This is a genomic window from Actinoplanes sp. NPDC051470, assembly GCF_040682035.1.
GTDB lineage: Bacteria > Actinomycetota > Actinomycetes > Mycobacteriales > Micromonosporaceae > Actinoplanes.
The window spans coordinates 283,126-339,425 of record NZ_JBFBAA010000006.1 but is presented as its reverse complement, the minus strand read 5'-3'; the positions used below and the strand labels follow the sequence as shown (position 1 = coordinate 339,425).

At 69.7% G+C, this 56,300-nt stretch carries 57 protein-coding genes and 1 pseudogene (2 of these 58 only partly in view); 23 read left to right on the top strand and 35 right to left on the bottom strand.

From position 1 onward, the window contains the following. Positions 1-369: the start of an L-erythro-3,5-diaminohexanoate dehydrogenase gene (locus tag AB0M54_RS14500; protein WP_364471334.1), read on the bottom strand. It extends 657 nt beyond the left edge of the window; the window shows 369 of its 1,026 coding nt (coding positions 1-369); its start codon is at positions 367-369; its stop codon lies off the left edge, out of view. Between the two features lie 130 nt (positions 370-499). On the opposite strand from AB0M54_RS14500, the gene AB0M54_RS14495 reads away from it, so the two are divergent. Next, the gene (locus AB0M54_RS14495; protein WP_364471331.1) at positions 500-1,840 is read left to right on the top strand and encodes a lysine 2,3-aminomutase; all 1,341 of its coding nucleotides are present in this window, start codon (positions 500-502) and stop codon (positions 1,838-1,840) included. A gap of 104 nt (positions 1,841-1,944) precedes the next feature. Here AB0M54_RS14495 and AB0M54_RS14490 read toward each other — a convergent pair whose 3' ends face one another. Further along, the gene (locus AB0M54_RS14490; RefSeq protein ID WP_364317196.1) at positions 1,945-2,136 is read right to left on the bottom strand and encodes a CsbD family protein; all 192 of its coding nucleotides are present in this window, start codon (positions 2,134-2,136) and stop codon (positions 1,945-1,947) included. Between the two features lie 117 nt (positions 2,137-2,253). On the opposite strand from AB0M54_RS14490, the gene AB0M54_RS14485 reads away from it, so the two are divergent. From AB0M54_RS14485 to AB0M54_RS14475, 3 genes are read left to right on the top strand one after another with little or no spacing between them, the layout of a single operon-like run. Next, positions 2,254-2,979: a class I SAM-dependent methyltransferase gene (locus AB0M54_RS14485; protein WP_364471328.1), complete on the top strand. Its 726-nt coding sequence runs from the start codon at positions 2,254-2,256 to the stop codon at positions 2,977-2,979. Positions 2,980-3,010: 31 nt separating this feature from the next. Next, positions 3,011-3,607 (top strand): hypothetical protein, encoded by a 597-nt coding sequence (locus AB0M54_RS14480; RefSeq protein ID WP_364471325.1) that lies wholly within the window; start codon positions 3,011-3,013, stop codon positions 3,605-3,607. A gap of 3 nt (positions 3,608-3,610) precedes the next feature. Next, the gene (locus tag AB0M54_RS14475; RefSeq protein WP_364317202.1) at positions 3,611-3,754 is read left to right on the top strand and encodes a hypothetical protein; all 144 of its coding nucleotides are present in this window, start codon (positions 3,611-3,613) and stop codon (positions 3,752-3,754) included. Between the two features lie 175 nt (positions 3,755-3,929). On the opposite strand, the gene AB0M54_RS14470 is transcribed toward AB0M54_RS14475, so the two are convergent. The 7 genes from AB0M54_RS14470 to AB0M54_RS14440 all read right to left on the bottom strand — a co-directional run bounded on the left by AB0M54_RS14470 (position 3,930) and on the right by AB0M54_RS14440 (position 12,643). Further along, positions 3,930-5,345 carry an L-fucose/L-arabinose isomerase family protein gene (locus tag AB0M54_RS14470; RefSeq protein ID WP_364471322.1) on the bottom strand — a complete coding sequence of 472 codons (1,416 nt, stop codon included), beginning with the start codon at positions 5,343-5,345 and terminating at the stop codon, positions 3,930-3,932. After that, a complete protein-coding gene (locus AB0M54_RS14465) occupies positions 5,345-5,938 on the bottom strand; it encodes an LUD domain-containing protein (protein ID WP_364471319.1) in 594 nt (197 codons plus the stop codon). The genes AB0M54_RS14470 and AB0M54_RS14465 overlap by 1 nt, the downstream gene beginning before the upstream one ends. Continuing rightward, on the bottom strand, positions 5,931-7,349 hold the full coding sequence (locus AB0M54_RS14460) for a LutB/LldF family L-lactate oxidation iron-sulfur protein (protein WP_364471316.1): 1,419 nt from the start codon (positions 7,347-7,349) through the stop codon (positions 5,931-5,933). The genes AB0M54_RS14465 and AB0M54_RS14460 overlap by 8 nt, the downstream gene beginning before the upstream one ends. Next, on the bottom strand, positions 7,346-8,074 hold the full coding sequence (locus tag AB0M54_RS14455; protein WP_364471313.1) for a (Fe-S)-binding protein: 729 nt from the start codon (positions 8,072-8,074) through the stop codon (positions 7,346-7,348). The genes AB0M54_RS14460 and AB0M54_RS14455 overlap by 4 nt, the downstream gene beginning before the upstream one ends. Positions 8,075-8,081: 7 nt before the next feature. Then, positions 8,082-9,464 (bottom strand): rhamnulokinase family protein, encoded by a 1,383-nt coding sequence (locus tag AB0M54_RS14450; protein ID WP_364471310.1) that lies wholly within the window; start codon positions 9,462-9,464, stop codon positions 8,082-8,084. Then, a complete protein-coding gene (locus AB0M54_RS14445; protein ID WP_364471307.1) occupies positions 9,461-11,485 on the bottom strand; it encodes a bifunctional aldolase/short-chain dehydrogenase in 2,025 nt (674 codons plus the stop codon). Before AB0M54_RS14445 ends, AB0M54_RS14450 begins: the two co-directional genes overlap by 4 nt. A gap of 138 nt (positions 11,486-11,623) precedes the next feature. Next, complete coding sequence (locus AB0M54_RS14440; protein ID WP_364317213.1) at positions 11,624-12,643, bottom strand: LacI family DNA-binding transcriptional regulator; 1,020 nt, start codon at positions 12,641-12,643, stop codon at positions 11,624-11,626. 129 nt (positions 12,644-12,772) lie between these two features. On the opposite strand from AB0M54_RS14440, the gene AB0M54_RS14435 reads away from it, so the two are divergent. The 12 genes from AB0M54_RS14435 (at position 12,773) to AB0M54_RS14380 (ending at position 25,110) form a co-directional block, all read left to right on the top strand. Continuing rightward, positions 12,773-14,278, top strand: coding sequence for a sugar ABC transporter ATP-binding protein (locus AB0M54_RS14435; RefSeq protein ID WP_364317215.1), 1,506 nt, complete (start codon positions 12,773-12,775; stop codon positions 14,276-14,278). Continuing rightward, entirely contained in the window at positions 14,275-15,282 is a 1,008-nt protein-coding gene (locus AB0M54_RS14430) for an ABC transporter permease (RefSeq protein WP_364317216.1), read from the top strand. Before AB0M54_RS14435 ends, AB0M54_RS14430 begins: the two co-directional genes overlap by 4 nt. Beyond that, a complete protein-coding gene (locus AB0M54_RS14425) occupies positions 15,275-16,321 on the top strand; it encodes an ABC transporter permease (RefSeq protein WP_364317218.1) in 1,047 nt (348 codons plus the stop codon). The genes AB0M54_RS14430 and AB0M54_RS14425 overlap by 8 nt, the downstream gene beginning before the upstream one ends. 29 nt (positions 16,322-16,350) lie before the next feature. Continuing rightward, positions 16,351-17,430, top strand: coding sequence for a rhamnose ABC transporter substrate-binding protein (gene rhaS, locus AB0M54_RS14420; RefSeq protein ID WP_364317219.1), 1,080 nt, complete (start codon positions 16,351-16,353; stop codon positions 17,428-17,430). A 19-nt stretch (positions 17,431-17,449) separates the two neighbouring features. Further along, a complete protein-coding gene (locus AB0M54_RS14415) occupies positions 17,450-17,767 on the top strand; it encodes an L-rhamnose mutarotase (protein ID WP_364317220.1) in 318 nt (105 codons plus the stop codon). After that, complete coding sequence (rhaI, locus tag AB0M54_RS14410; RefSeq protein ID WP_364471305.1) at positions 17,764-18,921, top strand: L-rhamnose isomerase; 1,158 nt, start codon at positions 17,764-17,766, stop codon at positions 18,919-18,921. The genes AB0M54_RS14415 and rhaI overlap by 4 nt, the downstream gene beginning before the upstream one ends. A gap of 62 nt (positions 18,922-18,983) precedes the next feature. Further along, positions 18,984-19,949 (top strand): ABC transporter substrate-binding protein, encoded by a 966-nt coding sequence (locus AB0M54_RS14405; protein WP_364317223.1) that lies wholly within the window; start codon positions 18,984-18,986, stop codon positions 19,947-19,949. Then, positions 19,946-20,710, top strand: coding sequence for an ABC transporter permease subunit (locus tag AB0M54_RS14400; protein ID WP_364471302.1), 765 nt, complete (start codon positions 19,946-19,948; stop codon positions 20,708-20,710). The genes AB0M54_RS14405 and AB0M54_RS14400 overlap by 4 nt, the downstream gene beginning before the upstream one ends. Further along, positions 20,707-21,474 (top strand): ABC transporter permease, encoded by a 768-nt coding sequence (locus AB0M54_RS14395; protein WP_364471300.1) that lies wholly within the window; start codon positions 20,707-20,709, stop codon positions 21,472-21,474. Before AB0M54_RS14400 ends, AB0M54_RS14395 begins: the two co-directional genes overlap by 4 nt. Continuing rightward, on the top strand, positions 21,474-23,075 hold the full coding sequence (mdlC, locus tag AB0M54_RS14390; RefSeq protein WP_364471297.1) for a benzoylformate decarboxylase: 1,602 nt from the start codon (positions 21,474-21,476) through the stop codon (positions 23,073-23,075). The genes AB0M54_RS14395 and mdlC overlap by 1 nt, the downstream gene beginning before the upstream one ends. A 4-nt stretch (positions 23,076-23,079) precedes the next feature. After that, on the top strand, positions 23,080-23,811 hold the full coding sequence (locus AB0M54_RS14385; RefSeq protein WP_364317230.1) for an ABC transporter ATP-binding protein: 732 nt from the start codon (positions 23,080-23,082) through the stop codon (positions 23,809-23,811). Positions 23,812-24,282: 471 nt separating this feature from the next. Beyond that, complete coding sequence (locus AB0M54_RS14380; RefSeq protein WP_364471294.1) at positions 24,283-25,110, top strand: oxidoreductase; 828 nt, start codon at positions 24,283-24,285, stop codon at positions 25,108-25,110. A 98-nt stretch (positions 25,111-25,208) separates the two neighbouring features. Here the strand turns inward: AB0M54_RS14380 and AB0M54_RS14375 are convergent, their stop codons facing one another. From AB0M54_RS14375 to AB0M54_RS14340, 8 genes are all read right to left on the bottom strand, one after another. Then, the gene (locus AB0M54_RS14375) at positions 25,209-26,309 is read right to left on the bottom strand and encodes a cellulose binding domain-containing protein (protein WP_364471291.1); all 1,101 of its coding nucleotides are present in this window, start codon (positions 26,307-26,309) and stop codon (positions 25,209-25,211) included. A gap of 70 nt (positions 26,310-26,379) precedes the next feature. Beyond that, a complete protein-coding gene (locus tag AB0M54_RS14370) occupies positions 26,380-26,793 on the bottom strand; it encodes a DUF3224 domain-containing protein (RefSeq protein WP_364471288.1) in 414 nt (137 codons plus the stop codon). A 52-nt stretch (positions 26,794-26,845) separates the two neighbouring features. Further along, on the bottom strand, positions 26,846-27,004 hold the full coding sequence (locus AB0M54_RS14365; protein ID WP_364471285.1) for a hypothetical protein: 159 nt from the start codon (positions 27,002-27,004) through the stop codon (positions 26,846-26,848). Positions 27,005-27,129: 125 nt separating this feature from the next. After that, entirely contained in the window at positions 27,130-28,341 is a 1,212-nt protein-coding gene (locus AB0M54_RS14360; RefSeq protein WP_364317236.1) for a cysteine desulfurase-like protein, read from the bottom strand. A gap of 213 nt (positions 28,342-28,554) precedes the next feature. Then, on the bottom strand, positions 28,555-29,691 hold the full coding sequence (locus AB0M54_RS14355; protein ID WP_364471282.1) for an acyltransferase: 1,137 nt from the start codon (positions 29,689-29,691) through the stop codon (positions 28,555-28,557). 69 nt (positions 29,692-29,760) lie between these two features. Continuing rightward, entirely contained in the window at positions 29,761-30,570 is an 810-nt protein-coding gene (locus tag AB0M54_RS14350) for a serine protease (protein ID WP_364471279.1), read from the bottom strand. Positions 30,571-30,594: 24 nt separating this feature from the next. After that, on the bottom strand, positions 30,595-30,978 hold the full coding sequence (locus AB0M54_RS14345; RefSeq protein WP_364317242.1) for an HPF/RaiA family ribosome-associated protein: 384 nt from the start codon (positions 30,976-30,978) through the stop codon (positions 30,595-30,597). Positions 30,979-31,047: 69 nt separating this feature from the next. Beyond that, on the bottom strand, positions 31,048-31,554 hold the full coding sequence (locus AB0M54_RS14340) for an SAM-dependent methyltransferase (RefSeq protein WP_364471276.1): 507 nt from the start codon (positions 31,552-31,554) through the stop codon (positions 31,048-31,050). A 233-nt stretch (positions 31,555-31,787) separates the two neighbouring features. Here AB0M54_RS14340 and AB0M54_RS14335 point away from each other — a divergent pair, with 233 nt between their 5' ends. Together AB0M54_RS14335 and AB0M54_RS14330 are read left to right on the top strand one after the other, a co-directional pair. After that, entirely contained in the window at positions 31,788-31,979 is a 192-nt protein-coding gene (locus AB0M54_RS14335) for a hypothetical protein (RefSeq protein ID WP_364471273.1), read from the top strand. Continuing rightward, the gene (locus AB0M54_RS14330; protein ID WP_364471270.1) at positions 31,976-32,875 is read left to right on the top strand and encodes a DUF2637 domain-containing protein; all 900 of its coding nucleotides are present in this window, start codon (positions 31,976-31,978) and stop codon (positions 32,873-32,875) included. Before AB0M54_RS14335 ends, AB0M54_RS14330 begins: the two co-directional genes overlap by 4 nt. 125 nt (positions 32,876-33,000) lie before the next feature. Here the strand turns inward: AB0M54_RS14330 and AB0M54_RS14325 are convergent. The 14 genes and pseudogenes from AB0M54_RS14325 to AB0M54_RS14260 all read right to left on the bottom strand — a co-directional run. Further along, a pseudogene (locus tag AB0M54_RS14325) lies at positions 33,001-33,174 on the bottom strand (DUF397 domain-containing protein); the annotation flags it as partial. A 126-nt stretch (positions 33,175-33,300) separates the two neighbouring features. Next, positions 33,301-35,970 (bottom strand): alanine--tRNA ligase, encoded by a 2,670-nt coding sequence (gene alaS, locus AB0M54_RS14320; protein WP_364471267.1) that lies wholly within the window; start codon positions 35,968-35,970, stop codon positions 33,301-33,303. A 285-nt stretch (positions 35,971-36,255) separates the two neighbouring features. Beyond that, positions 36,256-36,954 (bottom strand): HAD hydrolase-like protein, encoded by a 699-nt coding sequence (locus tag AB0M54_RS14315; RefSeq protein WP_364471264.1) that lies wholly within the window; start codon positions 36,952-36,954, stop codon positions 36,256-36,258. Further along, entirely contained in the window at positions 36,951-37,496 is a 546-nt protein-coding gene (locus AB0M54_RS14310) for a phosphoribosyltransferase family protein (protein ID WP_364471261.1), read from the bottom strand. Before AB0M54_RS14310 ends, AB0M54_RS14315 begins: the two co-directional genes overlap by 4 nt. Further along, positions 37,493-38,050: an LOG family protein gene (locus AB0M54_RS14305; RefSeq protein WP_364471258.1), complete on the bottom strand. Its 558-nt coding sequence runs from the start codon at positions 38,048-38,050 to the stop codon at positions 37,493-37,495. Before AB0M54_RS14305 ends, AB0M54_RS14310 begins: the two co-directional genes overlap by 4 nt. Then, positions 38,047-38,916, bottom strand: a complete 870-nt coding sequence (locus tag AB0M54_RS14300; RefSeq protein WP_364471255.1) for a hypothetical protein — start codon at positions 38,914-38,916, stop codon at positions 38,047-38,049. The genes AB0M54_RS14305 and AB0M54_RS14300 overlap by 4 nt, the downstream gene beginning before the upstream one ends. 41 nt (positions 38,917-38,957) lie before the next feature. After that, on the bottom strand, positions 38,958-39,800 hold the full coding sequence (locus AB0M54_RS14295; RefSeq protein WP_364471252.1) for an aspartyl/asparaginyl beta-hydroxylase domain-containing protein: 843 nt from the start codon (positions 39,798-39,800) through the stop codon (positions 38,958-38,960). Between the two features lie 214 nt (positions 39,801-40,014). Then, a complete protein-coding gene (locus tag AB0M54_RS14290) occupies positions 40,015-40,905 on the bottom strand; it encodes an SAM-dependent methyltransferase (protein ID WP_364471249.1) in 891 nt (296 codons plus the stop codon). A 16-nt stretch (positions 40,906-40,921) separates the two neighbouring features. Next, the gene (locus AB0M54_RS14285) at positions 40,922-41,854 is read right to left on the bottom strand and encodes a hypothetical protein (protein WP_364471247.1); all 933 of its coding nucleotides are present in this window, start codon (positions 41,852-41,854) and stop codon (positions 40,922-40,924) included. Then, positions 41,851-42,117, bottom strand: coding sequence for a hypothetical protein (locus tag AB0M54_RS14280; RefSeq protein WP_364471244.1), 267 nt, complete (start codon positions 42,115-42,117; stop codon positions 41,851-41,853). The genes AB0M54_RS14285 and AB0M54_RS14280 overlap by 4 nt, the downstream gene beginning before the upstream one ends. 196 nt (positions 42,118-42,313) lie before the next feature. Next, positions 42,314-43,111 carry a hypothetical protein gene (locus AB0M54_RS14275; protein ID WP_364471241.1) on the bottom strand — a complete coding sequence of 266 codons (798 nt, stop codon included), beginning with the start codon at positions 43,109-43,111 and terminating at the stop codon, positions 42,314-42,316. A gap of 212 nt (positions 43,112-43,323) precedes the next feature. Further along, a complete protein-coding gene (locus tag AB0M54_RS14270) occupies positions 43,324-43,977 on the bottom strand; it encodes a GNAT family N-acetyltransferase (protein WP_364471238.1) in 654 nt (217 codons plus the stop codon). Next, positions 43,974-45,401, bottom strand: a complete 1,428-nt coding sequence (locus AB0M54_RS14265) for an APC family permease (RefSeq protein WP_364471235.1) — start codon at positions 45,399-45,401, stop codon at positions 43,974-43,976. The genes AB0M54_RS14270 and AB0M54_RS14265 overlap by 4 nt, the downstream gene beginning before the upstream one ends. Positions 45,402-45,574: 173 nt before the next feature. Beyond that, complete coding sequence (locus AB0M54_RS14260; RefSeq protein ID WP_364471232.1) at positions 45,575-46,201, bottom strand: GPP34 family phosphoprotein; 627 nt, start codon at positions 46,199-46,201, stop codon at positions 45,575-45,577. A 437-nt stretch (positions 46,202-46,638) separates the two neighbouring features. On the opposite strand from AB0M54_RS14260, the gene AB0M54_RS14255 reads away from it, so the two are divergent. From AB0M54_RS14255 to AB0M54_RS14240, 4 genes are all read left to right on the top strand, one after another. Beyond that, complete coding sequence (locus AB0M54_RS14255; protein ID WP_364471229.1) at positions 46,639-47,877, top strand: helix-turn-helix transcriptional regulator; 1,239 nt, start codon at positions 46,639-46,641, stop codon at positions 47,875-47,877. A 25-nt stretch (positions 47,878-47,902) separates the two neighbouring features. Next, the gene (locus tag AB0M54_RS14250; protein WP_364471226.1) at positions 47,903-48,445 is read left to right on the top strand and encodes a GNAT family N-acetyltransferase; all 543 of its coding nucleotides are present in this window, start codon (positions 47,903-47,905) and stop codon (positions 48,443-48,445) included. Positions 48,446-48,843: 398 nt separating this feature from the next. Beyond that, positions 48,844-49,698, top strand: coding sequence for a replication-relaxation family protein (locus AB0M54_RS14245; RefSeq protein WP_364471223.1), 855 nt, complete (start codon positions 48,844-48,846; stop codon positions 49,696-49,698). 279 nt (positions 49,699-49,977) lie between these two features. Beyond that, a complete protein-coding gene (locus tag AB0M54_RS14240; RefSeq protein WP_364471220.1) occupies positions 49,978-50,862 on the top strand; it encodes a replication-relaxation family protein in 885 nt (294 codons plus the stop codon). Positions 50,863-51,121: 259 nt separating this feature from the next. Here AB0M54_RS14240 and AB0M54_RS14235 read toward each other — a convergent pair whose 3' ends face one another. From AB0M54_RS14235 to AB0M54_RS14220, 4 genes are all read right to left on the bottom strand, one after another. Further along, positions 51,122-51,526: a hypothetical protein gene (locus AB0M54_RS14235; RefSeq protein WP_364471217.1), complete on the bottom strand. Its 405-nt coding sequence runs from the start codon at positions 51,524-51,526 to the stop codon at positions 51,122-51,124. A gap of 371 nt (positions 51,527-51,897) precedes the next feature. After that, entirely contained in the window at positions 51,898-53,355 is a 1,458-nt protein-coding gene (locus AB0M54_RS14230) for a relaxase (RefSeq protein WP_364471214.1), read from the bottom strand. Between the two features lie 38 nt (positions 53,356-53,393). Then, entirely contained in the window at positions 53,394-53,882 is a 489-nt protein-coding gene (locus tag AB0M54_RS14225) for a hypothetical protein (RefSeq protein ID WP_364471211.1), read from the bottom strand. A 165-nt stretch (positions 53,883-54,047) separates the two neighbouring features. Continuing rightward, a complete protein-coding gene (locus AB0M54_RS14220; RefSeq protein ID WP_364471208.1) occupies positions 54,048-54,500 on the bottom strand; it encodes a hypothetical protein in 453 nt (150 codons plus the stop codon). Between the two features lie 1,750 nt (positions 54,501-56,250). Here AB0M54_RS14220 and AB0M54_RS14215 point away from each other — a divergent pair. Beyond that, positions 56,251-56,300, top strand: partial view of a replication-relaxation family protein gene (locus tag AB0M54_RS14215; RefSeq protein ID WP_364471205.1) — the 5' portion only. Its footprint extends 937 nt past the window's final position; 50 of the gene's 987 nt are visible here — the first part of the coding sequence; its start codon is at positions 56,251-56,253; its stop codon lies off the right edge, out of view.

Below are 56,300 nucleotides of genomic sequence, written 5' to 3'. Positions count from 1 at the left end.
ATCCGTCACGGCCAGCGGCGTGAGGGTCAACGACACCAGGGTCGCCACCCGGTCCCCCGGCTTCACCGGCAGCGGCGAATCCGGGCCGGCCTGCTCGACCACGCCGATCAGCATGCCGCCCGAACCGGTCACCGGGTTCTGCATCTTCCCGCGCGTACCGATGATGTCGAGCACCTCGGCCCGCACCGCCGCACCGTCACCGCCGTGCTTGACCGACAACTGCCGGAAGCTGGCCGCGTCCAGATTGAGCCGTTCCAGCCCGATCCGCACCTCATCGGCGGCGATCTCCGGGCGCGCGTCGAGCCGCCAGGCCGCCTGCGGCAGCACACCGGCCGGCTCGAGCACCCGATTCAGACCCACCTTCACCACGCGCCTCCTGTGAAACATGTTGTGTTCAAGCTTCTATACCGTAAATCCTTCGCCCGGCCAGTTTCTAGACCGCAGATTCTCCAGTACGGTCGGAGGACGATCTTTCTTCGTCGCCCGGGGAGGCAATGCAGTGCAGCCGTACGAGTACCGGCGCCACGAGCTCGTCGAGCCCGACTGGACCCGCTTCCCCGGCTGGCGCGACGTCACCAGAGCCCAGTGGGAGTCCGCGCAGTGGCAACGCGTCCACTGCGTCAAGAACGTCAAGCAGCTCCGCGCCGTCCTCGGCGACCTGGTCGACGAGAGCTTCTACGCCGACCTCGAGACCGACCAGCAGCGCCTGGCCACCATGTCGATGCTCATCCCACCCCAGATGATCAACACCATGGTGCCCGGCCGGGTGCCCGACACCGCCTCGTTCTACGAGGACCCGGTCCGGCGGTACATGATCCCCGTCGCCACCGACCGCCACCTCGACTGGCCGTCACACCCGCACGCCACCCGCGACTCCCTGCACGAACACGACATGTGGGTCGCCGAGGGCCTCACCCACCGCTACCCCACCAAGGTGCTCGCCGAGCTGCTGTCCACCTGCCCCCAGTACTGCGGCCACTGCACCCGCATGGACCTGGTCGGCAACAGCACCCCCACCGTCGACAAGCTCAAGCTGTCCCTCAAGCCGGTCGACCGGTACGACGCACACCTGGCCTACCTCCGGTCGCACCCGGGCGTACGAGACGTCGTGGTCAGCGGCGGCGACGTGGCCAACGTCCCCTGGAAACAGCTCGAGGCGTACCTCATGGGCCTGCTCTCGGTGCCGACCGTGCGCGACATCCGCCTCGCCACCAAGGCCCTGATGGGACTCCCCCAGCACTGGCTCCAGGGCGACGTCGTCGAGGGCCTGAACCGGGTCGCCATCACCGCCGAACGCCGCGGCGTCAACCTGGCCGTGCACACCCACATCAACCACGTGAACTCGCTGACCCCGCTGGTCGCGCGGGCGGCCCGGATGCTGCTCGAGGTCGGCGTCCGCGACGTGCGCAACCAGGGCGTGCTCATGCGCGGCGTCAACGCCACCACGCCCGACCTGCTCGACCTGTGTTTCGCCATGCAGGGCGAGGCCGGCATCCTGCCGTACTACTTCTACATGTGCGACATGATCCCCAACGCCGAGCACTGGCGGGTCCCGGTCTGGCACGCCCAGCAGCTCCAGCACGACATGATGGGCTACCTGCCCGGGTACGCGACCCCGCGGATCGTCTGCGACGTGCCGTTCGTCGGCAAGCGCTGGGTCCACATGATCGCCGACTACGACCGTGAACACGGCATCTCGTACTGGACGAAGAACTACCGCACGTCCATCGAGGAGGGCTCGGCCGAGGATGTCGCCGGCAAGCTCTACGCGTACTACGACCCGATCGACACCCTGCCCGAGTCCGGGCAGAAGTGGTGGCGCAAGCAGATCGCCGAATAGAAAAAGGGGGCCCCTCGGGCCCCCTTTTCAGTGCTGCGTTGTCTAGGACATGTCTCAAATTCAGCCCCAGTCGTTTCGCCCCGGATGCGAATTTGAGACATGTCCTAGCTGAGCGCGCGCTTCACGTCGGTCGCGGCGTCCTTGACGTGCTCACCGGCCTGCTTGGCGTGCGCGTCGGTCTGGTCGGCCTGGCCCTCGGCCTCGAGACGCGGGTTGTCGGTCGCGTCGCCGGCCTCTTCCTTGCCCTTGCCGGTCAGTTCCTCGGCCTTGTTCTTGATCTTGTCGGTGAAGCTCATCTGTAAGACCTCCTTGGCTCGTTCAAGGAGGTTCCCGGTCCGGTGATTGCTCAAACGCAAGCAACCCCACTCACATCATGTAGAGCATCCTAGGATACTGGTATATATGATCGCCTCGTGGATGATCGCTCCGTTCAGGCGCACTCGTTCGGCCCCGTCGCTCGCACCTACGAGCGGGGCCGGCCCGGCTACCCCACCGAAGCCCTCGACTGGCTCCTGCCCGGCGGGCAGCCCCGGGTCCTCGACCTGGGCGCCGGCACCGGCAAACTCACCCGCGGCCTGACCGAGCGCGGGCTCCCGGTGACCGCCGTCGACCCCTCCGAGGGCATGCTCGCCGAGCTGCGCCGCGTCCTGCCGGCCGTGGACACCCACCAGGGATCGGCCGAGCACATCCCCCTCCCCGACAACGCGGTCGACGTCGTGCTCATCGCCCAGGCCTGGCACTGGGTCGACCGCGAACGGGCCGTGCCCGAGATCGCCCGCGTGCTCGCCCCCGGCGGGCGCCTCGGCATCCTGTGGAACGTCCGCGACACCGCCGCCGCCGAATGGGTGGACCGCCTCGGCACCATCATCGGCGGCGGCGAAGAGGGCCGCGACCCCGCCGTCGGGCCGCCCTTCGGTCCGGTCGAGACGGCCGAGTTCCGCTGGACCGACCGCGTCACCCCCGAGGCGCTGCTCGACCTGGTCGCCTCCCGCAGCCGGGTGATCCTGCTGCCGGCCGACGTGCGGGCCGCCGTGCTGGCCCAGGTGCGCCAGCTCGCGGCGACCCATCCCGCGCTGGTCGGGCGCACCGGCTTCGACCTGCCGTACGTCACCGAGTGCGCCCGCGCCCAGCTCCCCTGACCTCGTCGCGACCTGTCCGTCAGAAAGGGACATGCCCACCCGGAAGCAGATCCAGCAGCACGAGGCCGAGCAGGCCGTCGCCGGCTGGCAGTCGATGACCCTGCTCCTCGAGCACCTCCGCGCCGGCCGGCGCCTCACCCCCGTCACCCCGACGATCATGTGCCGGGCCGGCGAGGAACAGTACGGCGCGCTCCCCGTCGACACCCAGATCTACTGCGGCGCCGACGTCGAATACTCCAGCAGCATGTACGCGAGCGGCGGCCTGCTCTTCACCGCCGCGTCACTGGCCGCCTCGGCCGCGATCAACTCCGGCAACCGGCGCCGGGCCGAGGCGGCCGCCGCCCCGCAGTGGCGCCACGGCGGACGGTTCCATGCCATCGTCACCAACCAGCGGTTGCTGCTGATGACCGACCAGTGGACGTCGTACCACTACAACGCCCTGCTCCTGATCCAGCCGAACCCGCTCGACTACTCGGTGGAACTGCACTTCGAGGGCGCGTACCCGATCAGGCTCCGCGGCCCCTGGGTCCCGTGGGCCACCGTCACGATCTGCAAGACCCTGTTCGACGCCCCCTGGCCGCCCGGCTTCCAGCCACCCGCACACGCCCTGCAACTCACCACGGGCTGAGCCGTGGGCCCGCTGCTCTTCCCCGTCTTCGCGTTCATCCTGTGGGAGTTCCCCAGCATGGTGCTGATGGCGCTGCACAAGGCGACCTGCGCCCTGACCGGGATCGCCCTGCTGATCTGGGCCCGCGTCTCCCACCGCGGCGCCTGAACACCCCGCCGCCTCATTCGTGCCAGACGGGCCGCAATCATGCCCGCCGCCGTGGTGATCCCGGGCCGCAACGACGACCTCGACGTCACCGTGACGCCGAGCGCCACCAGGACCAGGCCGGACCATGTGCTCCCGACCTGGCTCAGCACGTCACCGCCGCAGGGCGCAGAGGCGGTCAGACGCTGATGAAACCGATGCCGAGGAGGCTGGCCGCGGCCCGGTAGTCGGCGGCGCGGTGGCCGAGGGAGAGGGACCAGTGGTGGCCGACGCCGCTGGCGCTCCACTCGTCCACCCACTCGCCCGGGTCACGGCCGAAGGACACCCGGCTGGTGGTGTTGCCGATGGCCAGCAGGGGCCCGGGCACGACCGTCCCCTCGGAGGCGACGAACATCAGGCTCCCGTCCCGGTCCTGACCCAGGCCGAGCAGGGTGACCGGACCCTCCCGTACGTCGAACTCGACGCTGACGCCCCACCCGCGCTTGCCGTGGTAGACGCCGAGCCCGCGCAGCAGTGGGTCCCGTGCGCTGACCGCCAGGTGGGCGGGACCGTCGTGGCCCATCTCGACCACCTGGTCCTCGAAGTTGAGCGCCTGGATCTCGCAGAACGACCCGCCCGCGCCGACGACCTGGGTGGCCAGCTGGGCCACGGTGGTGCGGAGCTCGTACTCGCCGGTCGTCGGAATGCCCCGGGCGGTCAGCAGCGACGCACCGAGGATCATGCCGGCGCCGAGGCGTTCGTGCTGCTCACCGGCCAGGCCCCGGTGGTAGTAGGCGATCGAGTCTAGCGCGAAGTCCTCGACGAGCTGGTCGAGGCCGACCGACACCTGGGCGCCCCACGCGAAGTCGTCCTGCTGCACGGTGTCGTCCAGGGTGAAGATCTTGCGCGCGAGTTCCATCCGCTCGGTGACCTGGGACGGGGAGACCGCGAGCACCCGCTCGCGCAGGTCGTCGAACTCGAGGACCTCGACGTGCGAGCCGAACGTCACCGGCAGCAGGGTCAGGTCGGTCGAGACGTCCAGCATGCCCGGGTAGACGTGGCCCATCAGCCCGTGCCGGGCGTGGCGCAGGGCCGCCCGCACGTGCGCCGCGCGGATCCAGGTGCCGATGCGCTCCCACGCCGACTCCTGGCGCAGCCAGCCGGACACCGACCGGAACGGGATGCCGGCGCGGCGGAACGTGTTGCCGACCTCGGGCACCGGGCACTGGCCGCAGTAGGCCAGCCAGGCCCCGGTGTCGAAGGACGCGTGGTCCATCTTCTCGGTCGGTTGCAGGTCGATGACCAGGATCGGCGTGTTGGACCGCTGGGCGATCGGCAGGACCATCGAGGCGGTCAGGTAGGTGGCCAGGAACATGACGATGAGGTCGCAGTCGGCCTGCCGGAGCTTCTCGGCGGCGATCGCGCCCTCCTGGGCGTCGGAGACGAACCCGGCGTCGGTCACCTCGGCGTCCATCTCCTGGAAGCGCGCCGAGACGTAGCGCGCGGACTCCTGGAGTTGCGGCAGCAGCGCGGGGAACTGCGGCCAGTACGTGCCGAGCCCGCCGGCGACGAGGCCGATCCGGGTCTTACGGCGGGGTTGGGGTTCTAAGAGCATTACTCCTCCAGGAGGATCACGTGCAGGTTCCGGGGACCGTGCACCCCTTCGACGCGGTTCAGTTCGATGTCGCTGGTCGCCGACGGGCCGCTGATCCAGGTGAGCGGGCGTCCCGGCGTCAGCCGCGCGACGGCGTCCGGCACCCCGCCCACCACCTGGGCCGGCCGAAGCACGCAGATGTGCAGGTCGGGCAGCAGCGAGATGATGCGGCGGCCCTGGTCGGGCGAGGCGTCCAGCACGATGGTCCCGGTCTCGGCGATGGCGATGGCCGCGGCCGTGAGCACGCCGTCCGCGGCGGCGATGGCCGAGGCCGGCAGCCCGTCGTCGACCAGGGCCGACACCGAGGAGGGGACCCAAGAAAGATCAAGTCCGGGGGGTACGACCAGAGCGCCGCTGACGATCTCGGCGACGACCGGCGCGACCGCGGCGGCCCGATGCACGACCGCCTTGTAGTCGGCGAGCCGCTCCACCAGCAGGTCCAGCGACGCGGCCGCACCCAGCGCGGGCCGGTAGTCGCGCGGCACATCAACCGCCGGGGCGGAGCCCGCGAGGGAGGCGCGGATCCGGCCGAGGACGACGTCACGGCTACTCATCGCGGCTCTCCCACCAATCGCGGAAGGTCTCGGACGGCGGGGCGGGCAGGTCGCGCGAGGCGGTCCAGCCGGAGAGCGGCGGTGGCAGGCGCTTGCCCGCGTACTTGGACAGCTTGGCGGCGTGCTGCGCGGCTTCGTACAGGGCGGGGTGGTCCATGGTGTACGCCACGGCCGCCATCGCCGCGCGCTCAGTCCGCGGATGTGGCGCCTGGTTCCGCAGGTGGACCAGGATCTCCGGGATGTCGATCCGCACCGGGCAGGCGTCGAAGCACGCCCCGCACAGCGACGACGCGTACGGCAGCGACGCGTTGTCCTCGACCCCGGTCAGCTGCGGCGACAGCACCGCCCCGATCGGCCCCGGATACACCGAGCCGTACGCGTGCCCGCCCGTCCGTTCGTACACCGGGCAGACGTTGAGGCAGGCCGAGCACCGGATGCAGTGCAGCGCCTGCCGGCCCACCTCGTCGGCCAGCACCGCCGTGCGCCCGTTGTCGAGCAGCACGAGATGGAAGTCCTGGGGGCCGTCGCCGGGCGTGACCCCGGTCCACATCGACGTGTACGGGTTCATCCGCTCGCCGGTCGACGCCCGCGGCAGCAGCTGCAGGAACACCTCCAGGTCCTGCCAGGTCGGCAGCACCTTCTCGATGCCCATCACGGTGATCAGCGTGTCGGGCAGGGTCAGGCACATCCGGCCGTTGCCCTCCGACTCGACGACCGACAGCGTGCCGGTCTCGGCGATGCCGAAGTTGGCCCCGGACACGGCCACCTTGGTGCTGAGGAACGTCTCCCTCAGGTAGCGCCGGGCCGCCGCGGCCAGCACCGGCGGGTCGTCGGTCAGCGCGGGGTCCACGCCGGGCATCTCGCGCAGGAAGATGTCCCGGATCTCGGTGCGGTTGCGGTGGATCGCCGGTACCAGGATGTGGCTGGGCTGATCATGCCCGAGCTGCACGATCAGCTCGGCCAGGTCGGTCTCGACCGGCTGGATCCCGGCCGCCTCGAGGGCCTCGTTGAGCCCGATCTCCTGGGTGGCCATCGACTTGATCTTGATGACGCGTTCCGAGCCGGTCGCCCGCACCAGGTCGGTGACGATCGTGTTGGCCTCGTTGGCGTCCGCCGCCCAGTGCACGACCCCGCCGGCCGCGGTGACCCGTTCTTCCAGCTGTTCGAGAAGTTCAGGCAGGCGGGCCATGGTGTCGGCCTTGATCGCCGACCCGGCCACGCGCAGCTCCTCCCAGTCGGGCAGCTCGGCGATCACCCGGCCGGACTTCTCCCGGATCGTGGTCGTGGCGTGCCGCAGGTTGCGCCGGAGCTGGTCGTTGGCCAGCGCCTTGTGCGCGGCCCGGGGGAACGATTCGTCGCCACGGAGGTGGCCGACCCCGCGCGGGGCGGGCATGCCCAGGAAGGTGGTCATGGGGTCGCCGCCAGGATCTCGGCCAGGTGCAGCGTGCGTACCCCGGACTTCAACCGGGACAGCCCGCCGCCGACGTGCATGAGGCAGGACGAGTCACCGGCCGTGCAGACGGACGCGCCGGTGTCGAGGACGTGCCCCATCTTGTCGGCGAGCATCGCGGCCGAGGTGTCGGCGTTCTTCAGCGCGAACGTGCCCCCGAACCCGCAGCACTGCTCGGCCGCCGGCAGCTCGACCAGGTCGATGCCCCGCACGTTGCGCAGCAGCCGCATCGGCTTGTCGCCGACCCGCAGCACCCGCAGCGAGTGGCAGGTCGGGTGGTAGGTCACCCGGTGCGGGAAGTACGCCCCCACGTCCTCGACCTTCAGAACATCGATCAAGAGCTCCGACAATTCGTACGTACGCTCCGCCACCGCCGCGGCCCGGGACGCGAGCCGCTCGTCGCCGGCCGCCGAGGCCACCATGGCGTGCTGGTGGCGGACCGACCCGACACACGATCCGGACGGCGCGACCACCACGTCGTACGGCAGAAAGGTCTTGACGTGCCTTTTCACCAGGGGCAGCGCGTCCTTCTGGTAGCCGGTGTTGATGTGCATCTGGCCGCAGCAGGTCTGACCGGGCGGGAACACCACCTCGTGCCCGAGCCGCTCGAGCAACTGGACGGTGGCCTTCGCCGCCTGCGGAAACATGGTGTCCGCCAGGCAGGTCACGAAGAGCGCGATGCGCACCTCTGCCTCACCCCCACAACCGGTCCTCCAGCGCCTGCCAGCGGTCCGGATCGCCGCGGGGCTCGTACCGCCGGATCTGCTGAGTCTCCCGCAACACCGACCGCAACGCCGGTAGGCCGCCGTCCAGCACCCCCGCGGCGCGGGCCTGCACCAGGACGTTGCCCAGCGCGGTGGCCTCGACCGGCCCGGCCAGCACCGGCTTGCCGCACGCGTCGGCGGTGAGCTGGCACAGCAACTCGTTGCGGGCGCCGCCGCCGACAATGTGCACCACGTCGACGTTCTTGCCGGAGAGCTCGGCCGCCTGGCGGATCGCGCGCCGGTGCGCGAGCGCGAGGCTGTCCAGGATGCAGCGCACGATCGCGCCGCGCCCCGATCTCTTCGTCGGCAAGGCGGCGGCGATCCGGCCGGGCATGTCGCCGGGCGGCAGGAACACCGGCTGGTCGACGTCGATCACCCCGGCGAACGGCTCGGCCTCGGCGGCGTCGAGCAGCTCGCGCACATCCGGCACGTTCCATTCGCGCTGGCACTCCTGGAGCAGCCAGAGCCCCATCACGTTGCGCAGGTAGCGGATCGTGCCGTCGACGCCGCCCTCGTTGGTGAAGTTGGCCGTCCGGCTCTCATCGCTGAGCACCGGCTCGTCCAGCTCGACGCCGACCAGCGACCACGTCCCGCAGGAGATGTAGGCGAAGTTCGCATCGGCGGCGGGCACTCCGACCACGGCCGATGCGGTGTCGTGTGAACCGACCGCGAACACCGGCGTGCCCTGGTACGAGCCGATCACCGAGCCGGGCGCCCGCAGTGGCGGGAGCAGCCGGCCGGGGATCCCCGCCTGGTCGATCAGGCCGGCGGCCCACCTGCCCGTCCGCACGTCCAGGAGCTGGGTGGTGGAGGCGTTGGTGAGTTCGGCGCCGACCTCACCGGTCAGCCAGTACGCGATCAGGTCGGGAATGAGCAGCATCCGGTGGGCGAGCGGCGCCAGCGGCTCGGCCAGCAGCTGGTAGATCGTGTTGAACGGCAGCTTCTGGAGGCCGGTCAGCGCGTAGAGCTTGTCCTCCCCGAGCTTTCGCAAGGTCGGTTCGAAGACGCCGTCGGTGCGCGAGTCACGGTAGTGCACCGGGTTGCCGAGCAGCCGCCCGTCCGCGTCGATCAGGCCGTAGTCGACGGCCCAGCTGTCGATGCCGATGCCGTCGACCGGGCCGGCGGCGCGCAGGCCCTCCAGGACGCCGCGGTAGAGCGCGAGCACGTCCCAGTGCAGCGTGTCGCGTACCCGGACGGGCTCGTTGGGGAAGCGGTGCACCTCGGTCAGGTCGAGGCGCCCGTCCCCTCCGATGGCGCCGACCATCACCCGCCCGGAGGACGCGCCCAGGTCGACCGCGGCGAACCGTTTCACCGGAGGAACGCTGCCGCGACGCCGGCGTCGACCGGGACGTGCAGGCCGGTGGTGTGCGACAGCTCGCCGGCGGTCAGCACGAAGACCGCGTTGGCCACGTGCTCCGGCAGCACCTCGCGTTTGAGCAGGGTGCGCTGCGCGTAGTAGGCGCCCAGCTCCTCCTCGGGCACGCCGTAGACCGCCGCCCGCTTGGCGCCCCAGCCGCCGGCGAAGATGCCGGAGCCGCGGACCACGCCGTCGGGGTTGATGCCGTTCACCCGGATGCCGTGGCCGCCCAGTTCGGCCGCGAGCAGCCGGACCTGGTGGGCCTGGTCGGCCTTGGTGGCGCCGTAGGCGACGTTGTTGGGCCCGGCGAACAACGAGTTCTTGCTGGAGATGTAGACGATGTCGCCGCCCAGGCCCTGGGCGACGAGCACCCGGGCGGTCTCCCGGGAGACCAGGAACGAGCCCTTGGCCATCACGTCGTGCTGCAGGTCCCAGTCGGCCTCGGTGGTCTCCAGCAGCGGCTTGGAGATGGACAGCCCGGCGTTGTTGACGACCAGGTCGACGCCGCCGAAGGCGAGCACCGCCTCGCGCACCGCCGCCGCGACCGCCTCGCCCGAGGTGACGTCGGCGGTCACCGCGACCGCCTTGTCCGGGCCGCCGATCTCCTCGGCCACCGCGGCGGCCGTCTCGGCGTCCCGGTCGGCGACGACCACGCAGGCGCCCTCGGCGGCCAGCCGCAGCGCGATGGCCCGGCCGATGCCGGAGCCGCCGCCGGTGACGAACGCGATCCGGGCGGCCAGCGGGGCCGGCTTCGGCATCCGCCGGAGCTTGGCCTCCTCGAGGGCCCAGTACTCGATGCGGAACTTCTCCGACTCGTCGATCGGGGCGTACGTCGAGACGGCCGAGGCGCCGGCCATCACGTTGATCGCGTTGACGTAGAACTCGCCGGCCACCCGGGCGGTCTGCTTGTTGGCGCCGAACGAGAACATGCCGACGCCGGGGACCAGCACGATGGCCGGGTCGGCGCCGCGGATGGCGGGGCTGTCCGGGGTCGCGTACCGGTTGTAGTAGGCCTGGTAGTCCTCGCGGTAGGCGGCGTGCAGCTCGCGCAGCCGGGCCTCGACCTGCTCCAGCGGCGCGTCCGGCGCGGTGTCCAGGACCAAGGGCTTCACCTTGGTACGCAGGAAGTGGTCGGGGCACGAGGTGCCCTTTGCCGCGAGCGTGGACATCTCCTCGCGGCCGACGAAGTCGAGGACGACGTCGGTGTCGGTGTAGTGGCCGAGCTGCGGGCGGTCGGTGGAGGCGAGGCCGCGGATCAGCGGGAAGAGGGCGGCGGCCCGCTCCCGTCGTGTGTCGGCGGGCAGCGGCGGGTGCAGCAGCGCCCCGAAGGGATCGGGCCGGCCGTTGGCGGCGATCCAGGCGGCGGCGGTGTCGATGATGAAGCGGGAGTTGGCCTCGCACTCGTCGCTGGTGGCGCCCCAGGCGGTGATGCCGTGGCCGCCGAGGACAACGCCGATGGCCTGCGGGTTGGCGCGGTGCACGGCGGCGATGTCGAGGCCGAGCTGGAAGCCGGGCCGGCGCCACGGCACCCACAGCACCTTGTCGCCGAAGATCTCCTTGGTGAGCGGCGGGCCGTCGGCTGCGGTGGCCAGGGCGATGCCGGCGTCCGGATGCAGGTGGTCCACGTGCGGGGCGTCGACCAGGCCGTGCATGGCGGTGTCGATCGACGGGGCCGCGCCGCCCCGGCCGTGCAGGCAGTAGTCGAAGGCGGCGACCATCTCGTCCTCGCGGTCGACCCCCGGGTAGACCCCGGGCAGCGCGCGCAGGCGGTCGAGGCGGAGCGCGGCCAGGCCCTTCGCGGTCAGCGTGCCCAGGTCGCCGCCGGAGCCCTTGACCCAGAGCAGCTCGACCGGGCCGCCGGTGACCGGGTCGGTCTCGCTGCCCTTGGCCGACGTGTTGCCGCCGGCGTAGTTCGTGGTCCTCGGGTCGGCGCCCAGGCGGTTGCTGCGCGCGAGCAAGTCGTCGACGACCGTCATCGATGCCCCATCCGTGAAACGTTTCATGATGTTGCGCCCACGTTACGTCCCGCGCCGACGAGAGGTCAAGGCCCGAACCCAGTGGTAGGCCAGAGCGGTATCCGGACCACGGATGCCGCTCTGGCCTACCACTGGCCTCTAGTGAACGGCGGTCGAGGCTCGCGCTATCAACTCGGGCGTGAAGATGGCCTGCTCGTGGACGTGCGCCGGGTTGGTCGCCTCGTCCAGGACGAGCTGCGCGGCGGCCCGGCCCAGCTCCTGCCGCGGCTGCCGGACCGAGGTCAGCGGCACCGCGGCCGCGGCCGCGAACTCGATGTCGTCGAAACCGACGATGGCCAGGTCTTCCGGCACCCGCCGGCCGGAGCCGATCGCCTGCTGGAGCAGCCCGAGCGCGACCAGGTCGTTGGCGCAGAACGCGGCGGTCGGCCGGCGGCGGACGGGCAGGCCGGCCAGCCGCTCCCCCGCCTCACGGCCGTCGGCCACGGTCAGCGCGTCGGTCGGCAGGAAGACCAGATCTTCCGGCGGCAGGCCGTTGTCGGCCCAGACCTCACGGGCGCCCTGCAGACGCTCCCGCACCTGGCCCAGCGCCTCGGGGCCACCGGCGAAGGCGACCCGGGTGTGACCATTCTCGATCAGGTGCTCCACCGCGATCCGGCCGCCGTACACGTCGTCGACCGCCACCGAACAGAAGTTGCTGTCGCGTACCCGGTCGACCACGACCACCGGGATGCCGCGCCGGCTGACCTCGCCCAGGAAGGCCGAGTCGGGGTCGACCGGGGTGATCAGGATGCCCTGCACGCGCTGCTGAACCAGCCGGTCGAGGTGCACCTCCTCGCGGGCCGCGCGGCCGTTGCTGTTGCAGATGAACAGCGACAGGTCGGCGTCCTCGGCGGCCAGCTCGATGCCCTGCGCCACGTCGTGGAAGAACGGATTGCTGCCGTCCAGCATCACGTAGGCCAGGGTCCGGCTGGTTCCCGCGCGCAGCTGACGGGCCGACTCGTTGCGCACGAAGCCCAGGTCGGCCATCGCCCGCTCGACCCGCTCACGGGTCGCCGTGGCCACCATCTCGGGCCGGTTCATCACGTTGGACACCGTGCCCAGCGAGACGCCCGCGGCGGCCGCCACGTCCTTCACCGACGGTGCCTTGCCTACGACCACCAGTTGCTACCTCGAACTTCCTCTGCGTTTCAGACAAGTTACGGGTTCGTTCTTGACACGTGTGATGCGGGCCACCTACGTTCGACCCTACGCCGACTGAAACATTTCAACAACTACCCGGAGGTGGCTGTGGCGGCTACCGAAGCCGTGCTCGACGTCGTCGATGTGACCAAGTCCTTCGGGGCGGTCGCCGCGGTCCAGGGCGTCAGTTTCCCCCTCTACCCCGGCGAGGCGCACGCCCTGGTCGGTGAGAACGGCGCCGGCAAGTCCACCATCGTGAAGATGCTGGCGGGCGTGCACCGGCCGGACACCGGCCGGCTCGTGGTCAACGGCTCACCGGTCGACTTCGCCGGCCCGGCCGACGCCAAGGCGGCCGGCATCGCGGTCATCTACCAGGAGCCCACGCTCTTCCCCGACCTGTCGGTGGCCGAGAACATCGCGATGGGCAACCAGCCGCTGACCCGCCTGCGCCAGATCGATCGCAAGGCGATGCGCGCGGCGGCGACCCGGCTGTTCCAGCGGCTCGGCGTGCAGCTCGACCCGGACCGGCCGGCCCGCGGCCTGTCCATCGCCGACCAGCAGATCGTCGAGATCGCCAAGGCGCTGTCCAGCGAGGCGCGGATCCTGGTGATGGACGAGCCGACCGCGGCGCTCTCCGGCGTCGAGGTCGAGCGGCTGTTCGCCGTGGTGCGGTCGCTGCGCGAGGAAGGCGCGGCGATCCTGTTCATCTCGCACCGGTTCGAGGAGATCACCCGGCTCTGCCAGCGGATCACCATCATGCGCGACGGCAAGCACGTGTGCACCGAGCCGGTGGCCGACCTCAGCGTCGACGACATGATCCGCCGGATGGTCGGCCGTGACCTGAGCGCGCTCTTCCCCAAGCTGGACGTGCCGGCCGGCGACGTGGTGCTCGAGGTCGAGAACCTGTCCCGGGCGGGCGTGTTCAAGGACGTGTCCTTCACCGTACGGTCGGGCGAGATCGTCGCCCTGGCCGGTCTGGTCGGCGCCGGCCGCTCCGAGGTCATGCAGGCCGTCTTCGGGGTCGACCCGTACGACTCGGGCACCGTGCGCTTCCTCGGCAAGCGGCTCAAGCCCGGCTCGCCGCGCGCCGCGATGGCCGCCGGGCTGGCCCTGGTCCCCGAGGACCGCCGCCAGCAGGGCCTGGTCATGGAGCTGTCGATCGAGCGCAACGTGACGCTGCCCCGGGCCCGCAAGCTCGCCCGGCTCGGGCTGCTGCTGGGCACGACCGAGCGCGACGAGGCGTACGCCTGGACCCGGAAGCTGCAGACCAAGCTGGGCCGGCTCACCGACCCGGTGGGCACCCTGTCCGGCGGCAACCAGCAGAAGGTCGTGCTGGCCAAGTGGCTGTCCACCGCGCCCCGGCTGCTGATCGTCGACGAGCCCACCCGCGGCATCGACGTCGGCACCAAGGCCGAGGTGCACCGGCTGATGTCCCAGCTGGCCGCCGACGGGATGGCCGTCGTCATGGTCTCGTCCGAACTGCCCGAGGTGCTCGGCATGGCCGACCGTGTGGTGGTGCTCCGCGAGGGGCACGTGGCCGCCGAGCTGACCCGGGCCGAAGCCACCGAGGAGACGGTCATGTACGCGGCCATGGGGCAGAAGGTCGCATCATGACCACTCTCGCCGTGAAGACCCCGAGGATCGGTTCGCTGTTCAAGGCGCGCGAGCTTGGCATCGTCATCGCGCTCGTGCTGCTGGTCGCGTACACCGCGATCGGGAACCCGCGCTTCCTCTCCGGGCAGAGCATCCGGGACATCCTGCTCAACACCGCGATCCTGGCCGTGATGGCGGCCGGGCAGGCGGTCGTGGTCATCACCCGCAACATCGACCTGTCGGTCGGCTCGGTGCTCGGCGTCAGCGCCTTCACCGTGGCGACCATGATGAGCGCCCGCCCCGGCCTGCCGATGATCGTGGCGCTGCTCGTGGGCATCGCCGTGGGCGCGGTCTGCGGCCTGCTCAACGGCGTCCTGGTCCGGTACGGCCGGGTGCCCGCGCTGGTGGTCACGCTGGGCACGCTCTACATCTACCGGGGCGTCACCTACTCGTGGGCCGGTGGCTCGCAGGTCAACGCCGACGAGTTGCCGCCCCACTTCCTCAGCTTCGCCAACGACTCGCTGCTCGGCGTCCCCTGGCTGGTGCTGATCGCGATCGTGGTGGTCGGTGGTGTGTCGCTGATGATGCGCAACTACCGGGCCGGCCGCGAGCTCTACGCGATGGGCTCCAGCCCGCAGGCGGCCGAGCTGGCCGGCATCAAGGTCGCCCGCAACCTGCTGGGCGCGTTCCTGCTCAGCGGGGCGCTGGCCGGCCTGGCCGGGGTGCTGTTCGCGGCCCGGTTCGGCACCGTGGACGCCTCCGCCGGCACCGGCTACGAGCTGAACGTGGTGGCCGCGGTGGTGGTCGGCGGGGTGGCCGTGTTCGGCGGCTCCGGCTCGGTCTGGGGCGCCGGCCTCGGCGCGCTGCTGCTGACGGTGATCGGCAGCGCTCTGGCGGTGCTGGACATCAACCAGTTCTGGCAGCAGGCCATCGTCGGCGCGCTGATCGTCCTGGCCATCGGCGCCGACCGCCTGGTCGCGGTCCGGCTCGCCCGCTCGCTCCGGAAGAGGGACTCGCATGTCTGAGCAGACGACGGCGCCGGCCCCGGCGCCCGCGGCGGAGGCTCCGGCCGCCGCCCCGGACCGCCTCCGCCGGCGGATCGGCTGGGACGCGATCATCGTCACCCTGACCGTCGTGGTCCTGGTCGTGGCGTCCCTCAGCGTCGAGAACTTCGGGACCAGCCGGAACTTCACCTTCCTGGTCCTCGACCTGCTCCCGATCGCGCTGGTCGCGCTGCCGATGACGTTCATCATCGTGACCGGCGAGATCGACCTGTCGGTGGCCAGCACCCTGGGCTTCACCAGCGCGCTGATGGGCGCCTTCTGGACGCAGGGCCTGAGCATCGAGACGATCATCCCGCTCTGCGTGGTGATCGGGGCGATCCTCGGCGCGGTCAACGGCTTCCTGGTCACCGGCCTCGGCCTGCCGTCGCTGGCGGTCACCATCGGCACGCTGGCGCTCTACCGCGGTCTGGCGCTGGTGGTGCTGGGCGACAGCGCGGTGGCCGACTTCCCGGCCGCCTACACCGGCTGGGTCACCGGCACCATCGGCGGTGGCAGCGTCCCGAACGTCCTCATCCTGCTCGTGATCCTGGCCTTGATCTTCGGGGTCGTCCTGCACGCCACGCCGTTCGGCCGCTCGCTCTACGCGATCGGCGCCAACGCCCAGGCCGCGCACTTCTCCGGCATCCGGGTGGCCCGGACCAAATTCTGGTTGTACGTGGTCAGCGGCGCCGTGGCCGGCCTGGTCGGGGTGCTGTGGACGTTGCGTTACTCCAGCGCCCGCGCCGACAACGGCGCCGGGCTCGAACTGGCCGTCGTCGCGGCCGTCCTGCTCGGCGGCGTCTCCATCTTCGGCGGCAAGGGCACCCTGCCCGGCGTACTCGCCGGTGTGGTCCTGCTCGCCGCGCTGCAGAACGCGCTTCGTCTGGAGGACGTCTCCGGCCAGGCGCTCAACATCGTCACCGGCGTCCTGCTGGTGGCCTCGGTCCTGCTGCCCAACATCGTCACCTCGATCCGCACCACCTGGCAGCGGCGTCGTCTCCGATCCGCCGCCGCCCGATGAGATATCCCCCTCCAGTCAGGAGCCTGAAAATGAGCAACTCCACCCGCCGGCGCGTGCTCGCGGCGGCCGCGGCCTCGGTCGCGCTGTTCAGCGCCGCCGCCTGCAGCGGCACCACCCGGGACAACCAGAGTGACGCCGGCGCCTCGGCCCCGGCCGGCGGCGCCAGCGCCGACCCGAACGCGAAGCTGAAGGAGGGCGTCAAGATGGCCTTCCTGCCCAAGCAGCTGAACAACCCGTACACCGACGTCGAGGTCAGTGGCGGCAAGGTCGCCCTGGGCGAGCTGAAGGGCGAGTACAAGCTGGTCGGCCCGAACGACGCCGCCGCCTCCTCGCAGGTCAGCTACATCAACACGCTGATCCAGCAGCAGCAGGACGTGATCGCGATCGCGGCCAACGACCCGAACGCGGTCTGCCCGTCGCTCAAGCAGGCCCGGCAGGCGAAGATCAAGATCGTCGGCTTCGACTCGGACGCGTCCAAGGACTGCCGCGACGTCTTCATCAACCAGGCCACCACCCAGGGCATCGGTGAGAGCCTGGTCAAGATGGCCAGCGAGCTGGCCGGCGGCGAGGGCGAGATCGCCATCCTGTCCGCCACCCCGAACGCCACGAACCAGAACGCCTGGATCGACGTGATGAAGACCGAGCTCGCCAAGCCCGCGAACAGCAAGCTCAAGCTGGTCAAGACCGCGTACGGCAACGACGACGACCAGAAGTCGTTCCAGGAGGCCCAGGGCCTGCTCCAGTCGTACCCGAACCTCAAGGTGATCGTCGCGCCGACCACGGTCGGCATCGCCGCCGCGGGCCGCTACGTGTCGAGCTCCAGCTTCAAAGGCAAGGTTCAGGTCACCGGGCTCGGCCTGCCGAACCAGATGCGTCAGTACGTCAAGGACGGCACGGTGAAGAAGTTCGCCCTGTGGAACCCGGCCGACATCGGCTACCTGGCCGCGTACGCGGGCGTCGCGCTCTCCTCGGGCCAGATCACCGGGGCCGAGGGCGACAAGTTCAAGGCCGGCAAGCTCGGCGACTACACCGTCGGCAAGGATGGTGAGATCGTGCTCGGCCCGCCGACCGAGTTCACCCCCGAGAACATCGACCAGTTCAACTTCTAGGTTTCGATCGGCTCAGCACATGCCCCGATACTGCTTCGAACTCCGGGTCCGCCCCGAGCTGATCCCGGAGTATGTGGAGCGGCACCAAGCCGTGTGGCCCGAGATGCAGGACGCGCTTCGGGCCACCGGCTGGCGTAACTACTCGCTTTTCCTCCGCGCCGACGGGTTGCTCATCGGTTACGTCGAGGCGGACGATCTGACGGCGTCCCAGGCGGCGATGGAGGCGCTGGACGTCAACACCCGCTGGCAGGCTGAGATGGCGGAGTTCTTCGGCGGCGCCACGCCGGCCGAGGGGCTCCCCCTGCTCACCGAGGTATTTCATTTGGAGTCGTCATGACCGACGTCAAGCGCTCGCTCGCCGCCCAGCGGATCGAGACGCCGTCCTGGGCCTTCGGCAACTCGGGCACCCGCTTCAAGGTGTTCGCCCAGGCCGGCGTGCCCCGCTCGCCCGAGGAGAAGATCGCGGACGCGGCGGTCGTGCACCAGTTCACCGGGGTCGCGCCGACGGTCGCGCTGCACATCCCGTGGGACAAGGTGGCGGACTACGCGGCGCTGTCCGCGTACGCGCAGGAGAAGGGCATCAAGCTCGGCGCGATCAACGCCAATGTGTTCCAGGACGACGACTACAAGCTCGGCTCGGTGACCAACCCCGATCCGGGGGTACGCCGTAAGGCCACCGACCACATGCTCGAGTGTGTGGACATCATGGACGCCACCGGGTCACGTGACCTGAAGCTGTGGTTCTCCGACGGCATCAACTACCCCGGCCAGGACGACCTGCGCAACCGGCAGGACCGGCTGCACGCGGCGCTCCGCGAGGCCTACGACCGGCTCACCGGCAACCAGCGCCTCCTGCTGGAGTACAAGCTGTTCGAACCGGCCTTCTACGCCACCGACGTCCCCGACTGGGGCACGTCCTATGCCCACTGCATCGAGCTGGGCGAGCGGGCCACGGTCTGCATCGACACCGGCCACCACGCCCCGGGCACCAACATCGAGTTCATCGTCGCGTTCCTGCTGCGGCAGAACAAGCTCGGCGCGTTCGACTTCAACAGCCGCTTCTACGCCGACGACGACCTGATGGCCGGGGCCGCCGACCCGTTCCAGCTGTTCCGCATCATGTACGAGATCGTCCGCGGCGACGCGCTCGACCCGGCGTACGGCATCAATTTCATGCTCGACCAGTGCCACAACATCGAGGCGAAGATCCCGGCCATCATCCGCTCGGTGATGAACGTGCAGGAGGCGACGGCCAAGGCGCTGCTGGTCGACCGGGACGCGCTGACCAAGGCGCAGAACGACGGCGACGTCCTCGAGGCCAACGCGGTCATCATGGACGCCTACAACACCGACGTGCGGCCGCTGCTCGGCGAGGTCCGCGCCGACGCCGGCCTCGACCCCGACCCGATCGCCGCCTACAAGCGCAGCGGCTACCAGGAGAAGATCGTCGCCGAGCGCGTGGGCGGCGAGCAGGCCGGGTGGGGGGCCTGACCCTATTCGACCGGGATCGAATGGGGTTGTGCGGAAACCACCCCAGGTATTGACTTGTACCTATGCGTGGGAATCGCGTCGTCGCCGCCGTCAGCGCACTCCTCCTGGTCTCGATCACCGCCTGCGGTAACGATGAGCCCGAGGCCGGCAACGGGTTGGAGAAGAAGACGATCACGGTCGCCGCGCTTCCGCTGCTCGACGTCGTGGCCCTGCACATCGCCCAGGAGCGCAAGCTCTTCGAGGCCGAAGGGCTCGAGGTCACCGTCGAGCCGGTCGCGCAGAGCCTGGCCGCCCTGCCGGCGCTCAAGAACGGCCAGGTCGACGTGATCGCGGGCGGCAACTACGTGACCTTCCTGCAGGCCCACCAGCAGGGCACGATGAAACTGCGCGTGCTGGCCCCGGCGGCCGCCGTCGCGCCGCGGTTCCTGCAGCTCGTGGTGCTGCCCGGCTCCCCCATCCGGTCGGTGTCCGACCTGGCCGGCAAGAACGTCGCGGTGAACATCCTGAACAACATCCAGTCGCTGACGTTCAACGAGGTGCTCCGGGCCGGCAACGTCGACCCGGCGACCGTCAAGTACCGCGCGGTGCCGTTCCCGCAGATGGACAAGGCGCTCGCCAACGGCGACGTCGACGCGGCCCTGACCGCCGAACCGTTCGGCACCGCGATCACCGCGACGCTGCCCGCCCGGATGGCCCTCGACGCGGGCACCGGCGCCGTCGACGGGCTGCCGATCAGCGGCTACCTCTCCACCGACGAGTGGACGGCGAAGAACCCGAAGACCGCGGCCGCGTTCCAGCGGGCCATCCTCAAGGGGCAGGCGCTGGCCTCCGGCGACCGGGCGCTGGTCGAACGGGTGCTGCCCGGGTACGCCAAGGTGGACGCCACCACCGCCAAGAACGCGCAACTGCCCGCGTACCCGACCGCCGGCGACCCCACCGGGCTGCAGAAGCTGGCCGACCTGATGACGTCGCAGAAGCTGCTGCCCGGCCCGTTCGACGTGAAGACCGTGGTGTTCACGGCCGCATGACCCCGACACCGGGCCGGTGGCTCCGCGGGCCGGCCGGGGTGGCCGCCGCGGTCGCGCTCAGCGAGATCCTCGCCGCGACCGGCGCGATCCCCCGCGACTTCCTGCCGCCGGCCTCGGCCGTGCTGGCCCGGGCGGCCCGACTGCCCGCCGAACCCGGCTTCCTCGGCGACCTCGCGACCACGGTCACCGCCTGGGCCGCCGGGCTGGCCCTGGCCGTGCTGATCGGGGTGACGCTCGGGCTGCTGCTCGGCGGCGTCCCGGCGGTCGGCGCGGCGCTGCGGCCGGTGCTGGAGTTCCTCCGGCCGATCCCGTCGGTGGCGCTGATCCCGCTGGTCAGCCTGATCCTCGGCGCCGGGCTGACCACCGAGGTCACGCTGATCGTCTACGCCGCGGTGTGGCCGGTGCTGTTCAACACGATCTACGGGCTGAGCGAGGTCGACCCGGTGCCCCGGGACACGCTGCGGGTCTTCGGGTTCGGGCGGGCCGAGGTGATGTGGCGGGTGTCGCTGCCCGCCGCGGCGCCGTTCATAGCCACCGGGGTACGCCTGGCCGCCGCGATCGGGCTCATCCTGGCCGTCGGGACCGAGATCCTGGCCGGGTTCGGCGACGGGCTGGGCGTGTTCATCGCCCAGGCGCAGCAGGCGGTGGCCGGCACCCTGGACGTGCTCGCCGGCACGGTCTGGGCGGGGACGCTCGGGCTGCTGGTGAACGCCGTGCTGGTGGTTTTCTCCCGGCGCGCCTTCGGGTGGCACGGGCGATGAGGATCGCGGTTCGCTGGGCGGTGCCGCTGCTCGTCGCCGGGCTCTGGGAGCTGGCGGCCCGGCGTACCCAGGACGTGTTCTTCCCACCGCCCTCGGCGATCGTGAAGCGGATGTACGAGCTGTGGTTCAGCGGCCCCTTCGTCCTCACCCCGGATGCCGTGGACAACCTGCTGCCCAGCCTGGGCCGGATGGCCGCCGGGCTGGCCGTGGCCACGCTCGCCGGGGTCGGGCTCGGGCTGGCGCTGGGCCGGTCGGCGCGGCTGATGGACTACCTGGACCCGCTGCTGCAGTTCGCCCGGGCGATCCCGCCGCCGACGCTGGTCCCGGTGTTCATCGTGCTGATGCACCTGGGGTCGGCCATGCAGATCGTGTCGATCGCGGTCAGCGCGGTCTGGCCGATCCTGCTCAACACCGCCGACGGCGCCCGAACGGTCGACCCGGTGCAGATCGCCACCGCGCGGGTCTTCCGGATCGGCCCGGCCGACCGGCTGCGCCGGATCATCCTGCCGTCGTCACTGCCGAAGATCTTCGCCGGGCTGCGGCTCAGCCTGTCGCTGGCGTTGATCCTGATGGTCTTCTCCGAGCTGCTGCCCGGCGCCGCCGACGGCATCGGCTTCCAGCTCACCGACGCGCAGAGCCGCTCCGACCTGCCGACCGTGTGGTCGGCCATCGTGCTGCTCGGCGTGCTCGGGTACCTGCTCAATACGCTGCTGCTCGTGGTGGAACGTCGCGCGTTGCGGCGGCATCGGACCGGAGGTCTCTGATGGACCAGCTCACCGTACGCGACGCGGTCTTCGACTTCTTGCGCCGGCAGGGCGTGGACACGGTGTTCGGCAACCCCGGCTCGACCGAGATCCGGATGCTGCGGGACTGGCCGGCCGATTTCACGTACGTGCTGGCGTTGCAGGAGTCGATCGCGGTGGCCGGGGCGGCCGGGCACGCCATCGGCACCGGCGTCGCCGGGGTGGTCCAGCTGCACTCGGCCGGCGGGGTGGGGCACGGGCTGGGCGCGGTGTTCAACGCGTACCGGGACCGGGTGCCGCTGCTCGTGATCGCCGGCCAGCAGACCCGGGCCATGCTGACCACCCGCCCGTTCCTCGCCGCCGACGAGCCGGCCCAGTTCCCCCGGCCGTACGTGAAGCTCGCCGTCCAGCCCGACCGCGCCGAGGACGTGCCGGCCGCGGTGGCCGAGGCGTACCGGGTGGCCATGACCCCGCCGCGCGGCCCGGTCTTCGTCTCGGTCCCGGAGGACGACTGGGACCACCCCGCCGCCCCGGTGCCCGACCGCGACCTGCACACCGACTTCACCGCGAGCCCGGCCGCGCTGGCCGAGGTGGCGGCGGCGCTGAACGGGGCCCGCCGCCCGGCGATGGTCATCGGCGCCGGGGTGGACGAGGACGACGCCCAGGACCTCGCGGTCGAACTGGCCGAACGGGTCACCGCCGCGGTCTGGCTCACGCCGCTGTCGGCCCGCTCCGGCTTCCCCGAGGACCACCGGCTCTTCCAAGGCTTCCTCCCGCCCGTACGCGACCAGATCACCCGCGCCCTCGACGGCCACGACGTGGTGTTCGCCGTGGGCGGCCCGATCTTCAAGTACCACGTGCACACCGACGGGCCGATGCTGCCGCCGGACGCGCGGCTGTTCACCATGGACTGCGACCCCGCGCAGGCCGCATGGGCGCCCGCCGGGACGAACATCCTCTCCACGGTGAACACCGGGCTGAGCGTGCTGCTCGACCTGGTGGAGAAGCGATACCGGGCGTCACCGCCGGTCCGGGTCCGCCCGGGCGCCGTGCCGCGCCTCGACCCGATCGAGCCGGCGCTGGCCATCGACACCCTGCGGGCGCTGGTCCCCGGCGAGGCGATCGTGGTCGAGGAGATCCCGAGCCACCGCGAACTGTTCCACGCCCGCTTCCCGATCACCCGCCCCGGCGGCTTCCTCACCACCGGCAGCGGCGCGCTGGGCTGGGGCCTGCCGCTGGCGGTCGGCCGGGCCCTCGCCGCCGGCCGCGACGAACGCGTGGTGTGCGTGGTCGGCGACGGCTCGAGCATGTACTCGATCCAGGCCCTGTGGACGGCCGCGCGTCACCGGGCGCCAGTCACCTTCGTAGTGCTCAACAACCGCGGGTACGAGGCGGTGAAGGCGCTCGGCCGCCGGCTCGGCGCCGCGGACCTGGTCGGCACCGACATCCATCAGATCGATTTCGTGAGCGTCGCCCAGGGTCTTGGCTGCGCCGCGGCCCGGGTCGCCGACGCCGCCTCGCTCACCCGCGAGCTGAACACGGCCCTGGCCGCCGACGGCCCGTACCTGCTCGAGGTTCCCGTCGCCGCCGGGTCCGCCTCGGCCTACCAGCCGGAAGCCTGAGCCCGTGCTGGAGATCAACGGCTTCGGTCACGCGTACGCCGGCCACACCGTCCTGCGCGACGTGCACCTGAGCGTGGCCGACGGCGAGCTGGTCAGCATCGTCGGCCCGTCCGGCTGCGGGAAGTCCACCCTCCTCCGATGCGTGGCCGGCCTCCTCCCACCCGGCGAGGGCACCATCCGAGCCGACGGCGTACCCCACAACGTGGCGATCGTCCTCCAGGAGTACGGCCGTTCCCTGCTGCCCTGGCTGACCGTCACCGACAACGTGGCGCTGCCCCTGCGCCACAAGGGCGGCACCCGAGCCTCCCGCCACGAAGCCGCCCTGGCCGCCCTGGCCCAGGTAGGCCTGTCCGACGCCGCCCGCAAACACCCGTGGCAACTCTCCGGCGGCATGCAGCAGCGCGTCTCGATCGCCCGGGCCCTCGCCTACCGCCCCGCCCTGCTCCTGATGGACGAGCCGTTCGGCTCGGTCGACGCCCAGACCCGCGAGGACCTGGAGGACCTGCTCCTGGCCGTCCGAGGCAACGACATGACCATCCTGTTCGTCACCCACGACATCGACGAGAGCGTCTACGTCGCCGACCGGGTGGTGGTCCTGGGCGGCGCCCCCGCCTCGATCCGGGCCGACCTCCCGGTCCGCCTGGGCCCCGACCGCGACCAGATCACCACCCGCGAGCAGCCCGACTTCGTCAAGCTGAGAGCCGAGGTGGGCCGCCTCGTCCGCGGCCGCACATAGCCCCTGCCCATCGCTGCGACCGCTCCCGGCACAGCACCTCTCGCCACAGCCCTTCCCGCCACAGCTCCCTCGCCACGGCTGTCTCGCCGCAGCCGCCCTCGCGGTAGCCGACCTTGCTGCAGCACATCTCGCCGCAGCACATCTCGCCGCGGCCAGCCTCGCCGGGGCACGGCCCTTCTCGCGCGCTCATCCCGACGTTGGGTGGGCAGCCGTCGCGAAGCGCTCATCGGCTGCGCCCGGGACCACACCGCGCCTTGATGTTTCGCGAGATGCGACTGAGCGGGTGGCCATGCCGGCGGACACCGCCTCCCCGCCACTCCCTCCCGTGGCCCCTTTGCTCTGCGCACATATAGGCACCACTTGCATGCTGTGAACATCTGAATGATTTCGAATCGGGCCGCTGGGTACCACGTGGGCGTGGTCGATCATGGCCAGGCGGCGGCCGGGGTGGGGCTGGGGTTGAATGGCGGGATGACTACCTGGTTGATCACGGGATGTTCGAGTGGGCTGGGGCGGGCGCTTGCGGGGGCCGTGCTTGCTCGCGGTGACAACGCTGTGGTGACGGCTCGTGATGTGGGGGCGGTTGCCGGGCTTGTTGACGGCTATCCGGAGACTGCGCTGGCTGTGGCGCTCGATGTGACCGACGGGGGTCAGGTCGCCGGCGCTGTCGCGCGGGCCGAGGAGCGGTTCGGCGGGGTGGATGTGCTGGTCAACAACGCTGGGTATGGGTATCGGGCCGCGGTTGAGGAAGGGGACGACGCGGATGTGCAGCGGTTGTTCGCCACCAACTTCTTCGGGGCGGTCGCGTTGATCAAGGCGGTGCTGCCGGGGATGCGGGGGCGGCGGCGCGGGACGATTGTGAACATCTCGTCGATCGGGGCGCGGATCTCGCCGGCTGGGTCGGGGTACTACGCCGCGGTCAAGGCCGCGCTCGAAGGGCTGACCGGGTCGCTGCGTGCGGAGCTGGAGCCGCTGGGGATCAGGGCGTTCGCGGTCGAGCCGGGGCTCTTCCGGACGGACTTCGCCGGGCGGTCGCTGACGCAGTCGGCTGATGCCATCGGGGACTACGCGAGCACGGCCGGGCCGCGGCGCAAGGAGAACGACCGGGTGCACGGGACCCAACCCGGCGACCCGGACAAGGCGGCACGGGTGATGATCGCCGCGGTGGAGTCGGCGGCGCCGCCCTCGGTGCTGGTGCTCGGGGCGGATGCGGTGGAGGCGTTCGGCGGGGTGCTCGACCGGCAACGTGCCGAGCTCGAGCAATGGCGTGAGCTCGGCACGTCCACCGATTTCGACTGAACCACGAACTCGGCACGTCAAGCCGTTCCCGCTGAACCCCGAGCACGGCACGTCGAACTACTTCGGCTGATCAACGCCGAGCGTCGTCGGGGGGCGTGTCAGGCCGTCGTGCAGGTGGAGCCGTTGAGGGTGAACTGTGACGGGGAGGTGTAGGAGCCGGCGTGGGTGCCCTGGAAGCCGAAGGTCGCGTTGCCGCCGGGTGGGATGGTGCCGTTCCAGGAGATGTTGCGGGCGGTCAGCGGGCCGCTGCTGCCGGTCAGGGTGGCGTTCCATGAGCTGGTGACGGCCTGGTTGGGCGGGAGGGTGAAGCCCAGCGTCCAGCCGTTGACGGGGGTGCTGCCGGTGTTGGTGACGGTCACGTTCGCGGTGAAGCCGTTGTTCCACGAGTCGGCGGCGTAGGTGACGCGGCACGAGGACGTGGGCGTGGGGTCGGGCGGGGGTGTTCCGCCGGAGTTGATCGTGGTGGAGAAGGACTCTACGGCCAGTCCGGCGCCGCCGATCCAGGGCTCGAAGCCGGCCTGGAGGCTGGTCAGGTACCACGAGGAGGTGATGGCGCCGCGGTTGCGGACGTCGGTGATGAAGTCGAGGACGCTGAAGTTCCAGCTGGTGATCGCGGACGGCGCGACGTAGGAGATGACGTTGTTCGAGCCGTTGCTGCCCTGCCACACCTGCCAGGATCGGCCGCCGATGGTGGTGTTGCCGACCGGGGAACCGATGGGCTGGATGTTGCCCTGGCGGTTGAACCAGATCATGATCTCCATGGCGTTGACGCCGTCGGTGCGCGGTGTCGGGTCGAGCCAGATGTCGTACGCGGCGTCGTAGGTCGCCCCGCTCACGTACCGGTAGGTGATGTTGCTGGTCAGACTGCTGATGTCGCTGACCCGGCGGGGCAGGACGGTGCCGGGTGAGCAGTTCGTGTAGTGGCACCCGTAGAAGACGGCGGGGTACGAGACCGGCGCGCCGCTGGTGTTGCCGACGCCCTGCTGGCTGGTGATCGCGAATCCGGTGGCGGTGACGTTGATGCATTGCTCGGCGCTGGAGCCCCAACGGTTGTTCATGACGACGTACCGGCCTTGGATCGTGGTGCTGCCGTACTGCTCGCAGATCCGGGTGTCGGCCTGCGCCGGCCCGGTGGCGACGACCATGGCGGTGACGGAGCCGGCGACCAGGACGAGGGCCGCGGCGAGGAAGCGTTTCATCGGTACTCCTCACGAGGACGAGATGGGAGCGCTCCCATCGACGGTACGCTATCTCTCGTGAGGCGTCCTCTCAGAGCGCCGGAAAGTCGTAGTCGAACCAGACGCGGTGGGTGCCGTCGGGCTCGACGGTCAGGCCGCCGGCGCCGGTGATGCCGGCCAGTGCCTCGGTGCCGCTGCCGGGCACGATCACGAAGAACTCGGCCGCCCGGTCGGCGCCGGTGGTGGTGGTGGCCGAGTGGGCGAAGTTCAGGGCCCCGGACCGGCCGGCCACGGTGCCGCGGAAGGACTCCATCGCCACGTACGTCCCGGCGCCGGTCGTCTGGTCGTACGCAAATGTGAACAGCGTGGCCGACTCCCCCGCGATCTCGCCGGTGTAGAGCTTGCGCATGGTCGCCACGCCGACCGGGACCGCCGTCGCGATGGACGGTGGCGGCACCGGGGCGGCGTCGAAGGCGGCCACCTCGAACGTTCCTGTTGCTCGCATCGGGACAACGTAGGCCAGATCACTGACAAGGCGTGTCAGGTTGGCCCAACCGTCAGACCGCGAGGCAGCGCCCGCCGGGCAGCATGCCTACCGGCGCGCTCACACGCGGGACGGCGCCCATCTCGTTGAAGCCGACCAGGCACACGTCACCGGGCAGCCCCACGGCACAGACGACGCTGCCGTCCGGCGCCGGGCCGCCCGGGCGATACATGCCTACCTCGGCGTCGGCGAAACCCTGGGCGACCGGGAACGGGCTGGGCGACCGGAAACGGGCTACCGGCGTCCACCCGCCCGCTGACCGCCGCGACCTGGCGGCAGATCGTCGGGCGAGCGAGGTCAGTGCTTGATCCTGGACAGTTCGTCCAGGAGGCGGTCGATCTCGGGCTCGGTGTTGTAGTGGTAGATGCTCGCGCGGACCGCTCCGCCGGTGGCTCGCAGGCCGGCCGCCTCGAAGTACTCGACCGCGTAGTAGTCGCCGTGGGAGACGCAGATGCGCTGTTCGCCGAGGATGCGGGCGGTGTCGGCCGGAGGCTGGTCGCCGAGGCGGAACGACACCGTGGGACAGCGGCCGGCCGGCGCGGCGCACAGGGTGACGCCGTCGATCTCGGTCAGGCCGGTCAGGAGGCGGCCGGCCAGGGTGTTCTCGTAGGCGGCGACGGCGGTCATGCTCGCGGTCAGCCGGGCTCGGCGGTCGAGGGCGGCGGGAGCCAGCGCCGACAGGCCGGCCAGGTGGTCGACGGCCGCGGTGACACCGGCCAGGAGCTCGAAGCTGAGCGTGCCGTACTCGAAGCGGTCGGGGGCCTGGGCCGGTGACGGGACGAGCTTGACCGGCTCCAGCGGCGCCCAGGTGGACGGGTCGGCGATCACCGCGGCGTAGTGCGGGCCGGACCACTTGTAGGCGCTGGTCACGTAGAAGTCGGCGCCCAGCATGACCACGTCGGTCGGGCGGTGGGCGGTGGCGTGCACGCCGTCGACGTAGACCAGGGCGCCGGCCGCGTGGGCGAGGTCCGCGATCTCACGAACGGGGGGTACGGCGCCGGTCGCGTTGCTGGCGGCGGTCACGGCGACCAGGCGGGTACGCGGGCCGATCAGGTCCTGGTACTGCCCGACCGGCAGCGAGCCGGTGGCCACGTCGACGTCGGCCCAGCGCACCGTGGCACCGGCCGAGGCGGCCGCCTGCACCCACGGGCGGACGTTGCCGTCGTGGTCGAGGCGGGACACCACCACCTCGTCGCCCGGGCCCCAGCCCTGGGCCAGGGTGCGCGCCACCAGGTAGGTGAGCGCGGTCGCGGACGGGCCGAACACCACCCCGTCGGGGCGGCCACCGAGCAGGTCGGCCACCGCGCTCCGGGCCGCGGCGACAATCTCGCCGGAGCGGCGCGCCGGCGCGGAGGCGGTGCCACGGTTGGCCACGGCCGTACTCATCGTGGCCGTGATGGCGGCGATCACCGGGGCGGCCGGCTGGGTTCCCCCGGCGCCGTCGAAGTGGACGAAACCCTCGGCCAGGGCGGGGTAGGCGGACCGGATCCGGTCGACGTCGAGCTCCATACGCCTGACCCTATTTGTTCGCGAACGGCTGCGGACAATTCGCTGACCTGCCCGGACAAAGCTGATTGTTCGGCGATGGGCCGCACCGGTTCCGCCGGGGCCGGGTGGCCGCCGACGCTGGTGCCGAACACAGCGAGAACGTCGTGGCCCGGCGTTCTTGGTAGGGGCAGGTGGATGGGGCCGTACACGGGGGCGGCCCCATCCACCGACCGGTCAGAACCAGACCGGGCCGCACCACTCGGGCTGTTCCTTGCGCGGGCGGCTGGCCGGGACCTTGCTCCACGGCAGCAGCGACACCGGGCGGCGGGCGGCGACGTCTTCCACCCAGCCCAGCAGCGCCACGAACACCGCCACCAGGCCCAGCGACAGTACGAACAGCGCCGCCATCTCCAGGTTGTCGCCGATCCGTTCCAGCTCGTACCGCTCGGCGGCCGCGAAGACCAGCGCGATCGCGGCGTTGTGCCACAGGTAGATCGTCACCGCGCGGGCGTTGCAGAAGTTGACCAGCCCGTTCAGCGGCCGGACCCGCTTCAGCCAGGCCATCTGCGGGTGGACGCGGAACAGCAGCAGGACGAAGCCGGCCGAGTAGATCGCGTACGCCACCGGCTCGTTGGCCAGGTCGATGCCCTCCTCGCCCGGGTGCGTGATCGTCCACGCCAAGCCCGCGCCGACCAGCACCGCCGCGATCGGGCCCAGCACCGCCCACCGGATCCGCCTCAGCACGCCGGCCTGGTGGGCGAAGCCGAGGATCCAGCAGCCGGCGAAGGTCAGCACGTCGGTCACCGCCGACTCCGCCCGCGCCGGAACCGGCCACTCCAGGTAGTCCCAGAAGAACACCGCGACCACCGGCAGCACGGCCGCGACCAGCCCGATCCGGCGATAGACCCGCCGCAGCAGCGGAGAGAGCAGAACCAGCCAGAGGTACGCGACCAGGTACCAGAGCACGCCCTCGACGGGTGCCGCCCACCGCGCCGCGGGTGGCTCGACGATCGGCAAGACCCACAGCGCCAGGTGGGTGAGGTCGGGGCGGCCCGGCCACGGCAGCAGGAGCATCGCCGGCACCACGAGGGCGGCCATCGCCCACAGCCCCGGCAGCAGACGGCGCAGCCGGCCGGTGATCGCCTGCTCCACCGACCGCTGCATCGACGTGGCCATCAGCGAGCCGCCCAGCGCGAACATCACGCCCATCGACGGGAAGATCATCGCCAGCCAGGCGGCCGGGAACATGTGGTACAGGAACACCCGGACCAGCGCGGCGGCGCGCAGGAAGTCGAAGTAGCGGCTGCGTTCCTTCCTCGGCGGGACGGGCGTCGTGTCGGGCGCGGTGTCCGCGCGATAAACGGCAGGCATCGCACGAGGATAGGAAGACTCAAGGTCCTCGTTCCCCGGTTCGTAAGCCGTCCGGGGGACGCCGTACGGTCAGACCTGTCCCAGGCCCTTCCGGAGCATCGGCACGAAGGTCTCGATCGAGTTGGCGTGTCCCTCGACCGGGGACTTGCCCTCGTCACCGCCGATGTTGATGCCGACCACGCGGCCGTCCGAATTCAGCACCGGGGCGCCGCTGGTGGCCTTCAGGGCCACCTCGTCGTCGTACTCGAACTGGAGAAAGGGCACGGAGCCCCGGGCGGTCTCGACGGCCGGGTAGATCCGCGAGCCCGGCTGGTCGGTCTCGGCCAGCAGGTAGACCCGGTCGCCGGGTGCCGGCGGGCTCTCGGCCAGTTCCAGCACGGCGGCGCCGGCCGCGTCGGTGACCTCGAAGGCGGCAAGGTCACGCCGGATGTCCACGTCGCCGGACACCGCACCGGGCAGGTCGACCATCCGGTTCGAGGCGATCACGATGTTCTCGTCGTCCACGCTGGCCGCGGTCATTCCGGTGACCACGCCGCCGCTCAGCTCGGCGCCGGTGTACTCACGGCTCATCCCGCCGGCCGTGCCGAGCAGGTGATGGGCGGTGAGCAGCAGGACCCGCCCGTCGGGCCAGCGCACCAGGAAACCCGAGCCGGCGTCGATCTCGCCCTCGGTAGTGGTGAACGAGGGCCGGAAGACGGCGTCCAGGTCGGCCGACGGCGGCACGGCGTCCTCGATGGTGTCGTCGAGCGGCTCGCCGCCGGGGTTCACCGAGAACGTGGGCTCGGGACCCGCGCTGCCGGTCTCGTCGGGACGCAGAAGGCCGCAGCCCAGGAGAAGGACCGCGGCCAGGCCCGCCGCCACGGTCTTCGGAAGACGCATGGCGGCGAGCATAGCGTCACTGCTCTATGTCAGAGGGTCAGTTGTCGTGGGCTCGACGTGCTCGCGCAGGTGCCGGTTGTGGCGGGGCTCCTGACGGGTCTTCTGGTCGTCGAGCCGGCGTCGCAGATCGTCGCGTACATCGTGCAGCGCCGCGTTCAGATCTTCCTCCGAGGAGGTCGTGACGATCTTGTCGCGGCCGGCGATCCAGCACTCCAGCGTGACCTTCTGTCCTCGGGCCTCCCGATCCTTCACCGAGACCTCGAGTTCCGTCGCGTCCGCGTGGAACCCGGCGAGCCGGGCGTCCAACGTCGCGAACTGCTCGGCGATCCAGATGCGGTCTCCCTGCGAGAATCCGGCGCCGACGCGCAGACACTCCTGCACGGTGGCTGGATCAGCGACAGCAGTCATGCCAAATCTCCTCAAAACCGGCGGATGAGACCTGAAGTTACCTACCCAGTCCGGCCGAGACGAAACTGATCACGGTTTGCGGGCCACTCCTCCGTAGAGGGCGACCTGCGCGTCGGTCAGCGTGGCCGGCCCCTTCGGGCGCCAGTCGAGGATCGGGACCACACCGGGCTCGACCAGCTCGAGGCCGTCGAAGAACCGCGCCACCCCGGCCCGGTCACGCAGGTGCGACTCGATCCCCTGGCGCCGCATCACCGCCGTGAACCGCGCCCAGCCCTCCGGGTCATGGTCGCCGGTCACATGGGAGATCGCCACGTAACTGCCGCTGGGCAGGCCGGCCATGATCGTCGGCACAAGGTCGTACGCGTCGTCGTCCGGGAAGAAGTGCAGAACCCCCATCAGCAGTACGGCCACCGGCCGGCCGAGGTCAAGGGTGTCCCGCGCCTCCGGGGCCGGCAGGATCCGGTCCGCCTCCCGCAGGTCGGCGTCGACGTAGGCGGTGCGGCCCTCGGGGGTGCTGGTGAGCAGGGCGCGCGCGTGGGTCAGGACGAGCGGGTCATAGCAAGTCGGGTTGTGCACACACGAGCGATCACCGTCCGCCTGCTGTGCAAAGGACCCCTTGCCATGACACGCGCCCAAGAACAGCGCAACCCACAACCACAACCGACCCAAACCGGCCGCACCGACGATCACCCGGCATGGTGCGACCCGACCCGATGCACCGCCGATCCGGCCAGCCAGACCGACGGCTACCGGTCCGACCTGGGCGGGAACATCGGTCGGCCCCGGTGCCCGTCCGGCTGACAAGCGCCGTGCTGTTGCCCGTCCGGGACGGGACGGCCTGGCTGTCCGAAGCGTGCGCCCCGTGGACCTGTGACCCCTACCTGCGCGCGCAGGTCGGGGACGTGCGCCTGTCGATGCCCGCCGCTGACGCGCGGCGGGTGCTCGCCGATCTGTCCGCCCTGCTCGCATTCGCCGCTGCCGCCGAGGGGGTGACCCTGTGAACACCAGAACCGACAAGACGCTCTTGATCCTTACCGCCCTGTTCGTCGGCGGTCTGGCGTTCGTCGCGGGCGCCATCAGCTTCGCGCACATGCGAGAGTTGGCCACCCATCACGATCAGCTCGGGTGGAAGTCGTACGCGTTCCCGATCAGCGTGGACGGGCTAGAGATCGTGGCCAGCCTGTTCCTGGTGGCGCAGCGTCGCGCCGGGCGGGCGACCGGATGGGTTCCGTGGGTGGCGCTTATCGTCGGCACCGCCGCGAGCCTCGCCGCGAACGTCGCGGTCGGTGGCGCGGACCCGATCGGCAAGGCGCTGGCCGGGTGGCCAGCGCTGTCCATGCTCGTCTCGGTCAAGCTTCTGTCCGCCATGTTCGATCATGAAAAAGATGATCAGCGGACGATCGTCCGGGACGATCAGCGGACGGCCGCGACCGTCCCGGACGTCCCCGAGATCGTCCGGCAGACGGGACGGGACGACGCAGCACCGTACGGGACCGTCCCCGGCGAGCGGACGAACACCCCCGCGCCGTCCGCGACCAGTCCGGCCGACCGGCCCGCCGAGCACCCCCCGGGCGAGCGCGCTGGCGCGGGCGGGCGCGCGGCGAGCCGCATTGGCGACCCGGGCGACCGGGCGGCGGCACCTCCGGACATCCGAACCGTGGCGCACCTGATCCCGGCCGCGCGGGCGGCCCGCGCCACGCTGGCCACCAAGGGTCGGTCACTGTCGCGGGACAACCTGGCGGAGGCCATGCGCGACGACGGGCACGGCGTGTCCAACGAACGCGCCTCGATCCTGCTCAAGATCCTCAAAGCCGAGCAGGACTTGACCACCATCGGCACGGCGACCACCCGGCCCCGTCCGCAAGAGCCCGAGTCGCCGTCGGGGGTGGTCGTGTAGTCCGCGACGTTGCGACATTGCAGACGGTGGAAGGGTGCCCTCGCGTGGGAAGGACGGGCAGATCAACGCCGAGGTCTACTGCACGCGTCCAACACGAAGGGCACCCGTCCAAAGATCGGGTGCCCTTACGTGGCTGGTTGGTCAGCCGCGATGAACTCCCCATCTTTGGCTCTCTCGATGAAAGCCGCCCATTCGTCCGGCGTGAAGACCAACGTTGGCCCCGCAGGGTCCTCGCTGTCACGCACCGCAACGGCGTTGGTGAGCTGAGCGACTTCCGCGAAGTTGCCGTTTGCACCGCTACGGGTGCTCTTGCACTACGTCGCTGCGTCCAGGTCTGGAGCGTTCACCTTTTACCGGAGTCCAATTCGTCCAGCTGGTCGGTGATGCAGGCGCATGGTGCGTAAAGGCAAGGGTCGAATGAATGCTCAGCGATTGATGGCAGCGGCAAGAGCAGTCTCGGCTTGTGCAAGTGCAGTGTCCAGCATTTCGGTTTTTCTTCCTCCCGCGCTGGCGATAGGGCCGGCGCCACCTGCTCCTCCGCCGATGGTGACGGCCGCCTCGACAAGAAGTTCCCGCGCCTGGGTTCCGCGGTCGCGTAGGCGATTACTGATCGCGGCGGTGAGCTGCACTTTGCCGTCGCCTGTTGTGGCGAGGACTACGCCGGCCGCGTTATCGGTTGGCAGGCGGTGGAGGATCGCCGCAGCGAGCGTGCGAAGTTCTGTGACGGTCAAGTCCGCGACGCGTGCTGAGACAAGGACTCCGCCGTCGAGGTTGCGTCGTCGTCCAGCGAGTTCAGCGGCCATGGTGTCGAGTTCGCGTTGCCGGTTGTCAGCGAGCGTCCTCTCTGCGTCGGTGAGGGCCGTGAGCCGCTTGGTGAGGGTGGTGATCAGGTCGTCGGTATGGGTGCCGAGTAGCTGGGTCACTTCTTCGAGGAGGCGGTGTTCGTGGTCGGCGTGGGTTAGTGCGTCGTGGCCGGTGAGGGCTTCGATGCGGCGTAGGCCGGCGCCGATGGAGGATTCGCCGAGGATGCGGACGGGGCCTGTTTGGGTGCCGTGGCCGACGTGGGTGCCGCCGCAGAGTTCGCGGGAGGCGTCGCCGATGTCGACGATGCGTACTTGGTCGCCGTATTTGTCGCCGAAGAAGGCGGTGGCTCCGGCGGCTTCGGCTTCGGCGCGTGTGGCCTGCCAGATCCGTACGTCGGGATCGTCGAGCAGGTAGTCGTTGACCAGGGCATTGATGGTGTGGAGCTGGGACGGGTCGATGGGGGCGAAGTGGGCGAAGTCGAACCTGAGCCGGCCGGGGGCCACGAGGGAGCCTTGCTGGCGGGCGTGATCGCCGAGACTGCGCCGCAGCATGGCATGCAGCACATGCGTGGCCGAATGGGAGCGGGCGACCGCAGCACGTCGTGGGGCGTCCACGACGGCGTGAGCAGCCTGTCCGGGGCGGGCTTCGCCGGTGAGGATGCGACCGGTGAGGACTTGGAAGCCGTCGAGGCCGTAGCGGGTGTCGGTAACTTCGATGGTGGTGTCGTCGCTGGTGCTGAGGGTGCCGGTGTCGCCGACCTGGCCGCCGGATTCGGCGTAGAAGGGGCTGCGGCCGATCACTATCTCGATCTGTTGGCCTTCAGTGGCAGCCGCGACCGGTCCGCCGTCCGCTAGCAGCACGAGGAGTTGGGTGTCGGCGGTGGTGTCGGTGTAGCCGACGAAGCTGGTTCGGCCGTGTTCGGCCAGGATGGCGCGGTAGGTGTCCTGGCGGCGCATTGCGGTGGCGGTCTGTGCTTTGCCGCTCTTCTTGGCTCGGCGTCGTTGCTCCTCCAAGAGCGCGGCGTAGCGGTCCTGGTCGACGGTGAGGCCGGCCGTGTGGGCGGCTTCAAGGGTGAGTTCGATGGGGAAGCCGTAGGTGTCGTGCAGCTCGAACGCGGTCTCTCCGGCGAGCTGGGTGACGCCGCTGGTGTGGGTGCGGGTGATGGCGGCGTCGAGCAGGCGGGTGCCTTGGCGCAGGGTCGCGCCGAAGGTTTCCTCTTCCCGGGTGACCACGGCGGTGATGAGTTCGCGCTGGCTGCGCAGCTCGGGCCAGGCGTCGCCGAGGTTGTCGATGACGCTGGCGACGATCTCGACGAGCACGGGCCGGTCGATGCCGATAGAGCGGGCGTGGCGGATGGCGCGGCGCATCAGACGGCGTAGGACGTACCCGCGGCCTTCGTTGGAGGGAAGCACGCCGTCGGCGATCAGGAATGCGGTGGAGCGGGCGTGCTCGGTGACGACCTGAAACGAGACGGCTTCCTCGCTGCCGTTGCGGCCGGGGAAGCGGCGGCCGGCAAGCCGTTCAACGGTGGCGAGGGTGGGCGCGAGCAGGTCGGTTTCGCAGACGGTGTCGACGCCTTGCAGGATGGCGGCGAGCCGGTCCAGGCCGAGCCCGGTGTCGATGCTCTTGTTCGGTAGTTCTCCGACGATGGGGAAATCGCCCTTGCCAGCTCCTACGCTGTCGCCGCGCAGGTTCTGCATGAACACCAGGTTCCAGATTTCTAGGTAGCGTTCGCCGTTTGCTTCGGGGCCTCCGGCGGGCCCGAAAGCGGGTCCGCGGTCATAGCAGATCTCGGAGCAGGGTCCGCAGGGCCCGGGTACGCCCATGGACCAGAAGTTGTCGTCCATGCCGAGGCGCTGGATACGTTCGGCGGCGACGCCTACCTGCCGCCACAGGTCGATGGCTTCGTCGTCGTCCTGGTAGACGGTGATCCACAGCTTGTCGGGATCGAGCCGGTAGTGCTCGGTGAGCAGCTCCCAGGCGTAGCGGATGACGTCGGCTTTGAAGTAGTCGCCGAAGGAGAAGTTGCCGAGCATCTCGAAGAACGTGGCGTGCCGGGTGGTCCTGCCGACATTGTCGATGTCGGAGGTGCGGGCGCATTTCTGGACGCTGACCGCGCGCGGATACGGGGGCCGGACCTCGCCGAGGAAGTAGGGCTTGAATTGGTTCATGCCCGCGTTGGCCAGCAGCAGGGTCGGATCGTCAGGGACGAGCGGGCTGGACGGTACCCGGGTGTGGCCCCGGCTGGTGAAGTAATCGAAGAAGGTCTTGCGGATATCGGCGGAACGCATGGCAGGGCCTCACAAGAGCAAGCGGGGCGGCGAATGCACCTGGCGCCCCACACCGCGCCTTGTACCCATGCGGGCGTGCAAGGGTGGTGTGGGGTCCTCGCCGGTGTCCGTCCAGGCGGATTCGCGCAGGAAAACAGCGGTGGGAAAGCGGGTGTCAGGATCACGCCGAGCCGGGCCGAGGGGGTCAGGCGAGGACGCGGTCCTCGTTCCCCAGCTCAGCGCGGCTAGCTCGCCGCCCCACCATGCCCATCTGCTCTGTTCCCGTCCTACTGTCGATGCCGCGGTTCACGGGCTGTCGCCGGAACGGGCGGTCATGCGTGTTGCGTTGGAATCGTAGCCTACCGTGACCGGTGGGCCGGCCAGGGCCAGGTTCACGATGTCAGCGGGTCGGGTGAGTAGCCCGTCTGCGCCCGCACCGGCCAGCTCGGCGGCGTCCTGGTAGCCCCACGCCGCGCCGTAGGTGCGCACGCCTGCGGCCGTGCCCGCCTGGATGTCGCTGACGGTGTCGCCGATGAAGCACGCCTGTTCCGGCACGATGTCCAGCCGGTCGAGGGCGAGCCAAAGCGGGTCCGGGGCGGGTTTCGGGGCGGCGTCCTCGAAGCACACGATCGTGTCAACCAGGTCGTGCACCGGCCCGAGTGGGAGCAGATTGAGCCGGTGACGGCGCTGCAAGGTGACGATGCCTTGCCTGCGCCCGGCCATCCTGATGCGCCACATCGCGGCAGTCACCCCGGCAACGAGCTGGGACTTGCCGGCGTGGGCGGCGTAGGCGGCGTCGAAGTGGGCATCGAACACTCGGGATGCATCTGCCACTCCCAGGTCGGTGAGTGCCTGTACCGGCGGCAGGGACGCCAGCGGGAACACCTGCTCATGCGGTGGTCGGGCGCCGAGGGCGATGCCGGCCACCTCGCGCAGGGCCTCGACAACTGTTGTTCGGCTGTCCACGATCACGCCGTCGAGGTCGTAGAGCACGGCGTGGATCACGTCGGTCCCTGCCCGGGTCGGGCCGGGGCCTGCGTCTCGTCCACGACACCGGACACCGTGATGTCGTGGGCTCGGAGCAAAGCTCTGGCGTTGCCCGGCCGGACGATCACGGCGACGGCGGCAATCGGAAGTGTTCCGGCCTGTCGCAGCGCCGAGGCGGAGACGGTGATCTGCCGGCCGGAGCGAATCACATCGTCGATCATCGCGACGCGTGCTCCCGTCCGAGGCCGGCCCTCGACCTGGAGCCGGGCACCGTACGGTCTCGCCGTTTTGCGAACCAGCGCGGCGGGCAGCCCGGTCGCCGCCGACACGGCGAGGGCGAACGGCACGCCGCCCAGTTCCAGACCCGCAACCACGTCAACGTCGGCCGGTAGCAGGGCGGCCAAGGCTTGGCCTGTACGGGCCAGCAATTCAGGATCGGCGGCGATGCGGTACTCGTCGAAATAGGAGCTGAGCAGTTCACCGGTCGGCAGCGAGTAGGGAGCGGTCACCGTGCCGATGGCCAGCACCCGCTCGGCCAGCGCGGTGGTCGCCGCCGTCACGAGGTGCTCCTGTCTGAGGCCGTACGCGCGGTGATGAGAGGCAGCAGGCCGGCGGCGTCTCCGATTTCGTGCAGGAAGTCCAGCGGCCGGGTCGGTGAGGCGTAGAGCCATCGTTCGGCACGCAGGAACGCCAGGAGCCGGCGCGCGGTGGCTCCCGCGATCACGACGGGCACCTGTCGGATGTTGCCCGCGTACCACAGCGCAGCGGTCAGCTCGTGCAGCGTGCCGACGCCTCCGGCCATCGCGATGACGATGTCGGCGGGGTCGAGGAACGTGTGTATCCGTTCTCCCATGCCGGTCACCAGGATCGTGTCGGTGACGTGCGGGTTGAACGCACCCCATGGCATGTCGCGGATGCTGACCGCGACCACCGGCGCGTCGTGCTTGGCCGCGCCCTTCGCGGCGTGTTCCATCAGCCCGTTGTAGCCGCCGTGCCACATCGCGAAACCGTGTTCGGCGAGCAGGGCACCGATGTTGTGGGCCAGGTGTTCCTCGTCCGGTGAGGCGGGGACGCATCCGCCGAAGAACACCGCTGTCCGCCCGGCCGTGATCACATCTGCTCCAGGTAATACCGGTACGCGGCGATCGCCGGACGCAGCCCCGCCACCGCATCCGGGGCAGCGCGTTCGGCCAGCTCCAGGACGATGTTGAGTGCGGCGGTCAGGTCGCCCGACTGCGGGATCGGGTTGCCGGAGATCAGCCGGTCGAGACCAGCCAGGCATTGCCGACCGATCGGCGTGGTGCCGATCTCCTCGCCGAGCTGGTACCAGCCGTAGAACGCCGAGCCAGGAGCGAGCGCCGCCTTGATGAGGTTCTTGGCCGCGGTGTGCAGCGCGAACATCTCGGCGTAAGCGACGTAGCGCTGCCCACGGGCGATCCGCTTGTGGATCATGTGGCCGAGGACCAAGATCTCGACGAGCAGTTCCCGAGTGGTGTACGGCCGATCGAGCGTGCTGTTGATCAGCCAATCAACCTGCTGGCTGTGCCGCTGGAAACGTTCGCCGTCGGCCTGGTAGACCGGCATCGCCTTGGTACGCGCGAGGACGGTGTCCAGCCGTGACACGGGTACCGCGTACAAATCGATCTGCTGCAGAACACCCTCGTGCGGAACGAGGAAAACGTAGCCGAGGCCGCCCATGCGGGCCACGATCGTGTCCCGCCAGCCAGGCAGCAACGCACCCAGCTCAGCGCTCATCAACGTGTCGATGATGCGGATGAACGGGCCGAAGCTCGGGTCGTGAACCGCGACGATGAAATCGAGGTCTGAGAGCCGGTCGGCGGTGCCGGCCGCCAGCGAGCCACGCACATGAAGAGAATGCACGGTGCTGCTGCGGCCGATAACGCCAATCGCCTTCTCCAACAGCCCGAACTGGCGCGGCAAGTTGACCGCGGCGATGTTGTTCAGCAGACGACTACTCACAACAAGCCTCCTCAAGGCAAGCGACGGAACAGAAACGGGGATCAGGAGCGACCGAGCATGACGTCCTTCTTCGATCGCCACCGCTTCGCGTCATCGGCGCGGTGCAGTTCGGTGTACATGTCGCTGATCAGGTCGTACGCACGGCCCTCCGGAAGAGCGAACTGGTAGAACAGCTCCAGCAGCGCCGTCTCGGCAGCATGGTCGTAGCCCAGATCGGCCAGGCCCGTCGCGGTCGCCACGACCTCATCGATCTGAGCCTGATCGGGCGATGGCAGCAGCTCGGCGTCGCCCGGCTCCGGCGCCTCGCCGTGATCGAGCTTCCGGAGCGCTTCGTCGGCGTAGCAGTCGATGATCAGGTGAATCCGGGACGGCCCGAACCTGTTGCATACGCCGTGCGGGCTGGTCGGCGTCAACCGCCACACCCGGCCGACGCTCATGTGTACCTTCGTGCCGCCGAGCACCAGATATGCCGACGTGTTGGACACCAGCGGTACGTGCAGCCGGTGTCGTTCGGCGCCGCTCAGCTCGCCGTAGTCTCGGTGCTCCCACAGGAACGCGCCGGCATCCAGGCGGGCCAGCCGAGCCCACATCACCCGGACGCCGAGACCGGTCAGCAGCTCACTCACGGCGGGCATCTGCTCCAACAGCGTGGTTGCTCTGACCCGCGCGCAGTCCCGGATCGTTACATCACGGGGATCGCCGGAGTCGTTGAGCAGCGACAGAGTGTGCCAGCCGCCGTTCTGATACTCGCCATATTCGAGGGCCCAGTCCTGCGGCACGGTCAACGCCTCGTGGCGTAGCCGCTCCACCAGTCCAGGTTCCAGGCGACTCAACACCGCAACATCGGTCGGCAAGGCGGCCGGGGCAATAGGGGCGCTGGTCATCACTTGCTCCTTCTGAATTGGCTGGTATGGGGTCGGCGGACTATTCGATGAAGTTCATCGGTCGCTCTCGGCAGGAGCCGCGAAGTCGACTACGTCTCCACATTGGTTTCACCTCCCGTGCCTGCTTGACGGTGGGCTTGGGAGGGATGGGGTTTGTCGTTGCCGACGCCGGCCTCCGGGTTGCTGGTGTAGGTGTCCGGCTGGGAGAACACCGTCACGGCCGCCTCCCGACGTAGGCGTAGCTGCTGGCGTCGGCATCAGTGACACTCTCACCGGGATGAGGCTGGAGCTGCGGGTGCCACCGGATCGCGGAGACCAGGCCCGGTTCGACAGGTTCAAGGCCGTTGCTCGCGAACAGGTCGAGGAATTGCTCGCCCGTACGCGGTTGGAATGTGCCGTGCTGCCCGGCCTCGCCGGCCAGTTCGGTTTCCAGTTGTCGTCGGGTCGGGGCGGGCATGAAGTCGTAGGTGGCGTGGCTGGCGGCGAGGATGCTGTCTGCCGCCAGTGGCGCGGTGAGGGTGTGCAGGATGTGCCGGACCTGGGCCTCGTCTGGTAGGAAGTGCAGGACCGCGAATAGCAGCACCGCAACCGGTTGAGTGAAGTCGATGGTGTCCCTGACCGCGTCGTGGTCCAGGATCGCCTGGGCGTCGCGTAGGTCCGCCTGCATGTATTCGGTCCGGCCCCGCTGGGTGGTGCTGGTGAGCAGCGCCCGAGCGTGCGCGAGAACGAGCGGATCGTTGTCGACATAGACCACCCTGGCGGCGGGTTGAATGGCTTGGGCGGTTTCGTGGGTGTTTGGGGAGACGGGGATGCCGGTGCCGATGTCCACGAATTGGGTGATGCCTTGCCGGGCGGCCCAGTCGACGACCCGGCACATCAGCTTGCGGTTCTCGATCGCGGCTTTCCGGATTCCCGGGAATTTCCTGGCGATGGCGTCGCCGGAGGCGCGGTCGGCGGCGAAGTTGTCTTTGCCTCCGAGCCAGTAGTTGTACCGGCGGGCCGGATGCGCGATCGAGGTGTCGATCCCGTCGGCCAGGTCGGGCGGTTCACTGGCCGGTATCGCGGCTGTCCGGTCGGTGCGTGGGTGGGTGCCGTGGGGTGTCATGGTCAGGGTCTCGGGTTCAGAGGTTGACCACGACAGTGATCAGGTAGTGGTCGGACGGATCGGGTAGCCCCGGATCGGGGATGTGAACCCTGTAGCTGGCCGGGTCGACGTGCGGGAGCATGGCGGTGTTGGCCAGCAGATAGTCGATGAGTTCGGTGCCCCCCTCGTGCGGTTTGTCGATGACGCTCGACTGGATGGGTTTGCTGGAGTTGTGCTGCCAGGCGAGTTCGGCGATGGCGTGGTAGCCGGCTCCTTCGGTGCGGCGGCCGGTGGTGTGGTCCCAGGCGCCGATCAGGAAGTCCATCGGCGCGGTCGCCGGGCGTACCGGTCCACGGAGGGTTCCGGTGTCGGTGTCGAAGCCGTTGTGGATGCCTTTGTAGCGGCGGAACGCGGGGTGGGCGGCAGCCCAGTCGCGTTGCGGGAAATGCGGGCCGCTGGCCGAGCAGTTCAGATCACCGCCGCCGATAAACGGCAGGCTGTCGCGCCCGTATTGGCCGCGGAGTTTCGCCGCCCGGAGCCGGTCGCAGCCGTGCCAGGGGTCGAAGTGGTCGACCCACGCCCCGAACTGGCGGCCGGTCTCGTTCACGCGGAACAGGCCGAGGTTGCGTTGACCGTCGAACACCTGCTCGTGCGGGTCGTCGCTCGGCCAGTGCAGACAGGTCAACAGGTTGGTGTTGTAGAAGATGGCCGGGGGCATCGGCCCGCGGGTCATGGTGCCGAGCAACCCGAAGTAGGGGGCGTCGAACTGTTCGGTAAAGGCACGTTCGGCCAGCCGCAAACCTTGGTATTGGCGGCGCCGGTACAGCTTGGATTCGCAGAACAGGATCAACGCCGGCGGCGTGTCGAGGACGGCGAACGCCTGCTTCAGCGGCTCCACGTCGAACGTGTCCGTGAGCTTGTTGTGGCCGCCGCTCTCGTAGTTGTAGGCGCTGATGAGCAGTTGCGTCATGGGCGCGTCCGTTCTGGAGGCGTGGCTGGCGCTTTAGCAAGCCGCACGATCGCGGCCGCGCTGAGTAAAAGAACAATCGGGTTGTCTTGCTGAACGTGCAGGGATAGCCAGACATCGGTCACGGCCTCGACCTCGGAGAACTCGTTGGCCAAAACCGTTCTGGCGGCTGCGATCATCTGGTCGAGTTCGTCACGAGCGGCGTGGTAGTCCTGCTCGGCCGCTGCGATGAGACCTGGCGGTGGAGGCTGCCGCTGGAAGTTCATGCGGTGACCGTCCCCGCGATCTGTCCGCTCCCGGTTTCACCGCGAATTCCCCATACGCGGCGCAATCCACGCGCGGTCACCAATGAGGAACTCGGTTCGACGTCGCTCTGCGGTCGGCCAAAGGGACGGGGAGCATGATCACCACGGCAAACGCAAACCGCTACCGCCGCGATGCGTGCGCGGTGCCAGAGCCCGCTCATCGGACAGCCCCTTTCGCATCGCGGGTGACGGCGCGGTGGGCGGCTCCCAGCCGCCAGAGGGCGGTGGGGATGGGTGGGAGGGTACCGACGGTGTGCCAGCTGTCGCGGCCGGTGTGCTGGAACCCGCGCTCGGTGAGGCCGACCGCCAGGCCGGGTAGGTGCCGGGCTCCCCATCGGGTCACCACGTCACCGCCGGTGGTGTCGATCTCGTCCAGGACCAGCTTGTTGCGTTGATCCAGGATCACCGTGTCGGTGTCGTTCCTGAGCTGGGCCTGCATCCCGGCCGGGAGCAAACCGACGACCCGCAGGCCGACCGCGGCTGCGAACAGGAATCTTCCGCGTACCAGGCGTGGGTCGACGGCCGGTCCGGTAGCGGTGTCGGCGAGGTATTGGAAGGTGGCGGCGCCGCCGTGGCGAATGACGGCCTCGTGGGACAGGTCGACGTACCGCCACTCGGCGGGGAAGCCGATCACGTCGTAGTCGGGCACCCATCCGAAGCTGGCGAACGCCTCTGCCATCTGGTTGTTCGCCGTGCGCATGCTGGCCAGGGCGCTCTGCTCGTCGGGGGTGGCATCAAGGTGGTCGCCGGGGACCATGTCGGCGCCTTCGCTGAACACGGTGGCGCCGCGCTGTTGCCGATCGGTGATGGCCGTCAGCAGTTCCCGGTAGTAGCGGGTTGTGCCGAAGTGGTTGGTGGCGACCACGGTCACCGTCCGGCCCGTTACGGGGTGGACGAAGGCACGGATCGGGGTTTGCAACCGGCCGAACGGCAGGAGTCGAGCGAACTTGGCCATGCTGGCGGACTTCTCCTCGAAAACACAGATGAACAAAAGGGATGGAGGCAACGTCGAGCTGGTGCCTTGAGTCGAGCTGGTGCTTTGAAAAGGGGGCGGGACGCCGCCCGCTCGTCGTGGCGGAAGGAACGGGCGGCGCCCAGCCGTCTCGGGCCGGGCCGCCAGCAAGGGGGGTCGTCTGGCGGAGCCGATCCCGGCCCGAGGAATGACGGTCAGCCGGGAACAGCTACCGATTCGCCTTCCGGGTGCCGGTCGATGCTGGCCGTGGGCCGCCACATCGGGAACACCTGGGGGCCACTTCGCCCGATCCGGAACGGCGGCTGAGGCTGGTAGCCGTGCCGGTCATACAGCGCGGTCGGGCCGGCACCGGTGGACTCCAGATAGCACGGCAGACCGAGCCGGTCGGTGAACTGGTGGAGATGATCCAGCAACGCCGACCCGCGTCCGCGTCGCTGCACGTCGGGGTTCACAGCAAGCAACTGCAAGTACCAGTGCCCGACGTCGTCCGGGTGGTGTTCCTCGAGAGCGGCGTCGAGATCGCGGAACCCTTCGGCGTGGACGCCGAAGATGCGCGCCAGCCGGTAGTCGTAGTCAACGATCTCCGGCACGACCAGACCACTGCCGCGACGGTAGGACACCGCGACCGCCTTACCATCGCCGGTGATGTCCACCCGGCCATGTTTCAGAGCGTGGCGGGTGAGCATCCCGAAGTACGGCTTGTACATACGGATGCGGTCTCGTCTGGTCGGGACCAGCCACGGCCCGAGATCACCGTTGACGAACGCCGCGACCAACACGGCGGTCACCTGCGTGGCATCGCCGGTGGTAGCCCGGCGCACCACGATCGGCTCATCGAGGCGGGTCACCGGACGCCCCCCGCAGCCGTGCTGGGCTCAGCGGTGTGCCCGACAGCCCCGACGATGCTGTGCGCGCCGAGGCCGATCCTCGCGTACACCTCAGGCTTCGCGGATCTCAGTATCAGCGCCCCGACGACCCCGATAATGAACACCACCGGGTAGACCCCGAGCAGCCGCCACTGGGTGCCCGACGCTGGGTCGACGCCGAACAGAGCGGCCGCGTTGTCCACCGTCACGACACACACCGCCGCCAGCGCGGCGAAGGCCAGCAACGGGGCCAGCCGGCCTTCCCACACCCCCGCCTGATTGTCACGCCGGGTGAAGAACGCGACCACCGCGAGGCTGACGATGGTCATCATCGCCAGGACGCCGATGCCGCCGAGCACGGTCAGCCAGAAGAACCCGTTGACGAACGGATCCCAGCCGGTCAGCACAAACGCGATGATCGCCGCGAACGCGATCACGGTTTGGGTGATGCTCCCGCCGACCGGCGCCTTCGACCGCTTCCCCACCCGGCCCAGCACAGCCGGAAGGACACCTTCGCGGGCCAAGGCGAACACGATCCGGGCCTGCGTGTTCTGGAACGCCAGGACCGCGGCGAACAGGCTCGACAGCAGCAGGAACTGCCCCACCGTGATCACCACAGCAGGCACGTAAGGGGCGGCCAGGTTGAAGATCAGCGCCGAGCCCTCTGCGGTCGACCGGGCCACGATCTGGTCCGGGCCGGCCGCAACCGACATCGCCCACGCACAGAACGCGTACAGGCCGCCGATCAGGACGACGGCGATGAACGTCGCCCGCGCCACCGTCCTACGCGGATCCTTGGCCTCCTCCGAGAACACCGCGGTGCCTTCAAACCCCACGAACCCGGCGATCGCCGTCGCCAACCCGGCACCCAGCCCGGTGGTCAGCAGGTTCGACGGCGACAACGTCGTCACCGACAACCGGCCGCCCGCCGGATGCTCCACCTGCACCACCGCCAAAACCACCGCGACCACGATCTCGGCGACCAGCAGCACCGACAACACCACACCGAGCAGATCAATCCGGATCACACCGAGCACGGCCACCGCCGCCCACGCGATGTAGGCCCAGATCCACCACGGCATCGTCAAGCTCGCGTGGGTGGTCATGAAGTCCGCTGCGACCACCCCGAACCCACACAGCAGACCGACCTGCATCAACGGCCCGTACGCGGCCAGCGCGACAGCCGCGCCGCCGACACCAGCCGGTCTACCCAAGCCACGAGTGATGTAGGTATAGAACGCGCCCGCATTCACGATCCGCCGCGACATCGCCACATACCCGACCGCGAACACACCCAGCACCACCGCGACCACCACATACGCCAGCGGAATACCGGTACTGCCAGTCACCGCGAACCCGGCCGTCGCGCCACCAGCCACCACCGTCAACGGAGCCGCAGCAGCCATCACACTGAACACCAACGGGGCGACACCCAGCCGAGACTTCGCCAACGCGGCAGCGACACCACCCCGGGAACTACCTCTACGCGTACGCGTATTGGACATGACTATGAACTCCTCGATGAGGGGAAGAGCAGGAACAAACCAGCAAAAGGAGGCTGAGTGACGGCCCGGAATATTCAGCGCGTGATGACGTCGGTGCCTACTGACGCCTCGGTACGGTCGATCACGTCCTGCACGTTGGCGGGCACCCGCTGAGCGACCTGGTAGCGGATGTGCCGCTCAATGCCCGGATCCCAAGTATCGAGAACCTCCCGGTGCAAACCCATCGCCACCATCAACCCGGCCAGCACCGCATTCACCGGTTGCAGGTACTCGCCCCGACGGATGGTGTCCGCGATCCGCGCCGCCGGCGTGGAAGCCCGCGAAGTCCGATCGATCGGCACGTACTTCGTCCCACGCGTCAGCCCCAGCGTCCGGAACCGGCGCGGCCGTTCGACGCGGATCTTGCCCGCCGCCGCCAACCTGCCGCTCACCTCAGCGACCGCGTCCAAAGCCAGCGCCTTGATCCAGTCAGCGACCGAGAGCGACTGCTCCGCCCGCATGCGCGCCAGCACCGCATTGGCGAGGACATCGGACGGAGCCGCAGTCTCGAGCACCAGCAACAGGCCGTTCTCCGACGTCACCCGCCCGGCCAGCATCAGCTCGGCGATCAGCGCCCCTCCCAACCCAATCGCAACCACATCGATGTGCACCTCAGGCTCACCGAACGAGTCATGAGACGCGAGGAACAACTGGTCGGCCACCTTCGGCCACACCGGCTCTACCGGAACCCTGCGGTGCACGCCCGGCTGACGCGACCTACCACCCTCCAGTGGGGGCCATGAACCCTGCTGCCAATCCGCCGCCGAGCCAACGGGCGCGGCTCCACGGTCGCTTTGACCTGCCATCACGACCGTCCGACCAACTCGCGAGCAAGCTCCTGGGTCGTCGATCCGCAACTGGGACACCATCGAGCTTTGACCTTGAACGCGAGCAACCCCGCTAGAAAACCCACCACCAGCGCCGCAACAACGGTCGCGATCGACACGATGATCTCCAATCAAGAGTCGGCAGCGGCCCACATCGAGGCATTGACCCGCCTCGCAAGTGAGTGTTGAGTCTTCGCGGCCGGCTCTCCAGGTGTTGCCAGTTGCCTCAGGTCGCCTTGACAACACCGTCTGTTCAATCGCGAAGATAGGGCGTGGCCGAAAAGGAATCCTTCGCGAGAGCGCTCCGCCGCGTCCGTAAAGGGCGCGACCTCTCACTTCGCGCGCTGGCCCGCACTGCGCTTCTCGACGTCGGCTACCTGAGCAAGGTCGAAAACGGCCACCGGCCATCAACTCCAGGCGTAGCGAAGGCTGTGGACAGGGCACTAGGTGCAAGGGGAGAGCTCATCGCGCTCGCCGAGGTGGAGCGGGCTGCACGCGTTCAACAGGCGCTACCGTTTGATCCCATGAGGCGAAGAAGTCTTCTGGCGCTGGGTGTGGCCGCACCCGTCGTCGGCATCCCGGTAGATCAGAGGCACGGAACCCGCAAGATCGGTCTCGTGGACGTCAGACAGCTACAAGACGCGGCTGCCCGCCTCTACGGGCTCGACTATCAGCATGGCGGAGAGACCCTGTGGCAGGCTGCGAAGGCCAGCGCCCAGAACGGTTACGAGATGTTGGAGACCGGGACCTACGGTGAAACCGTAGAGACTCAGCTAGTCGGAGCAACGGCTAGGGCGCAGATGTGCGCTGGGTGGCTGGCATTCGACGCCGGCCGGCAAGATGTCGCGCGGTCAAGCTACAACGAGGCATTGGCGCTCGCGCGCCAGACCGGCGACGCAGAGGTCGAGGTCCACGCGCTGTCAAATCTTGCTTTCCAAAGTAACGTCCTTGGACGTCCCCGCGAGGCGATGCGCTACACCGAAGCAGCGATCCGCGCAGGATCTGCGGCGCATAGCCGCGCACGGTTGAGCGCCATCCCGCACCTGCGCAGAGCGGTAGCATCATCTCTTGGCCAAGACAGAACAGGCAACGCCAAGGCGATTACGGCGGCACGAAAGGTCATCGACCGGGACTTTGATAAGCCGGCCGAGGAATGGTGCTCGTTCCTCGGGCAGGCCGAGCTTGACGGCGTCGAAGGAACTTGCCTGGCGGAACTCAAGCAAACCAAACGCGCAGCCACCTTGCTTGAGCGAGCGATCCATGGTTACGGCGACCGCTTCGCCCGCAATAGGGCTCTTTATCGTGTACGGCTGGCCAGCGCGCACCTGGACCAGCGCAATATCGACGAGGCCGCAGATGCCGCCGGCCTGGCGCTTGAAGATCTAACCGATCAGGTGGCCAGCTGGCGCGTCGATAACGAACTCGCATCAGTGGCGATGAGACTTAACAACTTCCGCCACGAGCACGTTGTCAGCGAATTTCTAGATCGCTACTCCGCCGCACGGAGCTAAGCGACAGGCGAAAGAAGGAACTCAGGTGGCGGCGACACTATCTCTGACCCACTACGGCCCGGCCCAGCTGGACAGTGAACGGAAAACACTTCTCGACGTTTACGAGGATGTCTACGCCGATCGCCTGAATGACCCCTTTTTCTCGACCGACCGCTACTGGCAGAGGCTTGAAGGCTACGCCTCGCGCGATGGATTCGCGTTCGTGGTCGGCACCATCGACACAGAACCGATCGGGTACGCGCTCGGCTACACGCTGCCGGCAGGCAGCGGCTGGTGGAACGAACTGAAGTCAGATGCAAAAGAGAAGGATCTGATCGAGGATGGCCGGCGAACGTTCGCCCTTACCGAGATCATGGTCAGCGAATCGCGACGGCGCCGAGGCTACGCGCGCCAGCTCCACGACCAGTTGCTGGCGGATCGCGACGAGGAACGTGCCACCCTGTTGGTGCTGCCCGAAAACGCGGCGGCGCAAGCCGCGTACGCCTCCTGGGGATGGCGAAAGTTGGGCGAGATTAAGCCATTCGACGACTCACCAACGTACGACGCCATGCTTCTTACTCTGAAATAACCCACCACTGCAACGCGCCTGAGCAGCGCACTCCCGCCCGCCGATACGTCCGTCACCGTGCCGGCACCTTCAGGGCCGTCGCCGGACGCCGCACCGGGCTGTCAACGCCCCCGACGAACCCCCATTCCTCGGCCAGAGGAAAGCGGGAATTCTTGCGACGCAAGATCAATTTGTCCGACATCCAGGACGACGAGAGTGTCCCTTACGTCACGGTTTGCTATCGACCTTTCGGGTGATCTGGTGGACATCGGGACCCAGGTAAGCGCTTACCTGCCGCCTTTAGTAGATGTGTAGGTTGTGCGCCTGGCTTCGCGGGGCACCCGATGAGGCGATGACGGCGCGCACCGCACCCATACCAGCGCCCGAGGCGGCTCGCTGATCGCAGAGGGACGGTGAACGTGGCGCGGCAGTACCGGGTCGGGCCGAACGAGAGCACCTTTGGTCCGCCGGTCCGCCGTCCGGGTGGGGTGCAGGTGCACGGGTTGGGTGAGCGGCACTGGTCGCTGTTGGGCTTGCTGGCCGAGCACGGGGCGTTGCACACCGGGCAGGTGGTGACGTTGCTGTTCGGCAGCCGTCCGGCCGCCGTGCGGCACCTGGGGGCGCTGTTCCGGGCCGGGTTGGTGTGGCGGTTCGTGTATGACGACGACCCGTCGCATCTGGCGTACTACGAGGCAAGCACCGACGGTGTGACGGTCCTAGAGGAACGGCTCCATCGGTCGGGACACGCAGTGCCGCCCGTGCTGGCGCAGCCGGTCGCGGGACACCTGCTGATCAACGACTTCTTCACCGGCCTTGCCGCCGAGGCCCGCACCAATCAACATGGCTGTCTGTACCGGTGGCAGCGGGCGGCGGACACGGCGGCGTGGCTGCGGGGGTACGGGGTGTCCGGGGTGCGGCCCCGCGCGTATGGGGTGTGGATAGAGGACGGGATCGTGGTCCGGTTCCTGCTGCACATCGATCACGGGGAGCCGAAGCCATGGTCCGGCGACCCGGCCCCGCCGCCGGCGGAGGGGCTGGCGGGTTACCGGCTCGCCGAGCGGGGTGTTCCGGCGACTGCTGTTCTGGTCGTCCATGCCAGGCCGGAGCGGGAAGCGGACCTGCATCGCGAGTTGGCCGCCGCGCCGGTGCCGGTGCCCGTCGCGACGTGCACCCTGGATCGCCTGTACGCGGCGCCCAGCGCGGCCGACGCCATCTGGAACGTCGCCGGCGCGGACGACACCTTCGTACGGCTGATCGACGTGCCCCGGCGGTAGCAGCGCCTCACCTGCTCGTTCGGGCCTGCTGCTCCGCCGCTCGATGCCGGACACGTCGCCGGGCGTCGGGCGAGCGGTGTTGACAGATTCCGGTGTGGTGTCGGTGCGGGTCACCGTCCGGGGGTCGGCGGGGGTGTCCGCCTTGATCCGGACCCCTAAACCGACCCCGCCAGTCACCTAACAGCGCAGCTCACGGCCGGCCTGACAGATGCGGGCCGTGCTGCGACAGACCTCTGTCTGGGGTCTCCCCCGGGGTAAACAAAACATATTGGAGGCTGTATGGATGAGCTGTTCCTGCGGGTCCAGGCCCGCCTCACCGATCGTGATCATGTCCTGCTCGGGTGGCTGGCCGACCACGGCGTGCTCACCTCGTTCCAGATCTCGCACGCCCTGTACGGGTCGCTGGACTTCGCCCAACGGCGGCTGCGGAAGCTGTGCGAGGTAGGGCTGTTGGGCCGGTTCCGGCCGTTCCGGGCCGAGGGCGGCACCTACCCCTACCACTACGTGTTGGGTCAACTCGGGGTGGAGATCGTGGCCGCGCACCGCGGTGAGGACCTGCCCCGCAAGGATCAGGCCCGACGGCGGCGCTGGCAGTTGACCAACCGGGCGAATCTGCCACACCTGCTCGGCGTCAACCAGTTCTTCACCAACCTTGCCGGCTACGCCCGTACCCATCCGCAGGCGAGCCTGGACCGGTGGTGGCCGGCGGCCCGCTGCCAGCAGATGGGGGCGTTCGCCGACCCCGACGACGACGATGTGCAGGTCCGCGTCTACACCCCACGGGTGCGGCCAGACGGGCACGGCATCTGGACCGAACACAGCGTCACAGCACCGTACTTCGTCGAGTTCGATACCGGCAGCGAACCCCTCTCGGTTCTGGTCGACAAGATCGCCGGTTACCACCAACTGGCCCGGGTCACCGGCCGGGCATGGCCGGTGCTGTTCTGGCTACACGCCGCCGCCCGGGAACACCACCTTCAGCAGCGACTCACCGACGCGGGCGTCTGGTACCCGGTGGCCACCGCCGCCCGCGACAACGCCGCACAACGGGCCATAGGCCCGGCCGAGGACGTGTGGTGGCTACACCGCCGTCCCGGCGCCGGGCTGCGCCTGGCCAACCTCGCCGACGCCGTCCTCGACAACCGCAACCGAGAAGCCGCATGAAAGGCGGCCGACCGCCGCAGACACCAGATCAACCTCCGGCACGACGTTCGGGGCTTTGGCCGGCCCGGGTCACCACGGACCCAACAGGGTCAACGCCTCATGTGCTGACAGACATCGCGGCGCACTGACGTCGAGCTAATAGCCGGTGACAGATCCCGATAGGACCGCAGGCCAACTCATAACAGGCCCTCCGCATACCGGGCTCGCGCGACAGCGGGCAGTACCCGCGCTGCACCACGCGGCATGCCCCCGCGGGCGGCTACGTGCTCGGCTGGTCAGCACGCTGCAGAAATATTCCTTTGTTGGGCCGCTGAAAGTACCCCGACTTGACGAGGACAGCCTCAACGATGGAGCAGGTGTCCTCGGCCTCGACGCCGACGACGCTGCGCGCATTCTCGCCGGACAAGACAGCACCGAGCGCCGTGGGCAACATTGCTTTGAAATGGCGGAAGCCGTCCATCTGCGCCAGCGCCTCCACCGCCTTGGCCGGAACCGTCCCCCGGACGGGACTGTCGCTCAAGAGATATACGAGCGTCTTGGCGAAGACCACCAGCTCGAACAGGTGATCAACTTCGATCTCGATCGTGTCCGGCCGGGTTTTCGACCCGAAGATGTCCGCAGCCGAAACACACTCACGAGGGTCCACCCACATGGTTTTGCGCATAGACCGGACATTACGAGAGAGTGAGACTTCGGCGGTAGCGTGGACCGTTACCTCACCCCGGAGAGTGTGTCGGAGGCTCCCTCGGACCCTCGCTCGTGCGGGACGCCCCGGCTGAGGCTCCGTCCTGTTCTCCTCTAACAGTGCTGCTCAGCCGGTCTGACAGCCGCACCCGTCCACCGGGGACACATGATGAATAAGCACCTGCGGCGTGGTCGCACATCTCCGCGATGCCACGCCCGCTCCCGGCAGGGGTTGATGTCGCTGGCGAATCGCGGCGGCTGGTGCCCCGCTACCGGTGGCTCCTCGAACAGCTCGACCAGCACGAGGTGGTTCAGCCTGGGCCGGGCCGCGCCGTGATGGCGTCGCCCGGTTCAGCGTTGCTGTCCGCGCCGGTCGGTGGCCGGCGAGTCCGGTACCGGCGGGCGGGCGGCCCGCATGCCCGGTGTGCGGGCTCCTGCCGTCCCGGCGGGCGGTTGGTACTGGCGTAGCTGCCCGGCGGCGTGCCGGGCAGCGCGCGCCTGATGCAATCGGTCCTGCGCCTCGCGTAGGTCGGCCAGGCTCTCCGCCAATGCGGCGAGCGTGAACACGAGGTGCAGCGCGGCGAGGGTGTCGCGGTCGCGGGACACCGCGCCCATGACGGCGATCAACCGGGCCATCGTCCTCAGCTGCCCGGCCTGCGACACGCGGCGGGCCGGTACCCGGCCGTGCCAGTCGTGGGCGGCCCGGTCGAACCACTCGGCCGCATCCGACAGCGGCCCGCCCGCCCGGCCTTCCCACGCGTGCGCGGTCGCGGTCAACAGGTCGGCGGCGGCGTATGCAATCGCGGACGCGACGGCAGGGCTCGATGCGGCCCGCATCGCCTCGTGGGCGTCGCGGACCGTCTCGGCGGCGCGGCGGGCTACGTCCGGCGGCACGTTGCCCATGGCGGCCAGCCGCGCCGCGTTCCCGCCCGCCGTGCTCGGTGGTGTCCCGGTCCAGCGGGACCGTAGTTGCGGCAACGTCAGATCGGGCGCGAGGCGGCCCCCGCCGTAGAACACGGTGTCCCCGGACGCGGTGGTGTGCCCGTCCATGCCGGTCGCGTACCCGGTCACCTGCTGCGGGTCACGGGTGCTGCGCCGTAGCTTGACCCGCACCCCCGCGTGCGCGAGGCGGGCGAAGAAATCCGCTTCATCGGTGGCGATGGCGGCCACCTCGCGCACCCGGCGCCGCAACACCTCGCGCGGCGCCGCGCCGCGCCCGCCCGCCCGGCTCGCCCGCCGTCCCGGCCGCGCGCCGCTGGACGCGGCGTCAAGCCGGGCGGCCTTGTTCAACTCGGCCGGGCTCGGCCACCGGCGCGACCCCTTCCCGGGCCGCGCAACCCGGTACAGCCCGAACCGCTCCTCCAGGTCCCGGCACGCGGCCTGCGCCTTGCGCTTGTCCTGCCACGGCCACACCGTGCGCCGGTCCTGACGGACCAACGTGGCCACGACGTGAATGTGATCGTCGTTGTGGCGCACCGCCACCCAACGCACCGCGTCCGGATCGCCGTGCGGGGCCAACCCGATGGCGGCCACGATCTCGCCCGCGATGTGCGCCCACTGGGCATCGGACAGGATGCGGTCGGTCGGGTGGGTCCGGATCGAGGTGTGCCACAACGGCTTGGCCGGCGGCCGGAAACCGGCCCGGACCGGCTGTTCCAACAGCTCCGTCAACGCGCGCAGGTCGTGCCACCCGCCCGCAAGCTGCGGCGGTTGCAGCGCTGAGAGCGGACCGGCGCCGTCCCACGCGGCCACGACCCGCGGGCGTACGTGTTCCTCCCGCTTGCCAGGACCGAACAGGTACCGCAGCAACCCGCCCACGTTCGCGCCCCGTGGATGCACGGCCGGGATCACGACAAGCGGCGGTGGATGCGGGCAACCACCGTGTCCACCTCGGCCACAGCGCGCGTCACCCGCTGGACGGCATGTTCCAGCCACACCGGCGGCGCTCCGATGGAGTTGAGCGCCGCTACCGCCTGGTTGAGGTTGACGCCGGTCCGGTTGACCGCGTTACGGGCGGCGAACAGCTCCCGCTGTAGCTCGGCCAACTCCTCCACCCCGGCGGGCGCCTCGCCCACCCGGCCCGCCTCACTCGGCCTGCGGCGCGCGACGGCGAGCGCAGCCAGGGCACAGAACCCGGTCACGGTCATCTGTGCCGCGTCGGCGGCGGCCTTGATCGCGGACAGCTCTGCATCGGTGAACCTCGGCGTGAGCCGCTGGCCCCGAACGGTCTCGCCGCGCGGCCGGTACCGGCGGCCCGGCGCGGCCGGGCCGGTGCTGGTGGTCGGATCGGTCGGCGCACTGGGCGCGCCGGCGCTGGTGTTCTCGGTGTCTGCCATGTCTCGCACGGTGGACGGCTGCCGTTGTCGGGACCGTTACCGGCGACGGCCGGCTCCCCGTAGCACCCCGCGCAACCCGCGCCCGAACGTGACCGCGCCCGGTCACCCCCGCAGGGGCTGCTGAAGGCACCAACTTGCTCCGCCGTTACCGCGCCCGTGCGGGCGCTACCGGTTGGCGGGCGGTGGTGGTGCCGGGTTGGGCTGGCTGGTGGCGCGCCATGGGCACAGAACGCTCGACGCAGTGCCCGGCACGGCGAATTGCTGCCCGCACGTTCGGCGGCTGCGTTTGGACCCGAACCGGCGGAACGGGTGCCCGGTACAGGTCACGGTGACGTCGGCGGTGATCTCGTCGCCCACCGTGCGGGGCTGGGCGTGTCTGCACTCGTCGCAGACCGCTTCCGCCGGCGGCGCGGCCACCTCGCGCTCGGCAACCCGCAGCGTGTATATCCGCTGGATGCTGCTGTGCGGGGTGACCCGGCCGCACCCGTCGTCGCACCGCAGGTACCGCACCGGGAACGGCGTCGGATGTCGCCACTCGTGGACGAACTCCCGCACCATCATGCGGACGAACGCCCAACCGGTCGGCTCCCTCTGCTCGGTGCCGGACGGCTCCACCATGGCCACCATCAGACCGCACTCGGCGGCATCGAGCCCACCCGTCCGGGGCCCGGACGGTGTGCCTGTTCCGCCTGTTCCGTTCCACCGTTCCGGAAACGGGTGGGGCTGTTCCGGTGACCGTTCCGCGCTGGCCACCGGAACGGCCCGCGCACCCTGCGGCCGTTCCGGAACGGCCGGGGGCTGTTCCGCCCGGCGCGGCGGAACAGCGCGGAACGGCCGGCTTCCGCTTCCTAGTTCCGCTTCCTTGCGCCCGAACTGGGCCGACCTGAAACCGGAAGCAACCGGAAGCGACGCCCGGCGCCCCGGGCGGCTGATTGCGGCCCTGGTAGCGGCTGGCGAGGCGTTACCACGCGGGATGTTACCGCAGCGCTGCCGTCAACCCCGTAGCGCCCCCAGCTCCCGGCCCGGACGGGCCGGGCACGAACGCACCAACCGGTGCGGCCCCTGTTCCGGCTTGTGCCGGGCAATGCCGTTACCGGCTGGCGCCGCCGTTACCGGCACCCGCCGTAGCGGTTCCGGCAACACCTGCTCGTCAACGTCGAGACCAGACAAGGAGGCGAACCGCGCATGACCGCGACTTCCACACCACCGGCGAACATCCACTGTGGAGGAAAATGGCCACAAGCCAGACCCCGCACCACCCACGACGTCGCCCGCCTGTAGGCGACCGGTCGGCCACCGAAGCGGCTACCCCGCCCGGCACCGACCCCACCCCCGGCGCCACCACCGAGCACCACCCCGGCCATCGGCACGCGCGGGGGACGTCAACGATGGCCACGCCACCACCCACCCCACCCGAACCCGTGCCGCAGGAACCGGCCCCACCACGGCGGCGCCGCTCGACCACGGATCGGCGCACCGTGATCGTCGAACCTCACGATTTCCGGCTTCCTGACGTGCTCAGGCACATCGAGGCCGGAGAAATTGTGCTCGTCATGCCGCAGCACCACGGCCCTGACTAGCCGTCGAGCGGCAACGGAAAGGGCAGGCGCACCTGCTGAATGCCCGGCGCGGTGCCTGCCGCGCCCCTAGCCCGGCTGACCACGGGGCGCCCCACGATCGGGGCGCCCCGTATCAGCGTTGATCGATGGCAAGGGGGTGCGCACGGCCGGCGCAACCGACGACCGACCGGCCATGATTGACCCGTATCGCGACGGGCACGCGAGCGCGAGCAACCGGCCGAACGACATTTGAATGCCAGGGGGTGTGCCAAAAAGTGAAGAACATCGATCTCTGAGATGAGGGGTCGCGCAGCTCACGCCATACGCCCTCCAGCAGTAACGACGTACCTGCGCCATGGCCCCTGTCTGATGGCCTGGGTGGACGTGAAGGCATGGGGGGCGTTCGTGGGTGGGTGAAGATGATCACTGGCCGTGATCGATAAGGCATTGATGAACGTGACGCAATAGTCGGTGCGCGACCCGTGTGGTTCGGTGGCAAGCCGACCCGCACCGCAGCCGCGCCCCGCGCGGCGAGGAGCGGAAAGCGGCGCGGCAGCAATGCGGCGTGCGGGCGCCGCGGGGCGCGCGGGGGGTCGTCACCCCTTGTTAGGGGTGGTTGGGGTAGTCAGGGTGTGACAGGTTCCGGTGCGGGTGCGGGCGTGCTTACCGTGGGCAAGATCGGCTCCCTGATGGGGCGCATGAGGCGGGGCCGACCGGTTGGCCCTGGGCCACGGGGGCGTGGGGCTTCGAGTAGCTGAAGGGGCGCCGTCATGGCCCGAGCCCGCGTCGACAGAACCCATCCGGTCAACGTGCTCGCTGCGATTGAGCGGTTGACCGCCACCGACCTCCAGGTGTTGCG

Excerpts from the sequence above, each read along its gene's own strand:
- AB0M54_RS14490 (WP_364317196.1), bottom strand. The coding sequence starts at position 2,136 with ATGAGCTTCACCGACAAGATCAAGAACAAGGCCGAGGAACTGACCGGC.
- AB0M54_RS14480 (WP_364471325.1), top strand. The coding sequence starts at position 3,011 with ATGCCCACCCGGAAGCAGATCCAGCAGCACGAGGCCGAGCAGGCCGTC.
- AB0M54_RS14470 (WP_364471322.1), bottom strand. The coding sequence starts at position 5,345 with ATGCTCTTAGAACCCCAACCCCGCCGTAAGACCCGGATCGGCCTCGTC.
- AB0M54_RS14465 (WP_364471319.1), bottom strand. The coding sequence starts at position 5,938 with ATGAGTAGCCGTGACGTCGTCCTCGGCCGGATCCGCGCCTCCCTCGCG.
- AB0M54_RS14460 (WP_364471316.1), bottom strand. The coding sequence starts at position 7,349 with ATGACCACCTTCCTGGGCATGCCCGCCCCGCGCGGGGTCGGCCACCTC.
- AB0M54_RS14445 (WP_364471307.1), bottom strand. The coding sequence starts at position 11,485 with ATGACGGTCGTCGACGACTTGCTCGCGCGCAGCAACCGCCTGGGCGCC.
- AB0M54_RS14430 (WP_364317216.1), top strand. The coding sequence starts at position 14,275 with ATGACCACTCTCGCCGTGAAGACCCCGAGGATCGGTTCGCTGTTCAAG.
- AB0M54_RS14425 (WP_364317218.1), top strand. The coding sequence starts at position 15,275 with ATGTCTGAGCAGACGACGGCGCCGGCCCCGGCGCCCGCGGCGGAGGCT.
- rhaS (WP_364317219.1), top strand. The coding sequence starts at position 16,351 with ATGAGCAACTCCACCCGCCGGCGCGTGCTCGCGGCGGCCGCGGCCTCG.
- AB0M54_RS14415 (WP_364317220.1), top strand. The coding sequence starts at position 17,450 with ATGCCCCGATACTGCTTCGAACTCCGGGTCCGCCCCGAGCTGATCCCG.
- rhaI (WP_364471305.1), top strand. The coding sequence starts at position 17,764 with ATGACCGACGTCAAGCGCTCGCTCGCCGCCCAGCGGATCGAGACGCCG.
- AB0M54_RS14405 (WP_364317223.1), top strand. The coding sequence starts at position 18,984 with ATGCGTGGGAATCGCGTCGTCGCCGCCGTCAGCGCACTCCTCCTGGTC.
- AB0M54_RS14400 (WP_364471302.1), top strand. The coding sequence starts at position 19,946 with ATGACCCCGACACCGGGCCGGTGGCTCCGCGGGCCGGCCGGGGTGGCC.
- AB0M54_RS14395 (WP_364471300.1), top strand. The coding sequence starts at position 20,707 with ATGAGGATCGCGGTTCGCTGGGCGGTGCCGCTGCTCGTCGCCGGGCTC.
- mdlC (WP_364471297.1), top strand. The coding sequence starts at position 21,474 with ATGGACCAGCTCACCGTACGCGACGCGGTCTTCGACTTCTTGCGCCGG.
- AB0M54_RS14380 (WP_364471294.1), top strand. The coding sequence starts at position 24,283 with ATGACTACCTGGTTGATCACGGGATGTTCGAGTGGGCTGGGGCGGGCG.
- AB0M54_RS14375 (WP_364471291.1), bottom strand. The coding sequence starts at position 26,309 with ATGAAACGCTTCCTCGCCGCGGCCCTCGTCCTGGTCGCCGGCTCCGTC.
- AB0M54_RS14370 (WP_364471288.1), bottom strand. The coding sequence starts at position 26,793 with ATGCGAGCAACAGGAACGTTCGAGGTGGCCGCCTTCGACGCCGCCCCG.
- AB0M54_RS14365 (WP_364471285.1), bottom strand. The coding sequence starts at position 27,004 with ATGTATCGCCCGGGCGGCCCGGCGCCGGACGGCAGCGTCGTCTGTGCC.
- AB0M54_RS14360 (WP_364317236.1), bottom strand. The coding sequence starts at position 28,341 with ATGGAGCTCGACGTCGACCGGATCCGGTCCGCCTACCCCGCCCTGGCC.
- AB0M54_RS14355 (WP_364471282.1), bottom strand. The coding sequence starts at position 29,691 with ATGCCTGCCGTTTATCGCGCGGACACCGCGCCCGACACGACGCCCGTC.
- AB0M54_RS14350 (WP_364471279.1), bottom strand. The coding sequence starts at position 30,570 with ATGCGTCTTCCGAAGACCGTGGCGGCGGGCCTGGCCGCGGTCCTTCTC.
- AB0M54_RS14345 (WP_364317242.1), bottom strand. The coding sequence starts at position 30,978 with ATGACTGCTGTCGCTGATCCAGCCACCGTGCAGGAGTGTCTGCGCGTC.
- alaS (WP_364471267.1), bottom strand. The coding sequence starts at position 35,970 with ATGCGTTCCGCCGATATCCGCAAGACCTTCTTCGATTACTTCACCAGC.
- AB0M54_RS14295 (WP_364471252.1), bottom strand. The coding sequence starts at position 39,800 with ATGACCAGCGCCCCTATTGCCCCGGCCGCCTTGCCGACCGATGTTGCG.
- AB0M54_RS14290 (WP_364471249.1), bottom strand. The coding sequence starts at position 40,905 with ATGACACCCCACGGCACCCACCCACGCACCGACCGGACAGCCGCGATA.
- AB0M54_RS14285 (WP_364471247.1), bottom strand. The coding sequence starts at position 41,854 with ATGACGCAACTGCTCATCAGCGCCTACAACTACGAGAGCGGCGGCCAC.
- AB0M54_RS14280 (WP_364471244.1), bottom strand. The coding sequence starts at position 42,117 with ATGAACTTCCAGCGGCAGCCTCCACCGCCAGGTCTCATCGCAGCGGCC.
- AB0M54_RS14275 (WP_364471241.1), bottom strand. The coding sequence starts at position 43,111 with ATGGCCAAGTTCGCTCGACTCCTGCCGTTCGGCCGGTTGCAAACCCCG.
- AB0M54_RS14265 (WP_364471235.1), bottom strand. The coding sequence starts at position 45,401 with ATGGCTGCTGCGGCTCCGTTGACGGTGGTGGCTGGTGGCGCGACGGCC.
- AB0M54_RS14240 (WP_364471220.1), top strand. The coding sequence starts at position 49,978 with ATGGATGAGCTGTTCCTGCGGGTCCAGGCCCGCCTCACCGATCGTGAT.
- AB0M54_RS14235 (WP_364471217.1), bottom strand. The coding sequence starts at position 51,526 with ATGCGCAAAACCATGTGGGTGGACCCTCGTGAGTGTGTTTCGGCTGCG.
- AB0M54_RS14225 (WP_364471211.1), bottom strand. The coding sequence starts at position 53,882 with ATGGCAGACACCGAGAACACCAGCGCCGGCGCGCCCAGTGCGCCGACC.
- AB0M54_RS14220 (WP_364471208.1), bottom strand. The coding sequence starts at position 54,500 with ATGGTGGAGCCGTCCGGCACCGAGCAGAGGGAGCCGACCGGTTGGGCG.